The sequence below is a fragment of the Rhodobacteraceae bacterium IMCC1335 genome (assembly GCA_039640495.1).
Taxonomy (GTDB): domain Bacteria; phylum Pseudomonadota; class Alphaproteobacteria; order Rhodobacterales; family Rhodobacteraceae; genus Thalassovivens.
Genome location: CP046864.1, coordinates 2,133,844 through 2,191,514, shown reverse-complemented (window position 1 = coordinate 2,191,514; position 57,671 = coordinate 2,133,844). Strand labels below are relative to the sequence as shown.

47 protein-coding genes, 2 tRNA genes and 1 other RNA gene (2 of these 50 only partly in view) are annotated in these 57,671 nt (G+C 51.3%); 24 read left to right on the top strand and 26 right to left on the bottom strand.

Translation table 11 applies throughout. The annotated features are described in order from the left end of the window. Nucleotides 1–927 carry the beginning of a penicillin acylase family protein gene (locus GN241_10400; GenBank protein ID XAT57736.1) on the bottom strand. 1,554 nt of this gene lie to the left of the window's left edge, so the window shows 927 of its 2,481 coding nt (coding positions 1–927); the start codon lies at nucleotides 925–927; the stop codon falls past the left edge of the window. Nucleotides 928–1,013: 86 nt separating this feature from the next. Here GN241_10400 and GN241_10395 point away from each other — a divergent pair, with 86 nt between their 5' ends. Both GN241_10395 and GN241_10390 read left to right on the top strand, forming a co-directional pair. Next, a complete protein-coding gene (locus tag GN241_10395; protein ID XAT57735.1) occupies nucleotides 1,014–1,886 on the top strand; it encodes an NAD-binding protein in 873 nt (290 codons plus the stop codon). A 412-nt stretch (nucleotides 1,887–2,298) separates the two neighbouring features. Continuing rightward, nucleotides 2,299–5,151 carry an Rne/Rng family ribonuclease gene (locus tag GN241_10390; GenBank protein ID XAT57734.1) on the top strand — a complete coding sequence of 951 codons (2,853 nt, stop codon included), beginning with the start codon at nucleotides 2,299–2,301 and terminating at the stop codon, nucleotides 5,149–5,151. A 38-nt stretch (nucleotides 5,152–5,189) separates the two neighbouring features. Here the strand turns inward: GN241_10390 and GN241_10385 are convergent, their stop codons facing one another. Next, nucleotides 5,190–5,414 (bottom strand): preprotein translocase subunit TatB, encoded by a 225-nt coding sequence (locus GN241_10385; protein XAT57733.1) that lies wholly within the window; start codon nucleotides 5,412–5,414, stop codon nucleotides 5,190–5,192. A 91-nt stretch (nucleotides 5,415–5,505) separates the two neighbouring features. Here GN241_10385 and GN241_10380 point away from each other — a divergent pair, with 91 nt between their 5' ends. The 3 genes from GN241_10380 to GN241_10370 are packed head-to-tail and all read left to right on the top strand — an operon-like array spanning nucleotide 5,506 to nucleotide 8,845. Continuing rightward, nucleotides 5,506–6,255: a cytochrome c biogenesis protein CcdA gene (locus tag GN241_10380; GenBank protein XAT57732.1), complete on the top strand. Its 750-nt coding sequence runs from the start codon at nucleotides 5,506–5,508 to the stop codon at nucleotides 6,253–6,255. Between the two features lie 47 nt (nucleotides 6,256–6,302). Continuing rightward, nucleotides 6,303–7,496 (top strand): hypothetical protein, encoded by a 1,194-nt coding sequence (locus GN241_10375; protein XAT57731.1) that lies wholly within the window; start codon nucleotides 6,303–6,305, stop codon nucleotides 7,494–7,496. A gap of 5 nt (nucleotides 7,497–7,501) precedes the next feature. Continuing rightward, a complete protein-coding gene (locus tag GN241_10370; GenBank protein ID XAT59250.1) occupies nucleotides 7,502–8,845 on the top strand; it encodes a cytochrome P450 in 1,344 nt (447 codons plus the stop codon). Between the two features lie 40 nt (nucleotides 8,846–8,885). On the opposite strand, the gene GN241_10365 is transcribed toward GN241_10370, so the two are convergent. The 7 genes from GN241_10365 to GN241_10335 all read right to left on the bottom strand — a co-directional run bounded on the left by GN241_10365 (nucleotide 8,886) and on the right by GN241_10335 (nucleotide 14,208). After that, nucleotides 8,886–9,122: an aryl-sulfate sulfotransferase gene (locus GN241_10365; protein ID XAT57730.1), complete on the bottom strand. Its 237-nt coding sequence runs from the start codon at nucleotides 9,120–9,122 to the stop codon at nucleotides 8,886–8,888. After that, nucleotides 9,119–9,295 (bottom strand): DUF4169 family protein, encoded by a 177-nt coding sequence (locus GN241_10360; protein ID XAT57729.1) that lies wholly within the window; start codon nucleotides 9,293–9,295, stop codon nucleotides 9,119–9,121. Before GN241_10360 ends, GN241_10365 begins: the two co-directional genes overlap by 4 nt. Next, entirely contained in the window at nucleotides 9,292–10,686 is a 1,395-nt protein-coding gene (fumC, locus tag GN241_10355) for a class II fumarate hydratase (GenBank protein XAT57728.1), read from the bottom strand. The genes GN241_10360 and fumC overlap by 4 nt, the downstream gene beginning before the upstream one ends. A gap of 115 nt (nucleotides 10,687–10,801) precedes the next feature. Continuing rightward, entirely contained in the window at nucleotides 10,802–11,302 is a 501-nt protein-coding gene (locus GN241_10350; GenBank protein XAT57727.1) for a hypothetical protein, read from the bottom strand. A gap of 238 nt (nucleotides 11,303–11,540) precedes the next feature. Beyond that, a complete protein-coding gene (locus GN241_10345) occupies nucleotides 11,541–11,888 on the bottom strand; it encodes an antibiotic biosynthesis monooxygenase (GenBank protein ID XAT57726.1) in 348 nt (115 codons plus the stop codon). 1,158 nt (nucleotides 11,889–13,046) lie between these two features. Continuing rightward, nucleotides 13,047–13,395: a transfer-messenger RNA gene (gene ssrA / locus GN241_10340) on the bottom strand. 51 nt (nucleotides 13,396–13,446) lie between these two features. Further along, entirely contained in the window at nucleotides 13,447–14,208 is a 762-nt protein-coding gene (locus tag GN241_10335) for a GntR family transcriptional regulator (GenBank protein ID XAT57725.1), read from the bottom strand. A gap of 97 nt (nucleotides 14,209–14,305) precedes the next feature. On the opposite strand from GN241_10335, the gene GN241_10330 reads away from it, so the two are divergent. Genes GN241_10330 through GN241_10315 form a run of 4 tightly spaced genes read left to right on the top strand, consistent with a single transcriptional unit; the run spans nucleotide 14,306 to nucleotide 17,979 of the window. Beyond that, nucleotides 14,306–15,088: a DUF2182 domain-containing protein gene (locus tag GN241_10330; protein XAT57724.1), complete on the top strand. Its 783-nt coding sequence runs from the start codon at nucleotides 14,306–14,308 to the stop codon at nucleotides 15,086–15,088. Nucleotides 15,089–15,112: 24 nt separating this feature from the next. Then, nucleotides 15,113–15,817, top strand: coding sequence for a DUF1326 domain-containing protein (locus GN241_10325; GenBank protein ID XAT57723.1), 705 nt, complete (start codon nucleotides 15,113–15,115; stop codon nucleotides 15,815–15,817). 55 nt (nucleotides 15,818–15,872) lie between these two features. Further along, a complete protein-coding gene (locus GN241_10320) occupies nucleotides 15,873–16,976 on the top strand; it encodes a dimethylsulfoniopropionate demethylase (protein ID XAT57722.1) in 1,104 nt (367 codons plus the stop codon). A 10-nt stretch (nucleotides 16,977–16,986) separates the two neighbouring features. After that, complete coding sequence (locus GN241_10315; protein XAT57721.1) at nucleotides 16,987–17,979, top strand: acryloyl-CoA reductase; 993 nt, start codon at nucleotides 16,987–16,989, stop codon at nucleotides 17,977–17,979. A gap of 628 nt (nucleotides 17,980–18,607) precedes the next feature. On the opposite strand, the gene GN241_10310 is transcribed toward GN241_10315, so the two are convergent. Both GN241_10310 and GN241_10305 read right to left on the bottom strand, forming a co-directional pair. Further along, nucleotides 18,608–18,997: a hypothetical protein gene (locus GN241_10310; GenBank protein XAT57720.1), complete on the bottom strand. Its 390-nt coding sequence runs from the start codon at nucleotides 18,995–18,997 to the stop codon at nucleotides 18,608–18,610. 212 nt (nucleotides 18,998–19,209) lie between these two features. After that, nucleotides 19,210–20,895: a BCCT family transporter gene (locus tag GN241_10305; protein ID XAT57719.1), complete on the bottom strand. Its 1,686-nt coding sequence runs from the start codon at nucleotides 20,893–20,895 to the stop codon at nucleotides 19,210–19,212. A gap of 314 nt (nucleotides 20,896–21,209) precedes the next feature. Between GN241_10305 and GN241_10300 the strand changes: the two genes are divergently transcribed. The 7 genes from GN241_10300 (at nucleotide 21,210) to GN241_10270 (ending at nucleotide 30,007) form a co-directional block, all read left to right on the top strand. Beyond that, the gene (locus GN241_10300) at nucleotides 21,210–22,430 is read left to right on the top strand and encodes an aminotransferase class V-fold PLP-dependent enzyme (GenBank protein ID XAT57718.1); all 1,221 of its coding nucleotides are present in this window, start codon (nucleotides 21,210–21,212) and stop codon (nucleotides 22,428–22,430) included. Between the two features lie 36 nt (nucleotides 22,431–22,466). Beyond that, on the top strand, nucleotides 22,467–23,900 hold the full coding sequence (locus GN241_10295) for a deoxyribodipyrimidine photo-lyase (protein ID XAT57717.1): 1,434 nt from the start codon (nucleotides 22,467–22,469) through the stop codon (nucleotides 23,898–23,900). Nucleotides 23,901–23,906: 6 nt separating this feature from the next. Continuing rightward, nucleotides 23,907–25,115, top strand: coding sequence for a methyltransferase domain-containing protein (locus GN241_10290; protein ID XAT57716.1), 1,209 nt, complete (start codon nucleotides 23,907–23,909; stop codon nucleotides 25,113–25,115). A gap of 185 nt (nucleotides 25,116–25,300) precedes the next feature. Beyond that, complete coding sequence (locus GN241_10285) at nucleotides 25,301–26,335, top strand: cysteine synthase A (protein ID XAT57715.1); 1,035 nt, start codon at nucleotides 25,301–25,303, stop codon at nucleotides 26,333–26,335. Further along, nucleotides 26,284–28,656, top strand: a complete 2,373-nt coding sequence (locus GN241_10280) for a DUF3772 domain-containing protein (GenBank protein XAT57714.1) — start codon at nucleotides 26,284–26,286, stop codon at nucleotides 28,654–28,656. The genes GN241_10285 and GN241_10280 overlap by 52 nt, the downstream gene beginning before the upstream one ends. Before the next feature lie 323 nt (nucleotides 28,657–28,979). Further along, nucleotides 28,980–29,069: transfer RNA gene (locus tag GN241_10275), tRNA-Ser, on the top strand. A gap of 515 nt (nucleotides 29,070–29,584) precedes the next feature. Beyond that, complete coding sequence (locus tag GN241_10270; GenBank protein ID XAT57713.1) at nucleotides 29,585–30,007, top strand: DDE-type integrase/transposase/recombinase; 423 nt, start codon at nucleotides 29,585–29,587, stop codon at nucleotides 30,005–30,007. A 234-nt stretch (nucleotides 30,008–30,241) separates the two neighbouring features. Here GN241_10270 and GN241_10265 read toward each other — a convergent pair whose 3' ends face one another. The 9 genes from GN241_10265 to GN241_10225 all read right to left on the bottom strand — a co-directional run bounded on the left by GN241_10265 (nucleotide 30,242) and on the right by GN241_10225 (nucleotide 42,184). Beyond that, a complete protein-coding gene (locus GN241_10265) occupies nucleotides 30,242–31,099 on the bottom strand; it encodes a CoA ester lyase (protein ID XAT57712.1) in 858 nt (285 codons plus the stop codon). A 12-nt stretch (nucleotides 31,100–31,111) separates the two neighbouring features. Next, complete coding sequence (locus GN241_10260) at nucleotides 31,112–32,539, bottom strand: aldehyde dehydrogenase family protein (protein ID XAT57711.1); 1,428 nt, start codon at nucleotides 32,537–32,539, stop codon at nucleotides 31,112–31,114. Nucleotides 32,540–32,545: 6 nt separating this feature from the next. Beyond that, complete coding sequence (locus GN241_10255) at nucleotides 32,546–33,100, bottom strand: carboxymuconolactone decarboxylase family protein (GenBank protein ID XAT57710.1); 555 nt, start codon at nucleotides 33,098–33,100, stop codon at nucleotides 32,546–32,548. Nucleotides 33,101–33,119: 19 nt separating this feature from the next. Continuing rightward, nucleotides 33,120–34,295 carry an iron-containing alcohol dehydrogenase gene (locus GN241_10250; protein ID XAT57709.1) on the bottom strand — a complete coding sequence of 392 codons (1,176 nt, stop codon included), beginning with the start codon at nucleotides 34,293–34,295 and terminating at the stop codon, nucleotides 33,120–33,122. A 21-nt stretch (nucleotides 34,296–34,316) separates the two neighbouring features. Then, nucleotides 34,317–35,498: an aminomethyl transferase family protein gene (locus GN241_10245; protein XAT57708.1), complete on the bottom strand. Its 1,182-nt coding sequence runs from the start codon at nucleotides 35,496–35,498 to the stop codon at nucleotides 34,317–34,319. Next, nucleotides 35,495–37,825: a molybdopterin-dependent oxidoreductase gene (locus GN241_10240; protein ID XAT57707.1), complete on the bottom strand. Its 2,331-nt coding sequence runs from the start codon at nucleotides 37,823–37,825 to the stop codon at nucleotides 35,495–35,497. The genes GN241_10245 and GN241_10240 overlap by 4 nt, the downstream gene beginning before the upstream one ends. Nucleotides 37,826–37,836: 11 nt before the next feature. Further along, nucleotides 37,837–39,951, bottom strand: a complete 2,115-nt coding sequence (locus GN241_10235) for an ABC transporter permease subunit (protein XAT59249.1) — start codon at nucleotides 39,949–39,951, stop codon at nucleotides 37,837–37,839. Then, nucleotides 39,951–41,039: a betaine/proline/choline family ABC transporter ATP-binding protein gene (locus tag GN241_10230; protein XAT57706.1), complete on the bottom strand. Its 1,089-nt coding sequence runs from the start codon at nucleotides 41,037–41,039 to the stop codon at nucleotides 39,951–39,953. The genes GN241_10235 and GN241_10230 overlap by 1 nt, the downstream gene beginning before the upstream one ends. Before the next feature lie 194 nt (nucleotides 41,040–41,233). Next, nucleotides 41,234–42,184, bottom strand: coding sequence for a glycine/betaine ABC transporter substrate-binding protein (locus GN241_10225; GenBank protein XAT57705.1), 951 nt, complete (start codon nucleotides 42,182–42,184; stop codon nucleotides 41,234–41,236). A 170-nt stretch (nucleotides 42,185–42,354) separates the two neighbouring features. Here GN241_10225 and betI point away from each other — a divergent pair, with 170 nt between their 5' ends. Continuing rightward, complete coding sequence (betI, locus tag GN241_10220; protein ID XAT57704.1) at nucleotides 42,355–43,038, top strand: transcriptional regulator BetI; 684 nt, start codon at nucleotides 42,355–42,357, stop codon at nucleotides 43,036–43,038. Between the two features lie 8 nt (nucleotides 43,039–43,046). On the opposite strand, the gene GN241_10215 is transcribed toward betI, so the two are convergent. Continuing rightward, the gene (locus GN241_10215) at nucleotides 43,047–43,952 is read right to left on the bottom strand and encodes an EamA family transporter (GenBank protein ID XAT57703.1); all 906 of its coding nucleotides are present in this window, start codon (nucleotides 43,950–43,952) and stop codon (nucleotides 43,047–43,049) included. After that, on the bottom strand, nucleotides 43,949–45,172 hold the full coding sequence (locus tag GN241_10210) for a mandelate racemase/muconate lactonizing enzyme family protein (GenBank protein ID XAT57702.1): 1,224 nt from the start codon (nucleotides 45,170–45,172) through the stop codon (nucleotides 43,949–43,951). The genes GN241_10215 and GN241_10210 overlap by 4 nt, the downstream gene beginning before the upstream one ends. 136 nt (nucleotides 45,173–45,308) lie before the next feature. Between GN241_10210 and GN241_10205 the strand changes: the two genes are divergently transcribed. The 7 genes from GN241_10205 to GN241_10175 all read left to right on the top strand — a co-directional run bounded on the left by GN241_10205 (nucleotide 45,309) and on the right by GN241_10175 (nucleotide 53,605). Continuing rightward, the gene (locus tag GN241_10205; protein ID XAT57701.1) at nucleotides 45,309–46,961 is read left to right on the top strand and encodes a choline dehydrogenase; all 1,653 of its coding nucleotides are present in this window, start codon (nucleotides 45,309–45,311) and stop codon (nucleotides 46,959–46,961) included. Nucleotides 46,962–46,994: 33 nt separating this feature from the next. After that, nucleotides 46,995–47,399 carry a VOC family protein gene (locus GN241_10200; GenBank protein XAT57700.1) on the top strand — a complete coding sequence of 135 codons (405 nt, stop codon included), beginning with the start codon at nucleotides 46,995–46,997 and terminating at the stop codon, nucleotides 47,397–47,399. Then, on the top strand, nucleotides 47,320–48,564 hold the full coding sequence (locus GN241_10195) for an aminomethyl transferase family protein (GenBank protein XAT57699.1): 1,245 nt from the start codon (nucleotides 47,320–47,322) through the stop codon (nucleotides 48,562–48,564). The genes GN241_10200 and GN241_10195 overlap by 80 nt, the downstream gene beginning before the upstream one ends. A 73-nt stretch (nucleotides 48,565–48,637) precedes the next feature. Next, a complete protein-coding gene (locus GN241_10190; protein XAT57698.1) occupies nucleotides 48,638–49,543 on the top strand; it encodes an alpha/beta hydrolase fold domain-containing protein in 906 nt (301 codons plus the stop codon). Next, a complete protein-coding gene (locus GN241_10185) occupies nucleotides 49,540–50,793 on the top strand; it encodes a decarboxylase (GenBank protein ID XAT57697.1) in 1,254 nt (417 codons plus the stop codon). The genes GN241_10190 and GN241_10185 overlap by 4 nt, the downstream gene beginning before the upstream one ends. A gap of 4 nt (nucleotides 50,794–50,797) precedes the next feature. After that, on the top strand, nucleotides 50,798–52,312 hold the full coding sequence (locus tag GN241_10180) for an AMP-binding protein (GenBank protein XAT57696.1): 1,515 nt from the start codon (nucleotides 50,798–50,800) through the stop codon (nucleotides 52,310–52,312). Between the two features lie 522 nt (nucleotides 52,313–52,834). Continuing rightward, a complete protein-coding gene (locus tag GN241_10175; protein XAT57695.1) occupies nucleotides 52,835–53,605 on the top strand; it encodes a pyridoxine 5'-phosphate synthase in 771 nt (256 codons plus the stop codon). Nucleotides 53,606–53,833: 228 nt separating this feature from the next. On the opposite strand, the gene GN241_10170 is transcribed toward GN241_10175, so the two are convergent. The 4 genes from GN241_10170 to GN241_10155 form a co-directional block, all read right to left on the bottom strand. Then, nucleotides 53,834–53,908: transfer RNA gene (locus GN241_10170), tRNA-Glu, on the bottom strand. 122 nt (nucleotides 53,909–54,030) lie between these two features. Beyond that, nucleotides 54,031–55,770 carry a single-stranded-DNA-specific exonuclease RecJ gene (gene recJ / locus GN241_10165; GenBank protein ID XAT57694.1) on the bottom strand — a complete coding sequence of 580 codons (1,740 nt, stop codon included), beginning with the start codon at nucleotides 55,768–55,770 and terminating at the stop codon, nucleotides 54,031–54,033. A 10-nt stretch (nucleotides 55,771–55,780) separates the two neighbouring features. Next, the gene (gene glpX, locus GN241_10160) at nucleotides 55,781–56,752 is read right to left on the bottom strand and encodes a class II fructose-bisphosphatase (protein ID XAT57693.1); all 972 of its coding nucleotides are present in this window, start codon (nucleotides 56,750–56,752) and stop codon (nucleotides 55,781–55,783) included. 42 nt (nucleotides 56,753–56,794) lie between these two features. Next, nucleotides 56,795–57,671 carry the 3' portion of a homoserine dehydrogenase gene (locus GN241_10155; protein XAT57692.1) on the bottom strand. 410 nt of this gene lie beyond the right edge of the window, so only the last 877 of its 1,287 coding nucleotides appear in the window; its start codon lies off the right edge, out of view; it ends in the stop codon at nucleotides 56,795–56,797.

Below are 57,671 nucleotides of genomic sequence, written 5' to 3'. Positions count from 1 at the left end.
GCCGCTTTGCAGCTCTAAATGGGCCAAATACCACTGCCCGGGAACGGAGAGTGCGCCATGTGGGTCATTCGCCAGCAACGTGCCTTGGTTTGCAGAGCGGCTTGGGGCGGCTGCAAACGCGTTTGAGGCCCCTGCAAAGCCGCGTTTTGGCAGGACCCAATCCGAAATCGCCGTCCAACCTTGCGCGCGCTCTGCGGGGCGCTGCTTTGTTGGCAAAAAAGGAGGGGTAAAAAGAGAAGAATAACTGCGCGGCTTTGCGTTGATGTGAAAGGGCGTGTCTGGCAGGATTTCTTCAACATGGTCACTGTCTTCCAAGATTAAGGAAACCTGCGCTCTGAGAATTTCTTCTTTCAAATGACCGCTCTGCTGAAAGCCGATCAGCTTTAAAAGGGCCAAGCTGTCCGTGGGTTGCCATGCGGCAAACGGACTATCAAACAGGAACATCTCAGGCGCACCTCGGCCAAGCGCAGCGCGGTTGATATGCTCGATTCGCGCATTTACGCCCGCAGCATAAGCTGAAAGAGCAGCTTGCGCTTGCGCTGTCTGATATTGCAGCGAGTCAGCGGCATAGCTGTAAAGGTCTAACCGGCGCATCAGTTTGTCGCTTTCAAGGGATCCTGCGCCGAAAACCTCCGACAGGCGCCCTTGGGCGGTGCGCCGTAGCATCGCCATTTGCCAAAGTCTGTCTTGTGCATGCACAAATCCCAATGCAAAGAAGATGTCATGATCGCTTTCGGCCTTGATATGCGGCACATTCGCGGTGTCTCGGATGATTTCAATAGATCCTTGGGCCCCAGAAAATTGCAAATTTTGCGCGTAGTTGGGCAGAGATTGTGCGGCCAAATAATAAATCAAAGCACCGGCGCACAGGATCGTGATCAGGACGAGTACTGTTAGCCGAACCATCCAGCGAAATACCATTGCCATCCAAAATGCCTTTTTAACTGATCTGACCTCTTGCATCGCCTAGCACGAGCAGACACAAGTAGAAAACAAACTTTTGGGAAAATATTATGGCTAAAATTGCATTTTTAGGTCTTGGCGTGATGGGATACCCAATGGCTGGGCATTTACAGGCCAAGGGCCATAACGTGACGGTTTACAACAGGACACAAGAAAAAGCTTCGGCTTGGGTGGCAGAGTATGGTGGGGCGCAGCAAAGCACGCCGCGCGCGGCCGCTGAGGGCGCAGAATTTGTGATGGCCTGCGTGGGCAATGACCATGATTTACGTTCGGTAGTTTTGGGAGATGGTGGGGCATTAATGGGTATGTCCGATGGCAGCGTTTTCGTGGATCATACAACGGTGTCGGCTCTGGTCACGGATGAACTATTCTTAGCGGCGAAATCGAATGGAATTGATTTTGTAGATGCTCCGATTTCTGGGGGCCAAGCCGGTGCGGAAAACGGTGTTTTATCAATCATGTGCGGGGGCGCGCAGACGGCTTATGATCGCGCCGAGCCGGTTATGGCAGCCTATGCGCGCATTTGTCGGCGGATCGGCGGCAGCGGGGCGGGACAGAAAACCAAAATGTGCAATCAGATTGCGATTGCAGGCTTGGTGCAAGGCCTCTCAGAGGCGCTGCATTTTGCAGAAAAGTCGGGCCTGGATGGGCGGGCCGTTGTTGAAGTGATCAGCCAAGGCGCAGCTGGCAGCTGGCAAATGTCAAATCGATACGAAACCATGCTGGATGATCATTTTGAGCACGGGTTTGCTGTGGATTGGATGCGCAAGGATTTAAAGATTTGCCTTGATGCAGCGGGCGAAAATGGTGCTTCTTTACCGGTGACGGCCTTGGTCGATCAGTTTTACAATGATGTTCAGAAGCTGGGGGGCGGTCGTTGGGATACCTCAAGTCTCATTAAACGATTGCGTTGTTTTGATTGACTAGATGCTCATATTTCAATGTTTTTCAATTTGGCCATTGTGTTTATGGGACCAACCACCATATGATGTATTCGATAGGAGCGTTTTAAAATAGGCTCCATCAAACAGTTTCACTGACCTTCGATCAGGCCTTTTCACCGCCCCGAAGAGCAGATTGATTAGACCACGTTCGGTCGACATATCAGCCTAAACCGCAATTGCGGAAGGGGCTTAAATTGGCAGGTTTTGATACCCAACAGGGTCAAAGCTGCTGGAGATGAAAAGCGATGCAAGGCACGCGGAAAACAACAGTTAAAATCGGGGGCTTCCGCTCTCTTCTGTTGACGTGTGCCGAGCTTGCCCGTAAAAGACGCGCCCCAAAGGCTTTCGGTGTGACGCACCGAGCCAGCGGTCAGTCGCGCAATTGGAAAACATGCCTAAGAAAATGCTTATCGATGCCACCCACGCCGAGGAAACGCGCGTGGTTGTGGTTGACGGAAATAAAGTTGAAGAATTTGATTTTGAATCCGAAAACAGACGCCAGCTTGCTGGAAATATATACCTAGCCAAAGTTACCCGTGTAGAGCCCTCTTTGCAGGCGGCTTTCGTCGATTACGGCGGAAATCGCCACGGGTTTTTGGCGTTTTCTGAAATCCATCCTGATTATTATCAAATCCCGATCGCCGATAGGCAGGCTTTGATGGAAGAAGAACAAGCCTATGCTGAAGCGCAGCAAAGGCAGGAAGAGGAAGAAGACGCGCCCAAAAAGCGCGGACGGGGGCGGCGCGGTCGTTCAAAAGCGCAAACAATTGCCACAGAAGACGTGGTTCAGCAGTCTGAGATTGATGAAGATCAAGTTTCCGGAATGGAAACGATCGATTTAACGGATGAGGTGGAAATATCCAGTGTTGGGGCAAAATCGACGGCCCCGGAACCGGTTGATGCTGATGACGCAGCCGTTGCGGGCGATGATCTTGTGAGCGCGCAAGAGGATGACCCGGAGGACGGTGAGACTATTGAAGCGCAAGAGATTGCTGACGAAAAAGAGCAAGAGACCAGCGCTGAGGCGCCGCAGGAGCAGGGCGATCAGGATGCAGCAGGCAGTTCTTTGGAAATTGGCGATGAACCTGATTTCGAAGACGAAGATGACGCCGGCGACACGCACAAACCAAGTTTGTCAGAGCGTGATGAAACAATAGAATCTATATCTGATGATGATGACACATTCGATTTACGCCCAGCGCGCAAGCCGCGCCCGCGTCGCTACAAAATCCAAGAAGTCGTTAAAGTGCGCCAGATCATGCTGGTGCAGGTTGTCAAAGAAGAGCGGGGCAATAAAGGCGCCGCACTTACAACCTATTTGTCATTGGCTGGCCGCTATTGCGTTTTAATGCCAAACACCGCCCGCGGCGGTGGCATCAGCCGTAAAATTACCAATGTGGTTGATCGAAAGAAACTGAAAGAAATCGCCCATGAATTAGAGGTGCCGAAAGGCGCAGGCCTGATCATTCGGACTGCCGGAGCCAAGCGAACCAAAACAGAGATCAAGCGTGATTGTGAATATCTTCAGCGGATGTGGGAGCAGATCCGAGAATTGACGCTGCAATCTATGGCACCAGCGAAGATCTATGAAGAAGGCGATTTGATCAAAAGATCCATTCGCGATCTATATAATCGGGAAATCGATGAGGTTCTTATCGAAGGCGATTGTGGATATCGCATCGCCAAAGATTTCATGAAAATGATCATGCCGTCGCATGCCAAAAACGTGAAAAGCTATCAGGATGCGATGCCCTTATTCGCACGTTATCAAGTGGAAAGTTATCTTTCTTCGATGTTCAATCCTACGGTGCAGTTGAAATCGGGTGGTTATATTGTGATCGGCGTGACGGAAGCCTTGGTCGCGGTAGATGTGAACTCGGGCCGCGCCACGAAAGAAGTCTCGATCGAAGATACAGCGCTTAAAACCAATTTAGAAGCTGCTGAAGAAGTGGCGCGCCAATTGCGATTGCGTGATCTTGCAGGTTTAATCGTGATCGATTTCATCGATATGGATGAGCGCAAAAACAATCTGGCGGTTGAGAAACGCATAAAGGATAAATTGAAAAGCGACCGTGCCCGCATTCAAGTGGGCCGCATTTCAGGTTTTGGGTTGCTCGAGATGAGCAGACAGCGTTTGCGCCCCGGCATGATCGAGGCCACCACGCAACCATGCCCGCATTGTCATGGAACGGGCTTAATCCGCTCTGAAGACAATCTGTCTCTGTCTATTTTGCGGCAAATTGAGGAAGAAGGTGTGCGCCGACGTTCGCGTGAGGTCTTAGTGAAGTGTCCGGTTGTGATCGCGAACTTCCTGATCAATCAAAAACGGGATCATATTGCACAAATTGAAGCCCGCTATGGTTTATCTGTAAGGATCGAAGCGCATCCACATCTTATTAGCCCCGATTTTGAAATTGAGAAATTCAAAACGGCCACGCGGTTTGTACCGGAGGCATCAATGCCTGTGATCTCTGCAGAGGTTGTGCATATGGAGCAGGTGGAGGAAGACGTTGCCGAGCAGGAGGCGCAAGCTGATCTTGACGCGGACGCTGGCGATAGCGACGCCAAGCCGAAGAAACGGCGGCGGCGGCGGCGGCGGCGTAAATCGTCAAACGGAGAGGCTGACAACGCTTCAGACGCGGCCGCTTCCCTGCAAGTAGAAGACAATGGAGAGGCCTCCCCCCCTGCGGAAGAAACACCCCAAGGCGCGTCCTCAGAAGAAGATACGTCTACAAAAACCAGTGAACCAACGCTAAAAGAGAGCGAAAGTGCTGCGCTTGACAGTGAAGCAGGCGCAGACTTGAACAGTGCACCTACCGCGACAGACGAGAAACCAAAGCCTGCCCGCAAGCGTACCCGTAAACCGCGGGCTGCCAAGAGTGTTGAGGCCGAGCCTGAGGCAGATCCAGCCAATTTAGTGGTCAGTACCGCCCCTACCGCTGATCCGTCGGATTCTCCAGAAGAAGCTGAGGTGAAGCCAAAGCCAAAACGGGCGCCACGAAAAACCAAAAAGCAAAAAGAGGCAGAACTTCAGGCCGCTGAAGCGCAAGCTGCTTCTGCTGCAGAGGACGCCGCTGAGGCACCCCAGCCCGCTCAACAAAGTGAAGCCGTTGAGGCCAGCGTGGAAACACCGAGCGCGCCGAATGAAACCGTTTCAGAGCTGAAAGCTTCTAGCGCGGCATCAGATGAAACCAGCGTTGAACCCAAGCCCAAAAAGCGGGGTTGGTGGTCGCGAGGAAGCTGAGATATGCGCCTGCCTCACGTAAACTGGGGCAGGCGGGCTCAGTTTTTTTCGATTTTATACAGGGTAACCCCGTCACTCTGCTCTTCTATTTCCAACAAAATATGGCCCGATTCTGTGCAATAATGCGGCATGTCAACAATCGCGGCCGGATCCGTCGCAAACACGTGAAGGATATCGCCCCGCACAAGCTTAGAAAGCGTTTTGCGGGCTTTTAACACGGGCAGAGGGCATAAAAGACCCTTCGTATCGAGTTTTGTAATCATGAGGCCGAGATATTATTTTACTCTAAAGAAGTCCACTGACTTGTGATTAGCCCTATGCTGGCCTAGATGGAACGCAAGAAGCGGGGGTTTGATGTTTGGAATTGACATAATTGATGCGGGTTTGCTGCCTGGAATGTTGGTTGCATTTCTGGCAGGCATTCTATCCTTTTTGAGCCCTTGTGTGTTGCCAGTCGTTCCGCCCTATTTGGCATATATGAGTGGAATTTCAGCGACTGAATTGACGGATAAATCTGCCTCTAAATCGGCTGTATTGCCGGCTTTGTTTTTTGTCCTTGGATTGTCGACGGTGTTTTTACTTTTGGGCTTTACGGCATCAGCCTTTGGCATGTTGTTTTTAAATTATCAAAGCAGTTTTAACACGCTGGCCGGGCTTTTGGTGATGCTTTTTGGGCTGCATTTTTTAAGCGTTATTCGAATTGGGTTCTTGGATCGCGAGGCGCGCTTTGATGTAGGAGATCGCGGCGGATCTTCGTTTGGTGCATATATATTGGGGCTGGCCTTTGCCTTTGGCTGGACGCCCTGTATCGGGCCACAACTGGGCGCGATATTATCTTTGGCAGCCAGCGAGGCGTCGATTGCCCGCGGCACCATTTTAATGGCAGTTTACGCCTTGGGCTTGGGGCTGCCATTTTTGCTTGTTGCCGCTTTTTTGTCAAAATTGACTGCTACGCTGGGTTGGATGAAACGGCATATGCATCAGATCGAGCGGATCATGGGGCTGCTGTTATGGACCATCGGGTTATTGATGTTGACAGGTGGGTTTTCTGATCTGTCTTATTGGTTGCTTGAGCGGTTTCCTGCGCTTGGCGCGCTTGGATAGGCTTTTCATCGTTGCAATGCGCTTTGCGCGTTGGAAAGGATGGGGCAATGCAGGCACAAGACGTTACACGGCGATTGATTTTTTACGTACCGGGGTTTGATCCTTTTCCCCTGCGCCGCTATCGTGAATTGTATCGCAAGGAAGCAAAGCGACAAGCTGCCTTGGCTGGGTATCAGATTTCTCAATTGCCACCCGATCCCGCTTTGGGCGCAGATTGGGTCGTGGATTCTGTGTTTGAGGGTCACAGGACCTTCGCCGCTTTTATCGTTTTAGGCTGGTCTGATCTTGTCAAACACGCCATGTCTGCCGGCATCTTGCGCACCTATTTGGCCCTGTTTCAAACGCTCTGGATCTATATCTATAGCCGCGCCTTTTTTGATTTGGTTCAAATGCGCAAAGGGCCGGTTATTGCCGCGCTTTATCCTGTGGTGATGCTGCTGGGCCAGCTGTTTATTGCGCTTTTTACGGCTTGGCTTGTAAGTTTGAATTTCAGCAATTTTTGGTTGAGCGTACTTTTCGCCAGCTTTGTTTTTATTGCTGTTTTACGCGGCTTTAAGGCGTTGGACCGGATCTTTTTTGCCTATTATTTGATGCAGGATTTTGCCTTTTCCGCCCAGTTAAGAGGTGCTTATCCCGCGTCTTTGCAACAGCGCATCACTGCCTTTAGCGCCCGTATCGAAAATGCACTCAAGGAAAATTGGGATGAAATATTGGTGGTGGGCCATTCATCCGGCGCGCATATTGCGATCAGCGCTTTGGCGCAGATTGAGCGCTCTGCCGCCTTAGATGAGGCACAAGCTAACGTTGGGTTTCTATCGCTTGGTCAAGTGATCCCCATGGCGGCTTTTCTTCCCAATGCAGGCCAATTGCGGCGTGATTTATACGACATTTCGCGCAGCACTGCTATTTACTGGGTGGATATTACGGCTCCGGGTGATGGCTGCTCTTTTTCCCTCTGCGATCCGGTTGCGGTATCTGCGCTACCATTGGCAGGACAAACTGGCCCGTTGGTTTTATCCGCGGCCTTCTCGCAGGCGCTGTCCCCCACGCGGTGGCGGCGCTTACGATGGCGGTTTTTCAAACTGCATTTTCAATATCTATGCGCCTTTGATGAGACGCGCCATTATGATTACTTCGCGATTACAGCCGGCCCGATCAGCTTGCGCAAACGCTTCTGCAATCGCAAGCCGTCAAAACAAGTGCAAAAGATCGCCTATAACCGCTATAGAGAAATCGCGTGATCGACCTGCCCCCAAAGCCCCATTCAAGACCTGAAAAATATTCTTTTTTGAAGTATTTGAAGGCCTTTCGCCAAGATATAATATCCGCGCAACCTAACCATCTGTATCGCGCTTGGATGGCCGAATTTCGAACAGCTTTTTTTCATTCCTTTTTGATCAACCAACCGGCCTTAATCCAACTGGTTTTGCAGCAGCGCCCGGATGATTTCCCAAAATCTTCGCGGATTGCGACGGGCTTATATTCTTTGTTGGGTGACAGTGTTTTTTTGACCACGGGCAGCACTTGGCAACGGCAGCGGCGCATTGTGAACCCTGCCTTTGAGGGGGGGCGGCTCAAACAGGCTTTTCCGGCCATGCAAGCCGCCGCTGATGCGTTCCTCGCCGAGCTTTCGTCCGGAACGGCCGATGTAGAGCCATTGGCCAGCAAGTTGGCTGCAGATGTGATTTTTCGCACGCTTTTTTCTGTTCCAATCGAAGATAAGACTGCGAGCAAAGTATTTGACGCTTTTCGAACCTATCAGCGTCAACAACCGGTTGCCAATCTGGCTGCGCTGGTGCCCGCGCTGCGATGGCTGCCATTTTGGCAAAATCGTCGAGTGAAGAGATCGGCGCTTGAAATCAGGCGTTTGATCACGCATCTGACCCATATGCGACAAGACCAGATTGCTGCAGGCCGCGCACCGCAAGACTTGGCGACGCGGCTGTTGAGCACGCAAGATCCGGAAACAGGAACGCGGCTCTCCCTATCTGAAATGGTCGATCAGGTGATGATTTTCTTTCTTGCGGGCCATGAAACCAGCGCTGCCGCGCTCAGTTGGGCGTTATATTTGCTGGCGCGCTATCCCCAGTTTCAAGATCAAGTGGCGCAGGAAGCCTCTCATCTGATGGGTTCAGACGATTTTGCCGCAATGCGAAACCTGTCGTTCACGCGTGATGTATTTCGCGAGACGCTGCGCCTTTATCCCCCCGTGCCGATGATGGTGCGCGAGGTTGGGCAAACGGGCGAAGTTTTTCGGGGCCGCCGCGTGCCTAAAAATAGCCTGATCATAATTAGCCCTTGGTATGTGCAGCGGCACAATCGGATCTGGGAACGTCCGGATGAATTTGACCCCTTGCGTTGGCAAGAAATGCCGGCCGCTGACTGCCAGCGTCAGGCCTTTTTGCCATTTTCTTCCGGGCCACGCATCTGCCCTGGTGCAGGGTTTGCGATGGTTGAAGGGCCTTACCTCTTGGCGCGTATCGTTCAGAAATATCGTTTAAGCTGCCGCGATTTGCCGGTTCCGCAGCCCTTGGCGCATCTCACTTTACGGGCGAGGTCAGGAATTTATCTGCGTTTTGATCCCCGCTAAGGCCGTTGCAGTAGCGCATGATTTCCCGCAGGAACGAATGTTAATTATCGTTATCGCGGCTCAATCGCATATAATATTGTAAAACATAATCGCGAATTGCGCTTGCCAAACCTTCTTCGAAGGGGCGCTCTTCATCTATTTTGGCTGCCAATGCGTTGATGGCCAGGTTTTCATCTGCGGCAATTTGGCGAAAAGCGGTCCAAAACCTATCTTCAAGCGAAACGCTTGTGCGATGGCCGCGCAAGGTTAATGAGCGTTTTTTAGGCTTGAGGCTCATCGATCGATTTTATGCCCCTCAAGATGCGCGTCTAGACGATTTTGCGCATTTTGGTCTGCCTTTTTCTGGACCTTTGTCCGCCCAAATTTCACCGCGTTTTCAGCGGCTTCATTTTTTTTCTGAGCGGCTTGTTTTGCTTTTCGAAATTGGTTGAGATTGATCGCTCGGCTCATGCTTTGGGCCCGACCATGTTTTCTGGGCGTACCACCCGTTCGAAAGTTTCTGCATCCACAAATCCAAGCGCGATGGCTTCTTGTTTTAAAGTGGTGCCGTTTTTATGCGCTGTTTTGGCAACTTTTGTGGCGTTGTCATAGCCAATCTCAGGCGCCAAAGCGGTGACCAGCATCAAGCTTTCGCGCATCAGTTTGTCGATACGGGTTTCATCGGCTTCCAACCCATCGATCAAATTATCGGTGAAGGCATTGCATGCATCGCCAAGCAGCTGCATCGATTGCAACACGTTATAGGCCATCATGGGTTTATAGACGTTCAGTTCGAAATGCCCTTGGCTACCAGCAAACCCGACAGCGGCATCATTGCCAAACACTTGCGCGCAGACTTGCGTGAGGGCTTCGCATTGTGTTGGGTTTACTTTGCCCGGCATGATCGAACTGCCAGGTTCATTCTCGGGCAAGATCAATTCACCAAGCCCGCAGCGGGGGCCTGAGCCGAGCAAACGAATGTCATTGGCAATTTTAAACAAGCTGGCTGCCGCTGTTTTTAAGCTGCCCGATATTTCTACCATCGCATCATGCGCTGCCAAGGCCTCGAATTTATTTGGCGCTGTCACAAAGGGCAAACCCGTGATTTTCGCCATATTGCGGGCGACAAGAACATCCCAACCATGTTTGGTATTCAGGCCGGTACCCACCGCGGTACCGCCTTGGGCCAATTCATAAATATCTGTAAGGCTGGTTTTGATCCGCTTGATCGCCATCGCAACTTGATGCGCATAGCCTGAAAACTCCTGTGATAAAGTCAGCGGCGTTGCATCTTGGGTATGCGTGCGGCCAATTTTGATGATGCCCTCAAAGGCCTCAATTTTCACCAAAAGGGCCTTATGCAGTTTTTGCAAACCGGGCAGCAAAACCTTTTCGGCAGTCATCGCGGTGGCAATATGCATGGCGGTTGGGAATGTATCATTTGAGGATTGGCCCATATTGCAGTGATCATTGGGATGCACCGGCTCTTTTGAGCCGATCGTGCCACCCATCAGCTCGATCGCTCTATTGGCGATTACTTCATTTGCATTCATGTTGGATTGGGTGCCCGAGCCCGTCTGCCAAACCACCAAGGGAAAATTATCGTCAAACTTGCCGTCGATCACTTCCGTAGCCGCCTCGATGATCGCGGTTGCGCGCGCGCTGTCCAAACTGCCAAGTTCTAGATTGGCTTCTGCGCAGGCGCGCTTAATCACCCCTAAGGCGCGAATAATTGCAATAGGCTGGCGCTCCCATCCGATCGGGAAGTTTAAGATCGAGCGTTGCGTTTGGGCGCCCCAATATTTGGTATGATCAACCTCTAACGGACCAAAGCTGTCGGTTTCTGTTCTGGTCTCTGTCATGGGGGGATCTCCGGTTTGGGTTATTTCTATCGCTTTTAAAGTCGAGTTGCTGCCTGAGCAATATCCCGCTTTATATAAATTTAAGGGTTTATTTTGTTTGGTTTAAGCGGCGTATTTATTTCCGAAAGCTGTCCAAGCTGACCACATCTGCTTTTTGTGTGTCGCTGTTGGATTTCTTAAGCTCGGGCTCATTTAATCCAAGAACCTCCAGCGGTCTTTCTGGCGTTTCCTGGGGATCCAAGTCTTCATCAGAATCCTCCTCATCGTTTTTTTCAAACCGAACTCCGAATTCGACTGAGGGATCCACGAAGGTTATAATCGAGGCATAGGGGATATAAAGCGCTTCGGGTTCATCGCCAAAGCTGAGCGTTACGGAAAATCCATCCTCTTGAACCACGAGGTTTTCGAACCAATGCTGCATGACGATGGTGATTTCGTCGGGATAACGCGTTACCAGCCAATCGGCGATTTCAACATCAGGATGCATTGTATCCAAGGTAATGAAGAAATGATGCTCTCCTGGAAGCCCGTTATCGGCCACGCGTTGCAAAACTTCTTTTATAAAGCCGCGCATCGCCCGATTCATGATATTTCCGTAGTCTAAACCGCCGTTCATCTCGATCCCCTGCTTATTTGCACCCACAATAAAAGGTTTTGCGCATTGTGAAAGAGTGCTCGGCGACAAATCCCAAAGATTTTCGATTTAAGCTGATAATCGCGGGTCTACGGCCGATTTTCGTGGCATGCCGAAGCAGAGTTTAGGAATATCCGAGAAGACATTTTACAAAATGTGCGCCCTGTCCGAAGGCGGCGGTAAATCCCCAACATCGGCGCAAAATGCAAGAAGACCGTTTTTAAGTATCATGATGGGAACGGCTGTCTGCGGGCGCTTCAGCACGCTGGTGCATGCCATAATCCCGCAAAACATGGGTGACTTTCAGCCGGTAATCTGAAAATATCCCTTCTCGACCCAATCTTTGCGCGGCCCGATGCTCGGCCAGCGCGCGCCATCGGTCGACGGCGGCTTGATCTTCAAAAAAGGAAATAGATAAGAGCTTGTCGGGGTTGCTCATGCTCTGAAAGCGCTCAACGCTTATAAAGCCTTCAATCTCTTCTACCATCGGGCGCATAGCGGCGGCGATATCTAGATAATCCTGCTTGCGCCCAGCTGCTGGTATAACTTCAAAAATTATGGCGATCATTTGCGCCCCCTCTCACGTCTCCATCACATCTTGCAACAGTCTTGCAGATAGTTTTGGTTTTGAACAGGTTGCCTGAGGGGCTGTAACAAATTGCGAATGGCAGAAATCGGCCTGCGGCTTGATAGAATGCCCAGTTGTTTTTGCATAGCGGGTATGTATCGGCAGATCTAACTAACCTGCGAGATCTGCACTATCTCTGTGGCAGATAAAGGAGAGTACTATGTCTAAATTTGTATTGCAGCTTAGCCGAAAATTCTTGGCTTCATTTGATAAATCAGCCGCATGCCACACTGAAAAGTCACGCGGTTTATATTTGTGAGGATGTTCCAATAGGGCAGGGCGCCGCGGTCAAATTTTGTGAAAACAAGTTGCTTCCACCCTGCCTTTGGTTCATCGAAGGCGATTTTTTGATAAATTTTGGCGGGTGTGTGGCCGCGCAGTTGTGGTTTTGATCTACCTCGCTTTTGTAAAGATCGTAAGATTTGTTCTGACGGGGACATTTGAGGTTTGATTTTAGTGAGTTTTAAAAAACAGTCGGTTATTTTTGAGCTAAAATAGCTTTTCAGAGGTAAATAAGAATGCATATGGGGTTAATGACACATCTTACAGGCGCGTGTATTTCAGTAGCTCTGGTTATGGCCCTTTGCCCTTAAAATCACTGTGGCTTGGTAATAATGCCACGGCATAATTATCAATTTGGTATTTCTGACAACTGATTTTTCCCAAAGTTATATGGCGTCGAAAGAGATCTAAATATTTCGAATTTAATTGAACCCAAATTATTTCTGATTGGCGATTGGTGCAAAGCCTGCATAGATCAAAAGCGCGAGGGGGGATGTTTTTTTTATTTAGATGGCGTTGAGCGCGAACAGCACCTAAACGCATCTGGTCGAGACTGTGTTTTGCCGCCTCACCACATATCCGCAGCGAAGTTTTGGCAATTGGCCGCGATTTTCAACAGATTTTGACCTGATGATTGCCAAAAGGGAGCATTTTCCTCTTTTGGCGTATTCAATTTTCAGCGTTTGCAAGAAACTTTCTCAGCGCAATCATGGTGTGCCGCCGTTGTAAATCTTAGAAAATGAAAGGCTGTTTTCAAGCCCCCGCTGTGCCGGATTCGGCTCCATAGCAAGCGCTATCTTCACACATCAAAGGAAAAGTGAAGGCTTCTGTTGCCAGGTGCCTTCGAACCCCGCCTAAGGCTGCAAAGCGTTAGGGCTTAAGTTTTCAATAGTTCCGGTCGCTTACGCGGCCATCGCCATTGGAGCACGATTGTCATTTGCAATTGTACATTTTGAACCGATACGGTGGTATCTCGCCGAAACAAAGCTAACCCTTTTACACGTTCGTCGATCCTATTTCGACCCCTCAGCCGCCAAATGAACGGTTTTTGGTGGAGTCGCCGGGTACCGCCCCCGGGTCCGATCCGGTTATTATGAGCGCGTTTATGTTCATAGTTCCAAAGAACAGTGTTAGAATATTATAGGCTTGGGCTGATTTCAATAGGCAATGCCGTGACCACCTAGATTTAAGACTTTTCCAAGCTTAGATCTTTCAATCAGGCTTGAGCTTTTTGGCTATCAATGTCGGCTTTGATTTTTTGCTTGGCTGCAAACACATTATCCGCCAGGTTTTTCGTATAATCGCTTAGCGCCAGTAACGCATGTTCTATCTGCTGTTGATTACGTTGTTCAAGCGCATCTGCGATATCTGTATGCAAACTGATGATTTTTTCTCGGTTACGCGCGGTAAAGGTGATCATATTCATCAGCGGCTGCATCGCTTCAACAGCTCCGGCTAATTGATAAGATAGGATCACGTTATGCGCCGATTCCACCAAGGCCCGATGAAAGGTCACATCTGACGCACACCAGCCTTCATCGCTTAAGCCCGGTTGGGTTTGACGGTGTATTTCAGCGCGCATGGTTGCCAACTGGTCTGCCGTTCGGCGCTGGGCGGCGAAAGGCGCGCAAGAGCGTTCAAGCGCAAACCGCGCCTCGCAGGCCACGTCAAAGCTGACATCATTCATCGATAAAAGCAGCGTTGAGGTGGTGATTTGTTGGCTATGGGCCTCTTCATAGCTGATCTGGTTGATAAAAGCCCCGCCAAACGCGCCGCGCTGCGTGCGGATCAAAGATTGGGCGGCCAGCCGTTTTAACGCTTCGCGCACGGTGGGGCGCGAGACTTCGAATTGCTCGGCCAGCTCGGCTTCTGAGGGCAACCGATCATTCACGTTCAACTGACCGCTTATAATCGCGTCGCGAATGGCCTTTGCGATTTGGGCTGAGTAATCAGCATTTTTTGTGGGATCAATTTTCATTTGTCAGACAATTAAAAGTCTGACATTAAAAACGCAAGTTCTATCTGTGAGTCGGTATTTGACCCTGCCTCAGCGATCATATTAACAGGTCTACTTTATGAACCAAAAACTAATTCCTTTTAGAAACGTATTTTGGCTTGGTTTCTTTGCCTGTATTCTGCTGGCGTGGTGGGTTTTGTTTGATATGAGTCTGTCCATGGGGCTGGATCTGATTGGACGGCCGGGTATGATGGCCGAAAAAATGCGTGGTTTGGACCCGAGTATGGGAATGCCGATGCCGATGGCGCGGTTTACCCCGGTATTTGGAATGTGGGCGATCATGATGGCGGCGATGATGCTGCCCACCATGGTGCCGACCTTGCGCAGTTATGAGGATTTGGTGATCAGTGCGGATGGCACGCGGGCCGGTTGGCTGGGCGTGGTTTTGGGCTATATAATCATCTGGCTGGCGTTTGCTGCGGCGATTGCATCAGTTCAATTGTTGATGCTTTATCAAGGCATCGTCGACATGTTGGGGATAGCCAAATCAAAAGCAGTCTCCGTTGCGTTGTTGGTTGCCGTTGGCGCGTTTCAATTCACCCGCATGAAAGAGCTGTGTCATGGGGTTTGCCACAGCCCAAGCTTGTATTTCTTAGGGAAGTGGAAGCCGGGTTTTAAAGGCGGCGTTCGTATGGGCCTGGGCCTTGGTGCATTTTGCGTGGGCTGTTGTTGGGGCTTTATGGCTTTGGGGTTTGTCGGGGGCGTTATGAGCTTGCTGTGGATGGGGACTGCGACTTTATTCATGGTTCTGGAAAAATTGCCTCAAATAGGACAGCGGGTTACAAAGCCGATGGGTATTTTGTTGATCTTGGGCGGCGGTGTTCTCGCCGTTGCAGGGTAAATTTGTAAATGGGAGTGATGAAAAATGGCGGTTAAAAAACGTCCAGATGCGGATAGGTTGCCGATCAGTCAGAGAATTGATCAGCGCATGGATAATCCCAAACGCCGGAAGATGAATCCCACGGATTGGGCGATTAAGGGCGAGTTGTTTATGAATTGCTCTTGCACTGTCTTTTGCCCCTGCGTGGTGTCTTTAGGCGCGCATCCGCCCACGGAAGGGCATTGCCATGCTTGGATGGCGGTCGTGATCGATGAGGGCCATTATCAAGGTGAAAGCCTATCAGGTTTGAATATTGGTCTGCTTGTCGACATCCCAGGGCGGATGGGCGAGGGCCAGTGGAAAGTGGCGGCCTATATCGATGAGCGCGCCAACCAAACCGCCTATAATGGGTTGCTGAAAATTTTCAGCGGTGCGGCTGGTGGAACGACGGGGTTATTTACCATGCTAGTGTCTGAGATTATTGGCGCCGAGCGTGAAAAAGTGGAAATAATGCGCGAAGGCAATCGCCGCGGGCTGTATATCGGCCGAAAAATCGCTGGCGAGATTGAAGCTTTGGAAGGCAAAGATGCGGACAGCCCGGTTATGATCCAAAATTCCAAATATTGGATGGGTCCGAATATTGTTGCGGCGCGCGGTTTAAAATCAAAAGTGCGCGACTTTGGGCGTGTTTGGGATTTTGGCGGCAAGTCAGCTGAAATTTGTCAAATTGATTGGCATGGGCCGAAATAGCGGCTCTTTTCGTAAATTTTTGGGTATTCCCATTTTTGTCAAAGGTTGAATAACGATGGCTTTGATTTCTCCTTCGCGCCGTTTGCGGCGCACTCCGTTCTCTGATGGCGTGGAAGCTGCGGGGGTGAAAGCATATACGGTTTATAACCATATGCTGTTGCCAACGATGTTTCGTTCGATCGAAGAAGATTACCATCATCTCAAATCTGCGGTGCAGATCTGGGATGTGGCCTGCGAACGCCAGATTGAACTGCGCGGCCCTGATGCAGGGCGTTTAATGCAGATGCTGACCCCTCGGGATTTGCGATCAATGCTGGCGGGGCAGTGTTTTTACGTGCCGATCGTGGATGAAACCGGTGGGATGCTGAATGATCCGGTTTCCGTCAAGATTTCGGATGAGCGTTGGTGGATTTCCATTGCCGATAGTGACCTGCTGTATTGGGTTAAAGCGATCGCGCATTCTTTGCGTCTTGATGTTTTGGTGGATGAGCCTGATATCTCTCCTTTGGCCATTCAAGGCCCAAAGGCGGATGATTTGATGGCGAGCGTTTTTGGGGATGCTATTCGCGATATTAAGTTTTTTCGGTATGGGATGTTTGATTTCCAAGGCCGCACCTTGGTTATTGCGCGGTCGGGATATTCAAAACAAGGCGGATTTGAAATTTATGTCGAAGGCTCGGATATCGGGATGGATCTTTGGAACGCGTTGATGGAGGCTGGAAGGCCGTATGATGTGTGGGCGGGTTGCCCAAATTTGATTGAGCGGATTGAGGGTGGTTTGCTGAGTTATGGCAATGATATGACAATGCAAAACACACCCCATGAATGTGGTTTGGGTAAGTTTTGCAACACGCAAACGGCGATTGGGTGCATCGGGCGCGACGCGCTGTTGCGGGTTGCCAAAGAAGGCCCTGTAAAACAGATTCGTGCGCTCGAAATTGAGGGAGGGCCCGTAGGCTCTTGCGATCAGCTCTGGCCGGTGATGGTCAAAGGCAAACAAGTCGGCGCTGTCAGTTCAGCCGCTTGGTCTCCTGACTTTAAAACCAATGTTGCGATCGGTATGGTGCGGATGACACATTGGGACGCCGGCACCGATGTTGATGTGATGACAAAAGATGGCGTGCGCGCAGCGCGCGTGCATGAGAAATTTTGGATTTAAAGGAAAACCTATGTTCAATGCAGTTTTGATTGAAAAAGACGAAGATGGAACGGTAACCGCTGGGATAAAAGCGTTGTCCGAAGAGCAATTGCCAGATGGGGAGGTGACCGTTGCGGTGGAATATTCCACGGTGAATTACAAAGATGGTTTATGCTTTACCGCCAATGGCGGTGGTTTGGTGCGCAATTATCCGCACGTGCCGGGGATCGATTTTGCCGGAACGGTTGAGAGCTCGCAAGATCCCCGTTATTCCGCAGGTGATAAGGTGGTTCTGACCGGTTGGCGCGTTGGCGAAGCACATTGGGGGGGCTTCTCTCAAAAAGCGCGTGTGAAGGCCGATTGGCTTGTGCCGCTACCCGATGGCGTGACACCGCGACAAGCGATGGGCGTTGGCACCGCGGGCCTCGCTGCGATGTTTGGTATTCTTGCGCTTGAAGATCACGGTCTTACACCTGAGAAAGGTACGGTTTTGGTGACAGGCGCCGCGGGAGGCGTGGGCTCAATTGCAGTCGCGATATTGTCGAATTTAGGGTATAACATCGCCGGCGTGACGGGGCGACCTGAAAGCGAATCCTATCTAAAATCATTGGGGGTCAGCGAAATCATACCGCGCGATGAGGTGAATGAGGCGATCAAACGGCCGATGGAGTCGGCGCGTTGGGCGGGGATTGTGGATGCGGTTGGCGGCGAAATGCTGGCCCGCGTTTTAGGCCAATTGGTTTATGGCGGTTCGGCCGCTGCGATTGGCAATGCGGGCGGTGCGAAACTGCCCGCTAGCGTTATCCCATTTTTATTGAGAGGCATTAACCTCTTGGGCATCGATTCGGTTATGCAGACTTATGAAAATAGGCTTCGCGCCTGGCAGCGGATCGGCAAAGATTTACCGATGGACAAGCTTGAGGCGATGATCAGCCCGGCGGTGTTGGCTGATATGCCCCAAGTGGGGGCTCAAATCCTGAAAGGTCAAGTGCAAGGGCGCGTGGTTGTGGATGTGAATGGGTAGAGCCCTTTAAAAAGCTCCGCCGCGAGGTGTCAAAACCTTGCTCGGGCGGAGCTTTCGATCACGATTGTCATTTGTTGAAACCAGGTTGCCCCCGGACTCTTCTTGATAAACAGCGATTTGAGCATCTTCTTGAGCCTCTCGCCAAATTATTTGTTTTCCCGAGTCAGTTTCGGTGGAGAGCTGCCAGTTTCAAGTGGCCCGTAAAAACCAGTGCTCACGCTGTCCGCCATTAAAGGAAGATCGAACAAGAAACCCGTTTCATGGTTTAACGTGGTCGAGCACGGGTCGGAACGAAGTAAACGAGGCACCCACAGGATAGCCTCGCCAGAGACGGCTAGAAGAAGGGCGGGTATACTTTAGATGAAATCACCATCAGGCCCATTGGACCTCAAAGCAAGATAACCCCTATGAGCAGTAGACAAGCTTTCACAAGCGCAGCGCCAGCAATTTCACGTAATCCCTGCGGTTTCTAGGCTGAATAGCCCTTCACCGCCGCTACAATCAGCGGTGCCCAACCAGTACATGTTGTTGTCGCAATCGAAGCGGACATCGGATGGAGAAGGCGAGTAGCCTGCCAACAAATGACGCAGCTCCCACAAAGAACCAAAGAAGCCACTGTTTCATTTGCTTACACCTCCGCTGAAGTTTCGGATTTGCGGGCCAGCACAATCGCGATCAGTGCTACACCGTTTGAGATCAGTTCGATGGCCAGAAAGACGCCCAATACCACCGCTGCAGATTGCGGAAAGTTGGAGAAAATCATCATCGCCAGTATGATCGACAGAGCGCCTGAAATGACCATTATCAAACGGAAGGGACGAAGTTCGTCACTGAAAGCAAAAATCAGACGAACGATACCTACGATCATCATGACGACGGCAACGGCATAGGTTATCGATATCAGGCCGCGCAATGGATGTGCAATCAAGTTGACACCAATGAACAAGACAAGCAGGCCCAAAAGCACTGTTGAAATGCGCGCGCCCCAGCCCTGATCGCCGAAGGCTGAGAACAGCATAATCACGCCTACTAATATAAATGACTAACCAGCCAAAAGCTCAGCGGTCAAAGAAGCCGCCAAAGGGTTCGCCAAGGCGGTAAACCCGCCCAAAAGAGACACTACGCCAGCGATAAGCCAAAAAATCCAATGTTTCATTTGCTTTCCTTTCACTGGTTGGAAATGCGATTTAAAACAGGCGCGGGCGTCTAGTGATCCCGCACCTTTTATGGTCAAATCGTATCTGGTTTTTCGGCTTTGGCGTGCGCATCCGCGCTTGGGTCAAAAATAATCTCGACGCCGGCCTTTTGGCGTATGCTGTCTCTATAAATAGCCTTTATCAGCGCGATCCCCATCAATGCCATCACCAAACTGAAGGGCAGGGCGCCAATCACCATAGCCGTTTGGATTGCCTCTAACCCCCCGACAATCAACAACGCGCCAACCACCAAGCCCAAAGCCGAGCCCCAAAAGATAATATGCGGGCGCCCTTTGGGCCCTTCATCGCCACCGGAATTGATGGTGTTAATGATCAAGACCGCGGAATCGGCTGAGGTGACCAAATAGGTCAGCAAGAGGATCACCACGACAACCGCCATCATCCAGGCCTGCGAGCTGCTAAGAATAACGTCGAGCATCACAAAAAGCTGTGCTTGTGAACCCGCCGTGATGATGCTGTCGCCAGCGGTGCCATCCAGCGTTAAATCAACGGCGGTTCCCCCTACGATGGCAAACCAAATAAAACACATGGTGGCGGGAATAAGCATTGCGCCCAAGACATATTCGCGAATGGTGCGGCCTTTTGAAATTCGGGCAAGGAAAACACCAACAAAAGGTGCAAAAGCGATCCACCAAGCCCAGTAAAATACCGACCAGGCGCCTTGCCACGCGCTTAACGCATCGCCGGTTTCACTGCCGCCAGCCTTCCAGACGGTGAATAAGGTTTTCGGAAGCGTGACAAAATAATCAAACATGCCAACGATCAGCGCCTGCAGGCCAAAAAATGTGCTGCCGAAGACAAGGAAAAAGAACAATATGAAAAAGCTTAGACCCATATTGATGTTTGAAAGCCATTTGATCCCTTTGCCCACGCCTGAAAGCGCCGATAGGGTTGAGGCGCCCATTATCACCAAAAGCGCAAGGATGATACCGGCGGTCGAGGCCGTGCCTTCCGCGTTTAACACCCAGTCTCCGATACCCACACGGTGCAAGCCTGCAATAAATTGCTGAACGCCAAAGCCCAAGGTTTGGGCCACGCCAAGCACCGTGGCCACAACGGCTACGATGTCAATAATGCTGCCGACCGGTCCCGAAAGGCTTTTGCCGAATAAAGGCGCAAGACCGGATCGAATGGTGAGGGGCAGGTTACGCCGATAAGAGAAATACGCCAGCGCTAGGCCGACCAACGCATAGCAGGCCCAAGCAGAGATGCCCCAATGCAAGAATGACCAGCGGTAAGCCGCGCGCACATTATCGGCGTCATATCCTGTGGACAATCCGCGAATGACGTCGGGATTATTACCAAAGTGATAAATTGGTTCGGCGGTTGCAAAGGTGAGCATTCCGATGCCGATCCCAGCGCCGAACATCATCGAAAACCAAGAAAAATTCGAAAATTCGGGTGTGTCGCCGGGTCTGCCAAGCAAGAGCTTGCCCGAGCTTGGAACCAAGGCAAATAACAAACAAACCACAACATAGAAGGCGATGACGAAGATATACCAACTGGCAAAATTGGTTAACAGAAACGAATTTAAGGCGCTTAGGACATTGCTGGCGTTTTCTGGAAAAACAACCGCCCAAATAATCAGCGCGGTTACCAATATTTTCGCACTGATGGTGACGTCCTTGCTGAATCCGGAATAAAACCCCGTATCAGATGTTTCTATTGGAAGGTTCATTAATGCTGGCTTTGTGGCCATTTTGTTATCCTTTTTACTGGTAAACGATCTTGTCTAACAAAACTTTTTAGCTTTGCGTTTAGATTAGTTTGCCGCTTAACCCTTAAATCTTATCAGTTTTTTTTACGTTTATTTCGCTGCACTCATGGTTGGCCACTGGCTGCTACATGGGCGTATTTAAAAATATTCTTTAATAAATAGTCTTTGGTATCGTCTTTATATACAAAAGTATAAATTTGGTCAATCTGTGAAAATTGGGGGGTGGCTTGGTCGAATAGGCTTGTAACTGGGGCTAAAATTGGGTCCTGTCTTCCTCTCATTGTACCGGGGCTGCCATGCTTGATTGTGCGTTTGTAAGATCTCAATTTCCCGCTTTTAGCGAAGCTGCTTTGCAGGGGCAGGCATTTTTTGAGAATGCCGGCGGCTCTTACACCTGTCAGCAGGTGATCGATCGTTTGTTCCGTTTTTACACGCAGCGTAAAGTTCAACCCTATGGGGCTTATGCAGTTTCTGAGCTGGGTGGCGCCGAGATGGATGAAGCGGGTGCGCGTTTATCCGCCATGATGGGTGTTGCGGCCCATGAGCTCAGTTTTGGGCCATCAACGACCCAGAACACTTATGTGCTTGCACAGGCTTTCAGGGCTTTTTTGGCAACAGGCGACGCAATTATTGTAACCAATCAGGATCATGAAGCCAATTCAGGGGCGTGGCGGCGGCTAAAAGATGCGGGAATCATTGTCAAAGAATGGAGTTTAAACGCTTTAACCGGCCAATTGGATATTGCCGATTTAGAGAGGCTGTTGGACCGAAACGTAAAATTGGTGTGTTTTCCGCATTGCTCAAACGTGGTGGGGCAAGTGAACCCGGTTTCGCAGATTGTTTCTTTGATACATGCAAATGGATCTTTCGCCTGCGTAGACGGGGTGAGCTATGCGCCGCATGGCCTGCCAAACCTTGCCGAATTGGGGGCAGATATCTATCTGTTTTCTTCCTATAAAACCTATGGTCCGCATCAGGGTATTATGGTGGTGCGCGAAGCGTTGGCGCGGCAATTGCCCAATCAGGGGCATTTTTTCAATTCGGATTATCTTAACAAACGGTTCACGCCGGCAGGGCCTGATCATGCGCAAATCGCCGCCTGCGCGGGTATGGCGGATTATATTGATGCGCTATATGAGGCACATTTTAGAACGGATGCAGCACCTGTGAAGCGCGCCGCGGCGGTTCATGATTTGATGCGGGCGCATGAGCAAAGCCTGCTACAGCCTGTGCTTGATCTTTTGCGCGCGAAAAACGCGGTGCGGCTGCTTGGGTCTGATAAGGCTGAAAATCGGGCGCCAACCGTTGCGATTGATCTGGGGGTTTCGGCGCGGCCCATGGCCAAAGCCCTCGCCGCGCGCGGCATCATGGTGGGTGATGGAGATTTTTACGCTAATCGGGCGTTGCGCGCGATGGGTGTTGATCCTGATCAAGGCGTGTTGCGGCTGAGTTTTGTTCATTATACGAACCAAGCCGAAATTGATAAATTGCTGAATGCACTAGATGATTTACTTTGATCCAGATCAGGTTGCGGCATCGTAAAAGCTAAAAATATGCGAGGGAATGTGCAGCAAAACGCTCCGATTATTTACTGGGTTCGCCGCGATTTACGTCTGAGTGACAATCCAGCGCTTTTTGCTGCGGCCGAGCAGGGCAGGCCGGTGTTGCCGGTGTTTATTCGAGACGCGGCTGTGGATCGTTTAGGGGCAGCCCCGAAATGGCGCCTTGGGCTGGGTTTGGAACAGTTTGATCAGGCGTTGCAGAGCGTTGGGAGCCGGCTGACGTTTCGATCTGGCGCAGCGCTGGAAACTTTGCATGCGCTGATCAAGGAAAGCGGCGCCGATGCCGTGTTTTGGGCGCGTGAATATGACCCTAAATCGGTAGAGCGCGATAGCGATATAAAAGGAAAGCTGAAAGATCTTGGGATTCATGCGCGCAGCTTTGGCGGTAAATTGCTGCATGAACCCTGGAGCGTGCAAACCAAGACAGGTGGTTACTATAAGGTGTACACGCCTTTTTGGAATGCGGTTAAAAACCGAGAAATTCCTGCGCCGCTATCAGCGGTAACAAAACTTCAAGCGCCGGCAAATTTTCCATCTTCAGAAAACCTGTCTGGCTGGTCGCTTGGATCTGCGATGCAACGGGGGGCGGTGGTCGTGCGCCCGTATGTAAGGCTGGGTGAAGAGGCAGCGCACACGCGGTTGACCAATTTTTTTCAGTCCGACATTGCCTCATATAATCGGTTGAGAGACGTACCGGCCGTTTTGGGCACCTCTGGTCTTTCGGAAAATCTGGCGGTTGGGGAAATCAGCCCCTATCAATGCTGGCATGCAGGCCTGAGGGCATTGCAGGATGGCAAAGATGGCGCTGAGACATTTTTGAAAGAGATTGTTTGGCGCGAATTCGCCTATCATCTGATGCATCATACGCCGCATATTTTGGAGCAAAATTGGAAACCCGGCTGGGATCGGTTTCCTTGGAATAAAGACGAGCAGGATCCGGCAGTGCTGGCGTGGAAACAAGGCCGCACAGGCGTGCCTTTTGTAGACGCCGCGATGCGCGAGATGTATGTCACCGGACGCATGCATAACCGTGGCCGAATGATCGTGGCCTCTTTCCTTACAAAACATCTGATGACCGATTGGCGTATCGGGTTGCGATGGTTTGAATCGTGTTTGATCGATTGGGACGCGGCCAGCAACGCGATGGGCTGGCAATGGTCTGCAGGGTCGGGGCCGGATGCCACTCCGTATTTTCGGGTTTTTAACCCCGAGACCCAATTGGTCAAATTTGATCCAAAAAACCTGTATCAACGCCAATGGCTGGCCGAGGGGTCTCCTGCGCCAAGCCGCACCGCTTCACTTTATTTTGAGGCCATACCAAAAAGCTGGAATTTATCTGCCGATTTGGCATATCCTCACCCCGTTATTTCTCTGGCCGAGGGACGCCAGCGCGCGTTAGATAACTATAAGAATCGCGACTTTTAAGAGGTAATGATGCTGTTTACGTCGACCCAAAATCAAAAGAACTTGCCACGCTATTTTTCGCGAGTGTTTGATATGGCTTGCAATATGAATTCTGGCCAGTTGGACTTTGCGTTAAGCGATGGCCGCGTGTTTCGGGCGATTGGCAGAAACAAGGGCCCGATCGCGCAGTTAAATATTCACAATCCTGATATTTTTGCGCGCCTGATCCGCGAGGGGGATTTGGGGTTTTGTGATGCCTATTTGGATCAGTGGTGGAGCACGCCAGACTTGCAGGCGTTTATGGATTTGATTCACGCAGACAATGATGATCTCTATGATGGATTTCCCGGAATGGCGTTGGTGCGTTTCTATGAAAAATTTCGATTTTGGCTGCAACGTAATTCAAAAAAACAAGCGCTGAAAAATATCAGCTACCACTATGATTTGGGCAATGACTTTTATCAACTATGGCTTGATGAGACGATGACCTATTCCTCTGCCTTGTTCAAAACCGGACAAGAAAGTTTGGAAAATGCGCAATTGGCAAAATACGCCTCGATGGTCGAACAGATGGATGTAAAATCGGGAGATCATATTTTAGAAATTGGCTGCGGGTGGGGTGGATTTGCAGAATATGCCGCCAAAGAGCATGGATTAAGAGTAACCGGCCTTACCCTGAGCAACGAGCAGCTTGTATTTGCCCGCGAACGCATTGAAGCACTGGGCCTGTCCGATTTGGTAGAGTTCAAGCTGCAAGATTATCGGGATGAAACCGGGCAATATGACGGGATTGCAAGCATCGAAATGTTTGAAGCTGTGGGTCAAAAATATTGGCCTTCATATTTTAAAGTTTTGCGCGATTGTTTGAAACCCGGGCGACATGCGACGCTTCAGATTATAACGGTGCAAGATGCGCGCTGGGACGTCTATCAAAGAGGTGTGGATTTCATTCAGAAATATATTTTTCCGGGTGGAATGCTGCCCAGTCCGAGCGCTTTGAGAACCGAGATTGAAACCGCCGGTCTGAATGTGGTCCGATCCTTAGAATTTGGCGAAAGCTATGCGCAAACCCTGCGCCGCTGGCATGATGTGTTTAATGGAAAATGGGATCAAGTGGCCGCTTTGGGATTTGATGAGCGCTTTCGCCGCATGTGGAATTTTTACCTTACATCTTGCGCTGCAACGTTTTCGACCAGCAATTGTGACGTGACGCAGATTACCGTGACCAACCGATAGCCGCTTTTTGGGTGCGTAAGGTGGTGTGATCTTTATCTATGTCTTCCAACAGGTGCGTCTGATCTATAGTCTATATAACAGCCCGAGCGTCGCTAAACTGCAATAGCGTAGCGGTGCTTTCGCTTGAGTTATGGGCCCAGAGCCACTATGGGGTTGGCACACACGGTCGAATTGAAAGGGGTTTCATGCAATATGCGCCTGCCTTAGAGCATTTGGTTGGCAATACGCCATTGATCAAGCTGCTAAATGCCAGCGAGGAAACCGGATGTACGATTTTAGGAAAGGCTGAATTTCGCAATCCTGGCCAATCTGTTAAGGATCGCGCAGCTTTGTTCATCATCAAAGATGCAATCGCAAAAGGCATGCTTCGCCCCGGTGGCGTTATCGTTGAAGGGACTGCTGGGAATACGGGGATTGGATTGGCCGTGGTTGGAGCCTCAATGGGTTTCAAAACGGTGATTGTAATTCCCGATACCCAAAGCCAGGAAAAAAAAGACGCGTTGCGTCTGCTTGGGGCGCAGTTGGTTGAAGTACCCGCGGTCCCGTATAAAAACCCAAATAATTATGTGCGGTATTCCGGGCGCTTAGCGGCTGAAATTGCTAAAACCAGTCCAAATGGTGCGATTTGGGCCAATCAATTCGATAATATTGCCAATCGTCAGGCGCATATTGAAACCACGGGTCCTGAAATCTGGGAGCAAACCGAGGGCAAGGTAGATGGGTTCATTTGTGCTGTCGGTTCTGGGGGAACGCTGTCTGGCGTTGCGGCAGCCTTGCAGCCGAAAGGCGTTAAAATCGGGTTGGCTGATCCGATGGGGGCGGCGCTTTATTCCTATTACACCGAGGGCGTTTTTAAGTCTGAAGGCGGGTCTATTTCGGAAGGTATCGGGCAGGGGCGTGTGACTGCAAACTTAGAAGGGTTTCAGCCGGATTTTGCCTATCAGATCAGTGATCACGAGGCGCTACCGATCGTTTTTGATCTGATGCAGCATGAAGGCTTATGTTTGGGCGGGTCGTCAGGGATCAACGTGGCGGGCGCGATGCGCATGGCGCGCGACTTGGGCCCCGGACATACGATTGTAACCATTCTTTGCGATTCTGGCGCGCGTTATCAGTCAAAGCTGTTTAATCGTACGTTTTTGCGTGAGAAGGGCTTGCCGGTCCCTGAATGGCTCGAAGAGGCGACGCGCGTCGTGCCAGAAGTGTACGAAACCCCGTGAAGGCGGTCGCTAAATTATGGGCTTGGGGCCTGCTGTGGTTTATCTGGATGGGTCTCAACCTAGCCGCTTTCGCCCAATCGAGCCTACCGGATTATACGCGATGGAGCTCTGAGTCTGCCTATGTCGAACGGCAAATTTTGCAACAGAACGTTTCGGAAAGCCTGCGCGGTTTGGTTGCGAATTGGCGGGATCAATTTATCCGGGCGAGCGAAGCGAATTCGGGCCGTATTGCGACTTTACAGGAACAAATATTAGCGCTTGGCGATCCCCCAGCGGAGGGGCAGAGCGATCCTTTGGCGCAGCGCCGAAGGGCGTTGAACGCGGATTTGGCAAAGCTGCAACTGCCCGTTGCGCAAGCCCAAGAAGCCCTGAGTAAGGCGCAGGGGCTGGTCAAGGAAGTCGATCAACTGATCCGAGCTGAACAAAAATCAGCATTGTTCGAATTGTCAAAAAGTCCGCTTTCGATTGTGGCTTGGCCTAAAGCTTTGCTTGAGCTCAGCGATATTCTGGGCGGCTTACTTGGGGAAACGTTTGAAACGATACCGCTTGCGCTGACTCTGCTGGCGGGGAAGCAGCTTCTTGCCTCTTTCGTGTTAAGCCTTCTTATCGCGCTGCTATTGCTGCTTGCCGCGCCGCGCATAGTACAGCGGCTGAGCAGAGATCTGATTTATCAACGCCAAGGTTTGGTCTCCAGCACTGGGTTTTTAAGCACGCTGGTGATCGCTGTGGTGAAGGCGTCGGGGCTGCATTTTCTTTTATTGACGCTGTTGGAAAACGGCTTTTTGGGATTTCAGGGCACGTTGCTGATCGAGCGGGCGCTTGATCATTATTGGGCGGCCTGGATTTTTGGTGCGTTCTGGCTAGGGCAACGCTTATTCGTAGGGGAAACAGCGGTTCTAATCGCGGATGGCAAACAGAATGACGAGCGCAATGCCCGGTTGGTCGGTGTCTTGGCAGTTGTTTTTATTATTCATGCGGTGTTGGATCTGGTCGCGCATTATGAAGCCAGCTCACCGCATGTTCTGGTGATTTGGACGTTTCCCCTTTTGGTTTTAACAGCGTTGATTTTGATGCGTTTGGCGCAACAACCGGTTGCAAGCGCTGAGGAGGCGGTCGCGCTTGGCGCGTCTGTAGAGAAAACAGCTCCGCTTTACCAAACGATGATGTGGTTGCTCAGACGGGTGTCTCGCTTCGTTGCGATCATTGCCATCTTGGCTGGTGCGCTGGGTTATATGAACGCGGCCAATGCTTTGCTGTATCCGTTTGTGCTCACGCTTGGCTTGTTGGCTTCAATTTTGGTTTTGCAGCGCTTGGTGAGCGATACATATGAAGTTTTCCTCGGCAAGGCCGGAGCCGGCAAGGATGCGTTGTTGCCGATTTTAATTGGCTTTTCGTTCCTTTTGTTGGCGCTTCCAGTTTTTGCGCTTATTTGGGGGGCGCGGGCGGTTGATCTGATAGAGCTTTGGAGCCAGGTGTTGAGAGGTGTCCAAATTGGTGAAACGCGCCTGTCACCTGGAGAGTTTTTAACGTTTGTCATCATTTTTACCGCGGGCTATATGGCCACCCGGTTTGTTCAATCGGCGTTAAAAGCTTCCGTACTGCCAAAAACATCGATTGATCCGGGCGCGCAAACGGCTCTGGTATCTGGAATCGGATATATCGGCATCTTTCTGGCCGCGTTGGTTGCGATTTCTTCGATTGGGATCGATCTGTCATCTCTGGCCATCGTTGCGGGTGCGTTATCGGTTGGCATCGGCTTTGGCTTACAAAATATCGTGTCAAATTTTGTATCGGGCATAATTTTATTGATCGAGCGCCCAGTGAGTGAGGGCGACTGGATCGAGGTGGGCGGAAAAATGGGTTATGTGCGCAATATTTCTGTTCGCTCCACGCGGATCGAAACTTTTGATCGCAGTGATATTATTGTTCCAAATGCGGATCTTGTTGCTGGTGTGGTCACGAATTACACCCGCGGCAACACTTTGGGCCGGGTTATTGTTCCCGTTGGCGTGGCCTATGGAACGGATACCAAACATGTGGAACGGCTATTATTAGAGATCGCAGGAAAACACCCGCTGGTGATGGGTGATCCTGCCCCATATGTGGTTTTTAGCGCCTTTGGTGACAGCAGTTTGAATTTTGAAATCAGAGCTATTCTGCGCAATGTGAATGCGATGTTGAGCGTGAAAACAGATTTAAATCATGAGATTGCTGCCGTGTTCCAGGCCGAAGGGATTGAGATGCCCTTTGTTCAACGCGATATTTGGCTCCGAAACCCAGAAGCGCTGGCCGGTGGTGCAAATAGGTTAAAAAACGGCTGATTATTTACGGTTAACCTTTCGGAGTCTTATACAGGACGCGCGGTTTTGAAAAATAGACCAGAGATTGAGCGCAGAAGGGCAGTGTATCGGCTCTGATGAGCGATGTGCCCGTTTTCGAGCAACTCCGCATCGATTGGTGTTGTGCTTCTGTGTTGCGCGGCATTGTCTGTGGCACGAAGGATTTACAAGCCGAGCGCAATACGCAGAAGCTTTTTTTCCTTTAAACACCTTATAAGGATTTTGAAGACTTGGGTTTTGTCGCTTTTTAATGGTGGCACAAGCCTCTTGCAAATCACCCAGTGGTCGGGCTAAACCCCGCTGATGGACAGGTGGCCGAGTGGTCGAAGGCGCACGCCTGGAAAGTGTGTAGGCGGGAGACCGCCTCCAGGGTTCGAATCCCTGTCTGTCCGCCACTAAGTCAATAATATCAATTACTTAGTGTAAATTTTATAACATACCCATCATCCTACCCATCTAAAGTAAATGTGGTCGTTTATCATTAATCTTGTAGTATTTTATGGTTATGGGGGTAGGGACCGAGGTTGTGCACCGCCACCCCATGTCAATATGTATTGCTTTTATCCAAACTTAGAAAAATTCATTAACTAAGATTAATAGCATCAAGTGCATTTGCTTTCATTGTTTTATTCAATGAACCAATTTCTCCGGTCTTGATCTGGAATATTTGGATGGAAATGGGACTCTTAATTACGTCATATCCGCAAGAAATAATTCCGAAAAATAAAAGTTATGGCAGGTGCCATTTTGCCAATTTCAGAGATGTCACGAAAGTACCTTATATTATAGTGGTTTCGTGACATCACCACGGGCAACCTCACGTCTGCTAAAACCCGATATTTGAAAAAAGGTAAGATTTGGGATTAACGATACTTGAATAATTACTATTGGAGTTTCGTGTCGATGAAACTTGACCCTTTTCCATTGCAGGTATGTAACCAAGCGTCAGGGCCGCAAAGCAGCTTTGGTATTCTTAAAGAAAATCATGAAGCGATATGGAAGTCCACATCAAATAGTGACAGACAGATTGAAATCGTATCGCGCAGCTATGAAGGTAATTGGGAATCAAGCGGTTCAAGATGTCGGTGGCCGAAAGAAGAAAGTTACCGGGCGGTGGGCGAACAACAGAGTTAAGAATTCACATCTGCCCTTTCGACGACGAGAACGTGCGATGCTGCGATTTAGGCGTATGCACAGCCTCCAAAAATTTGCCTCAGTCCACGCCTCGTTTCACAATCACTTCAATTCACAAAGGTCCCTCTCCAAGCGCAGTACTTTCAAGCGAAACCGTGACGCTGCTCTCAACGAGTGGCGCTCCTTACTGATCTCATAGAAAGGGCCGTTAATCGATTTCTGATGCTTAGGCTACTTAGTCTGACAGCACCAATCTGTCCCCTGTCTCGTCATAGACTTTGCCAACCAGAAAGGCAGAGGGTCCACGAGAGGGGTGCTTGCCCCGCTTGATAACTGATCTCTTTTGCAGCTGCTCCTGAACCCGATCAAATTGTTCCTGATCTATTATGGCTGCGCGAAGACCTTCATATGGAACGTCGCCACATTTTTAATTTTAACGGTCCAGTCTATCCGCAATTGCTGCGATCCGGTACATCTCACGCATAACCGGTTTTTCTATTAATTTGCCGTCGATCACAATCAGACCAGTATCCGCTTTTTCAAATTCGTTGATAATGCGACGGGCGCGACCAATTTGCGCGTCGCTCGGTGTGAATACTTCATTCAGCGCAGCAATCTGTTTTGGATGCACCGAGCCCTTACCAGAAAACCCCAAGTCGCGAACCTTTTCGGCCTCAACGCGCATCCCTTCAGGGTCATCGAGATCAAGAAACGGCACATCAATCACGTCTAATCCGGCGGCAGCAGAGGCATGCACCACGCGCGAGCGTGCATAGATCAACGCGTCAAATGTATTTTGGCATCGCAGTTCAGCCGCCATATCGACGCCGCCGAAAAACATCGCATCAATGCGCTCCGAACATTTGGCAATCTCAAACGCGGCTTCAAGCCCCTCATTGGTCTCAATAATAACGTGCAACCGCGTTGCATGGCCCGCTTCTGTTAACAATTGATCCAAAATCACCACTTCGTCTGGCGTACGTAGCTTGGGCATCATCAAGGCAGGTGGCGGGGTCTTGCTGTTTAAGACGGCATTCACATCCTCGATCCCAAAGCGTTCGCGCATCGAATTGATGCGTAGGATCCGCTCGACACCGTCATCGGCTTGCGGGGTTTCAAACAGCTTCAAAGCTTTTTGCCGCGCTTCGGCTTTGTCTTTCGGGGCAATCCCGTCTTCAAGCTCAACGCAGACCATATCTGCACCCGAGGCCAGCGCTTTTGGGAACATGTCAGGGCGCAAGCCTGGTGTGAAAATGAAACTGCGGCGCGGGCGAATAATTCGGTTTGTCATGTCAGATGCCTTTCAGGTGATGCCATGCAGCGTTTTTGTTTCAAGATAATCTTCTAGCCCCATCAATCCGCCTTCGCGGCCATTGCCCGATTGCTTGTAGCCGCCAAAGGGGGATCCGTAATTGAAGCCCCCCCCGTTGACGTGAATGGCGCCAACGCGCAGGCGCGCAGAAACACGCTCTGCACGAGCCGCGCTGCCAGTTTGCACATAAGCGGCCAGCCCGTAGGGCGTATCATTGGCAATCGCTATCGCCTCATCTTCATTTTCAAAGGGAATGATCACCAAAACGGGACCAAATATTTCTTCCTGCGCAATCGCCATATCGTTGGAGACATCTGCAAAGATCGTTGGCTTCACGTACCAACCAATTTCACAGCCTTCGGGTTTGCCGTGACCGCCTGCCAATAAGGTTGCCCCTTCGGCAATCCCCTTATGGATCATTGCCTGCACACGTTCATATTGAAGGCGGTCAAAGAGAGGGCCGATATGATCACCCGCCTTGGCCGGATCCCCAACGATCGTTGCCTCGGCCGCCTGCTTCGCGATTTTGAGCACCTCGTCATAACAGGCGCGCTCGACCAGAAGCCGCGTTGGAGCATCGCAAGATTGTCCGGTGTTAAACATACATTCACCGACCGAGGCGGTGACGCGCTCTGCAAGATCGCAATCCGCGAAGACGAGATTGGGTGATTTACCACCCAGCTCAAGCGTCACCCGTTTGACGGTTTCGGCCGCATCCCGAGTGACCGCTGCCCCAGCACGCGTTGAACCGGTAAACGATATCATCTGTACATCGCGGTGACGCGACAGCGCCGAACCAACCGTGTCTCCAAGGCCATTGATCAGGTTAAACACTCCAGCTGGATAGCCGGCCTCATGAATAATTTCCGCATAGATCATTGCGGAAATCGGCGTATGCTCGGAGGGTTTTAAAATACAGGTACAGCCGGTGGCCAGCGCCGGAATAACCTTAAGCGCGATCTGATTCATCGGCCAATTCCAAGGCGTAATCAGCCCACAAACGCCAATCGGTTCGCGTATCAAAATATCACTATTGGATAGAATGCAGCGTTCCTCAAGCGTTTCAAGCGCCTCTATGAAGCCAATAAGATGGCCAATCGCGGCATCGGCCTGCGCGTTGCGTGCCATACTAATCGGGGCGCCCATCTCTATACGCATCGCCTGTGCAAGATCCTCGAACCTCTTTTCAGTGACAGCTTTCAACGCTTTAAGAAGCGCCAAACGATCTGCTTTGCTGGTCAAAGAAAAGCTATCAAAGGCAGATTTAGCAGCGGCGACTGCGCTGTCCACATCCGCTGCATTGCCCAAAGCGACCGTTCCAATTTGTTCTTCCGTGGCAGGGTTCAGAACTGGCATTGAGGCCTCTGAGATTGGGTTAACCCACTGCCCAGAGATATAAAAGTTTGAAAGGTTCTTCATTTGATTTTATTCCACTTTTTTCCAGGCGTAGTGTTCATATTGCTTATCAACGGGTGTACGCGCCAAATGGTTGACGTAGTTGCTGATCGTTTTTTGAGCCAAGCCCAGAACGACCTCTAACATATTCTGATGAGTGAAACCGGCGCTTAGGAATTTTGAGATTTCAGCGTCACTTGCGTGCCCATGATTACGCAACAACAGCAAGGTAAAATCGCGTAAAGCTTCGAGCCGGGCCGTGGGAAGAGCTGTTTCGTCGCGCAGAGCATTTGATACCGCCTTATCAATCCTCATAGCCTTGGCCATGTAAGTATGCGCTGGAACGCAGAAGTGACATTGATTTTCGACATTGATGCTCTGCCAAACCACAGTTTTCTCTTCATCCGTAAAGCTTGATGCCATGAACGCTTTATGGAGCGCAGCATATGCTGTTAGCGTTTCTGGAGATTCTGCGGTTACGGCGTAAAACCCATTTGGCCCCGAATGCTCAAGCAATTGCCGCAAGAGTGGTTTGCTTTTCTCTGGGGCTGTTTCAACATCGTGCTTTTGGAATGCGCTGTACATTATTGGTTTTTTCCTTCCCTTAGCGTGCTTTAGCCAAAGCGCTTTCTACCAAAAGCTCCATTTCGGCGGGGCTCGTGGTTCTGGGGTTTGTACCCGCCGCACTATCTTGCATTGCTTTTTCGGCAATGCGACCGGCACAATCTGCGGGCACTCCGATTTCACTTAGAGATCGTGGGATATTGATGTCGTCAAGAAGGCGCTCCACCTCTACAATGAAGGCATCAACGGACGAATCTGTGAGGCCCATGGCATCTGCCATGCGCTTTACCTTGTGCTCCATGCCCGGCAAGTTGAACCGTAGAATAACTGGCAGTATGATTGCGTTGGTGAGCCCGTGCTGTGTATTAAACTCAGCGCCCACCATATGCGAGATGGCGTGCACATGCCCCAAGCCTTTTTGGAACGCGATCCCGGCAAGGCAAGAGCCGACAAGCATGCCGGCACGCGCGGCCATGTTCTCCGGCGCGCGTACTGCCACTGGCAACCATTTCACAACCAGAGCCAGCCCTTCCAGCGCAAGGCCGTCACATAGCGGATGAAAACCTGGCACGCAAAAGGCCTCAATTGCATGCACCAGGGCATCCGCGCCGGTCCAGGCGGTCAGATTGGCGGGCAGGCCAACGGTCAGTTCTGGGTCAAGCAGCGCCAAAGATGGCTTCAATTGCGGATGGTAGATGCAGAATTTCATCCCTTTACCCGTATGGGTGACCATCGCTGTACTTTCAGTTTCGGCGCCAGTTCCGGCCGTGGTAGGAATGGTGATCAGCGTTGGAAACGCTTGATCAGGGCCAATATCTGCCGGCTCGGCTTCCCATTCAAACTCCCAAAGATCTATTTCATTTCTGGCCGTAAGGCAGATGGCCTTACCGCCATCCATCGCACTGCCGCCTCCAATCGCAATGATCGCATCGTGATTGCCCAAGCGAAATTTATCGCGCCCAATGCCAATTTCATCATCACGCGGATTTGGCGATATTTCCGAAAATAAGCCGGCGGACAGGCCTGCGTCAGACAAAGAATTTTGCAGCCGTGAAATGAACGGCAAATTTCGGCTGCCTTTATCGGTGACGATCAAGGGATTTCTCAGCCCCAGCACCGCGCAATGTTGCCCAATTTCCCCAAGACGGCCCGGCCCATATGCGATGGGTATTGGGAAGGTCCAATCCTGTGGTTCCAAAATGTCAGCGTCAGTCATGCTATCTAGTGCTTTCATTGATCAATTCGCTGGGCGTTGTGGGATAGAACGATCCAACCCGCGTACAATTTTTTTATCTAGGTCAAAAAACGGTGGTTGAACGATTTGAGCATCGTGCAGGCTGCCGTTAGGCAGGCGCATCGCGAGGGTACGGCCGACCCAATCGCCCGGTGCGTTAAAATGCACATAGCCGATGCCAAGGCCCAGCGTTGGGGAGGGGATCCCTGCGGTAATACGCCCGACCTCAGTGCCACCCTCGAAGACCCGTGCGCCTGCGGCCGGGGTTTCCGTTCTGCATGTCAGCCCAAAGAGACAGCATTGCCTGTCCTTCTTCAAAAGCGCCGTCCGACCGATAAAATCGCCTTTTTCCATGTTAACGAAAGGTGCCAAGCCAGCCTCGAAAGGCGTCATATCCGGCGTAATATCGGTGCCATTTCCAAGAATACCGCCTTCGATCCTGCGGATGGTCAAGGCGTGGGTGGATGAAAACTCCATTCCATGCGGCGCGCCGCAATCCATCAGATGATCCCAAAGCGCCAGATGATCCGTCTGCGCCCCGTTGCTGTAAATTTCATAACCGAGCTCATTGGTAAATCCGGTGCGCGAAACATAGAGCGTTTGACCGCCCAAGTCATAATATCCGGAACGAAAATATTTCATTGTATCGTCAATCACCCCGTTTGAGGCAGAGGTCATGATCGCCATCGAGGCGGGCCCTTGAATTTGCAATACGCGACTGTGCGGGTCGCATATCGTGACGTCAAAGCCCTCAGAATGCGCCATCAACCAGGCTTCCATTGGGCCATCGGCCTGCACATACCAAAAACGGTCTTCCGCCAACCGAAACATCACCCCATCCATAAAGATGCCGCCTTGCGGGGTGCAGGCAATCGCGTAATATCCGCGGCCTTCGGTCATTGTTGCAATCTTTCGGGCAAATACTTTTTCTAGAAACGCAACGGCATCCGGCCCGCAGATTTCGATCGGCTTTTCAGGGACGTCAAAGATCAGCGCTTTTTGACGCAGACACCAATATTTATCGAGATAATCTTCACCCATATAAATTGTGAAGAACCGCCCTGCATAAACACCTTTCACCATCTCAGGTCGGCGTGTGCGTTCGATAAAGGGAGATTCCTCAAAACGACGGGCGCTTATAGCGACGCTTTTATGTAAATCAGAGGCTTCTTGAAGATTGCTCATGTCTTTTCCATTAGATCGTTATCTGGGCAGGGGCGTAGGATGGTGGGTGGCGCATGTGCGGTGACGGATGGCGCTGGGCCTGTGAACAATTCAACCTCGATCAGGCAGGAATGCGCGCTTGGGCCTTGCCCCAGTTTTGATGTGCCCTTGTCACGGGTCAGCACGTTGGGATTGCCATGTTTGCACAAACCGGTTTCATCGGGATCATACCAGGCCCCGGTGCTCATCTGAACGACAGCAGGGCGCATGGCCGGATCAACCACAATGCCAGCTAGGCAGGCACCGCGATCGTTAAACGCACGCACAAGATCCCCGGTTTTGAGCCCGCGCATAAGGGCATCGTCAGGATGCATGTGCAATGGTTCGCGCCCTGCAACTTTACTGGCCTTGCTGACAGAGCCGTGATCGAGCTGAGAGTGTAATTTTTCCTTTGGCTGATTTGATATCAGATGAAGCGGATAGTCAGCTCCATTGCCCAACCATTCATAGGGTTCCTGCCAAAGCGGATGCCCGGGGCAATCGGTGTAGCCAAAATCTGCAACCGTTTGTGAAAAGATTTCAATTCTACCACTAGGTGTGCTCAGCGGATTTGCTGCAGGGTCGGCGCGAAAATCTTCTAACATAACGGTGGGACGCGCAGGCTCCGCAAGTTTAAACCAGCCTTTGTCAAGAAAACGGTCATACTCGGGCATCTCGATGCCGTCTTTATGGGCTCGATTGATTGTTTGATCGTATATCTGCCTTTGCCAATCTGCAGCGCTAAGCCCTTCGGTGAAAGCCTCTGCAACATCCATGGCCCCAGCAATGCCCGCAAAAATCTCATAATCGTCGCGGGCCTGCGCAAAGGGTTCTGTCAGTTTCGCCATGGCAATCACATAGGGGTCGCGCGGGGTTATCGCGATATCAGCACGTTCCATCGGGGTGGTGCAGGGCAGTACGATATCAGCGTGTTTGGCAAGTGAATTCCAGCACCATTCATTGACGATGATCGTGTCAGGCCGTTGCCAAGCCTGCATCATCAGGTTCAGGTCTTGATGATGGTGAAAAGGATTGCCTCCGGCCCACCATACCAGTTTAATATCAGGATATGTATATTGTCCCCCATCAAAATCGAAGGGCTGACCAGGATTAAGCAGCATGTCAGTGATGCGGGCCACCGGAATAAAGTTTTCAACCGGATTTTCTCCCTGTGGAAGAGATGCTCCGGAAATGCTTTTGAATTTGCCTCCGATGTAATTCATCGCGCTGTAACCAAATCCAAACCCGCCACCGAGCTGACCGATCTGGCCTAGCATTGAGGCCAATGTAATACCCATCCAGAAGGGTTGCTCACCATGGTCTTGACGCGTGAGCGACCAACTGAGTGAAATCATCGTGCGCTGGGCGGCCATTCGGCGGGCCAATCTGCGGATCGTCTCTGCAGGAATTTCACAAATCTCGGCTGCCCAATCTGCGGTTTTTGCGATGCCGTCTTGCTCGCCCATCAAATAAGGCAGGAAGGCTTCAAATCCCTGTGTATAACGATCCAAAAACGCCTGATCTGTAAGCCCTTCGACCTGCAAAGTATGCGCTAGCCCCAGCATCATCGCCACATCCGTATTTGGGCGCAGGGGCAGCCATTCAGCGCCAACCTGCTCAAGCATGTCAGATTTTATCGGGCTGACATTGATAATCTCGATTCCCGCGCCGCTTGCGGCCAACAGGGCGTCGCGCTGAATATGACATCCGGTGCCGCCCTGACTGATCTGACCGTTTTTCAGCGGCACGCCTCCGAAACAGACAAAAAGCTGCGTGTGGTCCCGGATCAGCTCCCAACTTGTGCAGGTGTCCAGATAAGCGCGAAAGCTGCCCAAGATATGCGGCACCATAGCCTCGGCAGCGGCAAAACTATAGGTGAATTTTGAACTGGTAAAGCCACCGATGCAGTTCAAAAACCGCTTAAGCTGACTTTGGGCGTGGTGAAACCGGCCGGCGCTGGCCCAACCGTAAGAGCCGCCATAGATCGCCTGATTGCCAAAATCGCGGCGCACACGCGTGAGCTCATCCGCAACCAAACGATTCGCTTCCGCCCAGCCTACGGCGACGAACGGCTCGCGCCCGCGCAACTCGGTGCTTTGGCCAGCTTTGCCCTCTAACCAGCTTTTGCGTATCATGGGCATATCTATGCGCATTGGCCCATGTTGCACATCCAAAATGCCTGGCCCAATGGGAGAGGGGTCTTGGTCATGCTCGAAGGGTAGCAGCGCTTGCACGCAGCCATTTGCGACCTTGGCGCGATATGTGCCCCAATGCGTACTTGTCAGGGGCAGGGCAGGTGTTTTTACCATAGCGCTAACCTTCAGCCGGCTGGGTTTGATGTGTAGCGTTCCTGCAGCTTCACGCTCCAGGCAGCGGTCATTCGGTCTGCGATGATTGCGATAACCGCCATGCCGATCCCCGCGGTCATACCAACGCCAAAATCACCATCTCCCAGTCCGATATAGACTTGTTGGCCTAGGCCGCTGGTGCCCACTAAGGCCGCGATAACCAGCATAGAAATCCCGAACATGATTGTTTGGTTAAGGCCCAGCATCATTTCAGGAAGGGCCAAGGGAATCTTTACCCGCCACAATAATTGCCAACGGGTGCAGCCCATACAAGTGGCTGCTTCAATCACCTCATGTGGTACGTTTCGCAATCCATGCTCAGAATAGCGGATTGCAGGGACCATGGCATAAGCTATCACAGCCAGGAGGGCTGTGAATTCGCCAATTTTGAAGATCATTACAAAAGGGATCAGCAACACAAAGAGTGGCATGGTTTGCAGCGTGTCATTAATGGGCTGTAAAAATCGCGAAACAGGTTTGAATTCAGAGGCTAAAATGCCAAGTGCAGAGCCGAGGGTGAATGATAAAACGACGCCAATGCCGCAGAGATAAACACTCAGCAAGGTCTGCGGCCAGATGCCTGACAGTAACAGGTAGGCGAGCCCGATTAAAACGGAGAAAGCCAGCTTTGGGCCAGATAACTGCCAGCAAACAAAGGCCATAATCAACCAGAGCGCTGGCCATGGCATGCGGGTCAATCCAAAAAACAGCACAATCGCCAGCAAGCCAATCACCATCGCAAGTCTCTGCCGCCCGCGCAGCCCTGCAAGTGCCATCAGTGCCAGTGCCGTCAAAGCATAACCAGCCTTCAACGCGGGGGTAAATGTGAACCCCCATGAAAAGGGTGAAATCACCTGTTCTAATCCCATTTTGATTGGAAGCATTAGGTAAAAGAACGCCCATTTTTTAATCAGCGCAATCCAAGCTGCATATTCAATGATGATATAATCGATCGCGCTGTTCAAAGGGCCAGACGGGTCGTAGACCCAAGCCTTTGGATAGGTTTGCAGTGGTGGCAAAATAAGGCTGGCAAAATAAAGACATAAGACGCCCGTAACGGCGGTTAAAGTAAATTGATGACGCCTGTGAAACGGTTCGGAAGCAAGATGCGTCTCCCTTGGTTTTCGGTTTGCAAACCCCGCCGTTATACGATCCATAACCATGGCCATCAAGGCAATCACCACCCCTGCCACCAAGCTTTCGCCAAACCGTGCCTTGCGCATCGCTGATAAAACTTCCCAGCCAATATCGGACGCTCCACCAATAATTGAAGCAATGATCACCATTGAAAACGCCGCCATCGTGGTCTGGTTAATCCCTAGCATAATTTGTCTTGCTGCGCTTGGCACGCGCACCCGAAAAAACAATTGGGTCGCGGTGGCCCCCGACATCAAACCAGATTCGATCACTTCCGGCGCAACGCGGCGCAGACCAAGCAGCGTGTTGCGTACCATCGGAGGGAAGGCATATAAAATGCTCGCAATCAGCCCCACCACTACGCCAAAACCAAATAGCAACAGGATAGGCAGCAAATAGGCAAAGGCTGGAATAGTTTGCAGCGCATCTAAGGTGACCATGATGGCACGTTCCGCGCGCGGATAGAAAAACCCTGCGGTTCCGATGGCAAATCCAATCAACACGGCCAGCGGCACCGATACCACCACCAAAGCGAGCGAATTCATCGATTCAATCCAAAGCCCCACAACCAGCATGTAACTGACAGAAAGAGCTGTAAAAACGGCAAGCTTCCACCCCGATGCCGCGTAGGCGATACTCACCAATATAAACACTGAGACGGACCAGGGCAGCCAGGTTAAAAGGCTGCGAACCGCATCCATCGGCACGTCAAAAACCGTAGAAACCGCGCGAAAAAATGCTCCTGTTGCCTCTACGACCCAGGTCATGATGGTGTTTAAAACAGATACAATCGGCATAACCCATTCGTCGGGAAAGATGATCAGCCAAGGGGCCACGTCGCGCAGGGCCAGCAAGCCTAAGGTCACAGCAAGTATAGTTACCCAAAGGACCAAGGAAAAACGCCCTGCCGGCCTTTGAGAGTGTTCAACGGCATCCGTGTTGGCGCGCATCATCCAGTCTCCTGCTGCCGTGTGGCATCAGCTTTAACTTCTGAACCCTTCGACAAGGCACATACCACCGATGTCGGGGTAACAACGCCGATGGGGTTCCCATTCTGGACAACCGCAACACCGTCGCGATGAATTGCAAGATGGCAAAGCAGATCTTCAACGCAAACCGTTTCTTGCATTTCAAACATGCCCGCTTGTACCGTTGCGGTATCGTCGATCACATCGCGCGCCAACAACACACGCGTCAAAGGGACATCACTGGTGAATTCAGCAACGTAGTCATCTGCCGGATTGATTATCAATTCAGCGGGTGTGCCGATCTGTACCACCATGCCATCGCGCATGATCATCATTCGGTCAGCAATGCGCAGCGCCTCTAGAAAATCATGCGTGATGAAGACGATGGATTTTTTTAACGTTGATTGGATGCGCAGAAACTCATCTTGCATCTGGCGTCGGATTAACGGGTCAAGCGCGGAAAATGGCTCGTCCAGAAACCACAGTTCTGGCTCTACTGCCAAGGAACGCGCAATTCCCACCCGTTGTTGCTGTCCCCCTGAGAGTTGCCGCGGAAAACTTTTTTCGCGCCCTTCCAACCCAACCAGTTCAATCACCCGCGCTGTTTTTTCGCGTTGTTCTTTGGCCGATAGGCCTTGCAGGCTGAGAGGAAATGAGATGTTTTCGGCCACAGATAGATGCGGAAGCAACCCAAAGCTTTGAAAAACCATACCCATTTTGTGACGGCGGATATCGATCAGCTCAGACTTGTTTTTCTTAAGCAGATCTTCACCATCGAGTAAAATTTCCCCCCGAGTCGGCTCGACAAGGCGTGACAGGCAACGCACCATTGTTGACTTACCGGAACCGGACAGGCCCATAATAACAAAAATCTCACCCTCATTAACTTCGAAAGAAACATCTGCAGCCGCTGGGATTGCGCCGTTCTGCCTTATCTTATCAACCAAGTCTGGGATGTTATCGCTGACGGGGCCGGTGGGGCGATCAAAATAAGCATTGGGATCATTGCCGTATACTTTCCAGACATTGCGACAGGCGATTTTAACGCTGGCTTCGCTCTTCTGTGTCATGCTAGCCCCCCCCTTTATATACGCCCGAGTATTACATATACGCCCGAGTAATTACATATAAGCCCGAGTATTTCAGCGCCTTTGGCCTGTTTCAACATGACCAGCAAATTATTTCAGAAATTTTGTTAGAGTTAGTCGCGAAACGGGGCGGTGGAATGAGACCGCCCCGTTTGAGTGTTTAGCAGCGCGCAGGATCAACTGCCTGCGGCAACCCAAGGCTTCCAAGTAGATTCATTATTCTGCATCCACTCTGCGATCACTTCTTCAAGCTCACGTTTGTTGAAATCGATCTCTAAAAGAAGCGAATTCTGCATAGCATTATCGATGGACAAGGCTTTCATGATTTTGAAGGCACCGGGCCAGTTGGTTTCAAAATCACGCGACACAATTTTGGAAATATTTGCTTGTTTGAAGCCGCAATCGCCTGTTTTGTCGGGGTAAATGCCGGGTTCGGGGTTGGTGTCGCAATCCTCGGTATAGCCGGGGAATTGAACCCAGTCGAAATCCATCTCTGAGTGAACCCAATGCGGCTCCCAAAACATCACCAACATGGGGGATTGTGTCTTATAGGCAGCCTGCATTTCGGCAATCATAGCGCCTTCCGATCCGCCGGCAATCGGTTCAAATGGCAAGCCTGCGCTGTTAACCAAATCCTTGGAGCGTGTGCCCCAATCGGCGGGATAGGTGATTAAACGCCCCTTGGGAAACGTTTCAGCCGCGGCAAAAAGCTGCGAGCAGGCGATCAATGCGTTCACATCCGGCAATCCGGGGCATTGCGCGTTCATGTAGCTTGGGTACATCCAGCTTTCCGTTGGCTCAAGGCCTGTTGATCCCAAGACAACGATATCACCATTGGCAACAGAGTTGGGGTAAATGTCTCCCACGTTATTGCCCCATGTTTCGGGCTGCAGATGTAGATTTCCCTGCGCAATGGCCGCAAATTGCGGCACCGCGCCGGCGGTGACATATTCGACATTATATCCCGCGGCTTGCAAAACGCTGCCCGCGATATGTGCCGATACGTGCTGTCCTGTCCATTCATTGACCGCGATCTTAATTGGATCGCTGCTATCGGCAGCGGCGCTGCCAACCAATCCAAGCATAGCAAAGCCAAGAATGCTGGTTACTTTACTAATCTGATGCATGATTACTCCCTTTGATTATCGACCGTCCACTGTTGGTAGTCGTCCCTTTTTTTCTTATTGTAGATAAAACTTACCATTAGAAAGTTTTTCATGTCAATGGTTGTTTTTTGTGGGTTTTTCGACCAAACTATGCCAATAAAAGAAACGTAGATTTTTGAAGGTGCCCCTATATGCGAACCAGTTCCATCCGAGCCATTAGACGCGTCGAACTGTCTCGTGCGGCCTTTGAGGCGGTAATTCGATACGGTTTGCGAAAAACCACATTGGAAAAAGTTGGCGATATTGCCGGCGTTTCAAAAGGTGTGGTGCTGCACCATTTTAAAGATAAAAGTGCTTTGCTTGAGGCCGTGTTTCGAAGTTCGAACACGTTGCTCAGCGGATCCGTTGTCGAATTATACCGCTATGCAGTTACCCCCTATGAACGGCTCTGGGCGATTATCGTCGCCAATTTTTTTGAAACGATTTTTAATCGTCAAGTGTGCCAAGCTTGGGTCTCTCTGATTTCTGAAGTGCCCCATAATAAAGAATGCCAGCGCGTTCAGATTGCTAATAATGAACGCATCAGAACCAACCTGATGCACGAGTTGAAGCATTTTTTACCTGAACAGGAGGCTGAGCATGTGGCGCGCCACTTGGGGGTTCATATTGATGGCATTTGGGTGCGCGCCGGCCTGTTGCCGCACCCGGTCGAGACCAATATGGCCATATCGGAAATGCAATTTGCCATCGAAAAACTGTTGCCTTTTGATGAAATAAGCGCCGCCAAGCATAAAGAGGCTCGCAAAAAGATCGAGGCAATTGCAGATATTGCGCTGGGTTCCAAGGCTTTTAAAGAAAAATTCCTGCAAGTTTAGAGCGCCACTTAATCATTTGGATGGAGATTTCTAAGTGGGCGACGGAGCGCCAAGAGTGGTTCCAGCATGCTCGCCCCGGCGATAAGCAAAACGCCCGTAAGTTCACGGAGACCAAAGGGTTCGCCAGCTAAAAGCGCCACCGAAATTGCCCCAACGACGATTTCGGTCATGAACAATAGGCCAACGATACCTGGGCTTAGATATTTTGGCCCCCAAAGCGAGGCATAGGTGCCGGGCAAAACCAGAAGAGCCATGAAAATCAGTAGCAATGGCAGCGCCGGTAAAGCCTGCTCGACTCTTGGTATATAAGCAGGGGCCAGTAAAAATGCAGCGCTTGCCGAAAAGATCAGCGACCACTGAAAAAATCCGGCCGTCAACTCGATGGCTGAATGGCTTTCAGACATGCGCAGGCGCACCATCGCTATCGCCCAAAGAACCCCCGAGGCAATACCAAGCCAATCCCCTATATTTTGCGGGATGGGAAACCGCGCGCCCAGACCAAAAATGGTCAACATGCCCAGAATGGCCATCGCCATAGCAACTATGCGGCTTGGGGTGATCGCATCGTTTAGAAAGATCCGCGCCAATATCGTCGCCCATATCGGCGTGAGATAAAACAGCAGCATGGCCCGCACCACATCCGTGTATACGATTGACGTTGAGTAAAGCAGCAATGCTCCGCCCGATAACATTGCGGTTAGTTGCAATGAAAGCCCGCCCTTTTTGACATGCTTCCATCGCTTTAGGGTAACGGGAATTAGGCAGATTGTCGGTATCAGAAAATAGACAACGGTGATCCAAAGACCGTGAATGCCTGCCTCTTCGAGAGCCCTAAGGGGAATCCAGAATAACCCCCACACAGCGCCTGCATAAAGGCAGGCAAGTTTCGCTTTGACTTCAAGAGATGCGTTCAACAGGTTGCCTCCGCAAGACCCAGGCAAGTGGATTGATGATGCTCACAAAGATCGTGCAGAGCCGATACATTAAGGTCAACACCAATCCCCGGCTTATTTGAGAGATGGGCATACTCTCCCTCTAGAAGGAACGCTGTAAGCGCAAATTTTTCACCATGTCGGATATATTCGGGATATATTTCGGCCATTTCAGCGTTGGGGATCGACGCGCAAACATGGAGCATCGCCGCAGCGGCAACGGTCATCGAATTCCAGCAATGTGGCGAGATCTGAACGCCTTGCTGGTCGGCCAGTTCCGCAATATCAAGCAGGTCCAGAATCCCTCCTACTGCGGCTATGTCAGGGTTTAAAATATCGGCAGCACCTGCAGCCAGTACGGCGCGGAAATGTGCCAGACCGCAGTTTTTTTCACCCGTCACAACGCGTAGTGTCTGGTCTTTGCGGATCTGAGCAAGGGCCCGGATGTCGCTGCCGTCGATGGGTTCTTCAAACCAATAGGGGTGCGCGGGTTCGATTGCCTGTGCAATTTGTATTGCGGCGTCGGCATTGTTTTGGGAATCCAAATCAACCAGAATCGCAATGTCACCGCCTATTGCAGCGCGCACCTGGTTTACGCAGTTTGCGGCGTCTTGCGCCGTGTGGTTTAACATGGAGTGGATTTTGATTGCCCTATACCCCTGAGCGACAAGATCGGTTGCGCGCGTTTCAAGCGAAGCGACATCCCATTGCGTGGTGCTCCAGATATTTCCATAGATTGGAATGGCGCGGTTGTAATTGCCCCCCAATAAGTCGCAGAGCGGTGCGTTCAAAAGTTTGCCTAAGATATCCCATAAGGCCATTTCCAACGCGCTACTCGCGGCGCTAAACTCTAAGCTCTGATGACACGCGGCGGCGTGCTTTGCCAGATCACGAAATGCCCAAGGTGAAATAGATTTTAATTTGCTTGCCGAGCGACCCAGCGCATGAATGATTTCTGCAACCGCTTTTTCACGATAGGGCAGCACAAAAGCTTCACCCCAGCCATATAGTCCGTCTTTGGTGGTGAGGCGAACGAACAAGCAGGATTTTACGTGCCCCCATTCAACGCCTTCCGTCTCGGGAGCGGTAATCCAAGTTTCCCAACGCGCCAACGCGATCTGGCCAAAATTCAGGCCGGTTGCGGTTTTTAGACATTCTAAAGCCGAGTTTAATTGCAAATAACGCCTCCGCGCAGTGTTCATTTTTTACTAACCTTTGGTCAGTATATTGTCAAACGGTAAGTTTATCTGTAAAGGAAAGGTCAACAAAACGCCCACGCAGGCGATTCAAGAATCAAAAAGGCGTGGGTTAGACTAAATTTTTGCGGAGAATGTCGAAATGGAATTCGATTACATCATTATAGGGGCAGGATCGGCTGGCTGTGTTTTGGCCAACCACCTCAGCAGTGATGTGCGCAATCGGGTTTTGTTGATTGAGGCCGGTCCTGATACGGGGGCACTCTCGCTCAAAATGCCGGCGGCCGTCTTGTCAAACCTGACCAGCACAAGGCATAATTGGGCATTTCAAGGCGAGCCTGAGCCCGGGTTGGATGGCCGCGTAATTCAGCATGACCGCGGCAAAACAATCGGTGGATCGTCATCGATCAACGGCATGGTGTTCATCCGCGGGCACGCGTTGGATTATGACGGGTGGCAGCAGGCCGGATGCCCCGGTTGGGGATATGCAGATGTGCTGCCATATTTCAAACGTATGGAAACCTATGGCGGCGGCCGGGATGAGTTCCGCGGCGTTGGTGGTCCGCTTCACGTGCACCGCGCGGAGCCTAAGGATCCAATCACGCTGGCCTTTATCAAAGCGGGCCAAGAGGCTGGATACCCCCTAACAAACGATGTGAGCGGCTATTGTCAGGAGGGTTTCGGAGTCTCGGATCGCACAGTTTTTAAGGGCGAGCGCTGGAGCACCGCGAGGGCGTATCTTGACCCGGTCCGTAAGCGATCCAACCTGACCATACTGACGCGGGCACTGGTGCAAAAAATTACCTTTGAGGGTAACAAAGCCGTGGCGGTGACGTATAAAAACAGCGCTGGCATCTTGCGCAGCGCCCATGTTCGAAAAGAGATTATTCTGAGCGCGGGCGCGGTTGGCTCGCCGCAGATTCTCATGCTCTCAGGTGTCGGTCCGGCTGGGCATCTTCGAGATATGGGGCTGGACGTTCTGTGTGATCTTCCAGGTGTTGGTCAAAACCTGAATGACCATCCTGATTTCGTGCTGAAATATAAATGCAAGCGGCCTGTTTCGTTTTGGCCCAAGACAAAGCCGCTGGCCAAACTAGGGGCAGGGATTCAATGGATGATGACAGGTGGCGGTATCGTCGCCTCGAATCTGTTTGAAGGTCTGGGCTGTGTCCGCTCTGGCCCGGGCGTGGATTATCCGGATTTGCAGATCATCATTTCGCCGATTGCGGTGGATGATAGAACATGGGCGCCGCTGCAAGAGCATGCATTTCAAATTCATGTTGGATTGATGCGTGCGCATAGCCGCGGCACAATTGAGCTGCGTTCTGCTGATCCTAGCGATCCGCCGCGCATCTTGGTGAACTATCTCAAAGACGCGCGCGACCGCGATCTTATGCGCAAAGGCATCCGCTTGGTCCGAGAACTTGTTGAGCAACCTGCCTTTTCCGATCTCAAAGGGGACGAAATTTTTCCTGGCGCTGACATCCATTCAGACGAGGAACTCGATCAGGTCCTGACATCTCATGCCACAACACAATGGCATCTGTCCTGCACCGCCCGGATGGGGGCGGCGACGGATAAGGGGGCCGTAGTGGATGCGCGCGGACGGGTGCATGGTGTGTCTGGGCTGCGCGTGGTCGATGCCTCTATCATGCCGTTTGTGACCAACGGGAATACAAATGCTCCCACCATCATGCTGGCCGAAAAACTCAGCGATGATATTTTGGGTCGCGCGCCCTTGCAGCGGATTGATGCGGATCTGTGGCAAAATACAGAGCTTGCGCCATGCCAATAAGCAGGGGAGCCATTCTAAAAAAGGAGGGAAGACATGATTGGCTATGTGATGATCGGCACCAATGATCTGGATCAGGGCGCCAGATTTTACGATGTTCTTCTGGCACAGCTTGGATTGGTCCAGGTTGCGCGCGTGGAAACCTACGCAGCTTACGCCCCCAAAGCTGCAAAAGATGCAATTGAATTTTATATCACAACGCCCTTTGATCAAGGTCCTGCAACGCCCGGGAACGGAACGATGGTTGCGCTGGCCGCTCCAACAATGCAAGCTCTTGAACAGTTTCATAGGCTGGGTTTACAAAACGGCGGCAGCGACGAGGGCGCCCCTGGTCCGCGCGAAGAGGGCAGCGACATCTGCTATGCCTATATTCGCGATGCTGACGGGAATAAGATTTGTGCCTTCTATGATGGGGCGAAAGGGCAGGCTGCTGATGAATGAGCATCCTGCTCTTGATCCTGGGCATATCTTTCCAACCTATGTTGGGAGCAACGAATTATCGCCTTTTCATCATTGCTATGCCAATGATCTGACGGTGTTACGCCTGGCCGCGGGCCGTTTCTTTGCCCATCATAACGGCGATCCTCCGGAGTTGGGGTATTGGGCGCTACGACAACAGGCAGCGCTTTTCGACGTGCCCGAACGCCCTATCGAGATCTCTGGCCCTGATGCAGTTGCCTTTCTAGAGCGCATCGTCGCCAGACGGGTTGGCGATATGAAAATTGATCGCGGGCGCTATGCGCTGCTTTGTACCCATCAGGGTGGCATTTTTATGGATGGCATCTTGTTTCGACTGGCCGAGAACCGCTTTTGGTTTGTGCATCCTGATGGTGATCTAGAGCCATGGCTTTTGGCCCATAACCAGGGCTTTGATGTTACGCTCAGAGATCCTAAATCGCGGGTATTGCAGCTGCAGGGGCCAAACTCATTTTCTATCATGCACGAGGCATCTGCGGGCGCGCTCACTGAAAGTTTGAAATATTTTCACTCTGGCTTTTTTGATTTTGCCGGTCAGCAAATCTACGTGTCGCGCACGGGATGGACCGGAGAGTTAGGGTATGAACTCTACACCCTTGGCGGTCAAACAGATTGCCCGCGCTTGTGGGAGCATTTGATGCAAATAGGGGCCTCTCATGGTCTGGTTTTTAGTTCGATGCAGGCGATGAATACGCGCAGGATCGAGGCCGGCATTTTGGATAGCGGTAGTGATTTTGACATCTCTATGACCCCTTATGAGGCAGGGTTGGAGCGGTTTGTCGATCTAAGTAAAAAAGCCTTCATAGGCCGCGATGCTTTGAGAGCGGCCAGTTCTGGTGTTCGACTTTTGGGATTGCGCTGCGTTGCGGCCACCCCATGCGCCGGCGATTTAATCTTTAGCGGTCGCGCGCCCGTTGGGATGGTCACAACCGGTGCGCTTTCACCCTATTTGGAGTGCGGAATAGGATATGCCCGGTTTGATCATCCCGCCGACTGGTCTGGCAAAACGCTAACCTTAAAATCGCGGCAATCTGGCGAAGTTACTTGCAAGATCGTTGATCTGCCGTTTTATGATTCGGAAAAACGCTTGCCGCGCGGCTTGCCATTAAGAGGCGAAGGGCAGATCTGAACAATCCTATTTTTTGAATAGGGTCTAGCTTGAGCCATGGGCTGCATAGGTGACGCGGAAGGAGAGATATTTGATGCTCAAGGGACATCTCAGCGCTGAAGCTCAGCGTTTTCTTTGCAACGAGCAACCGGCGCCGTCGGGGCGCTCAGAGTCGACATTGGCGGATCTGCGTTCCGCGACAAAAGCCTATATCACTCCGGCTGTTAAGCAGGTTTTGGCGTCCACCAAGGTGACAACCCGACATATTGTCATCAACGATGTCGCGTGTTTAGAGGTAACACCGGCTCACATCACGGCATCTTGGCCGATTCTTTATGGGTTCGGCGGCGGGTTCATCCAGGGCAGTGCATATGAGGACTTAACCATCGCAGCGCCCCTTTGCGCGATGACCGGTGCTGCGCTGATCATTCCAAGCTATCGGCTGGCCCCAGAACATCCTTGGCCTGCAGCGATAGATGATGGGTTTTCTGTTTATCAGGCGCTTTGCGAACGGCCATTCGCTTGTGTTGGCGAATCTGCTGGGGGAAATCTGGTACTTGCTGCAATGTTGCGTGCAAAACGGGCAGGCTTGCCTTTGCCGCGCGCGGTCGCGCTTTTGTCTCCTTGGTGCGATCTTGATATGTCGAGTGACAGCCAGATGTTCAATGACCGGCGGGATCCATCATTGAGCATACAAGAGTCGAAAACGGCTGCGCGGCTCTATGCTGGCGATCATGACATCACAAATCCCGATATTTCACCAATTAACGGGTCTTTTGATGGCGCGTTTCCGCCCTGCCTCATTACAACGGGCACGCGAGACTTGTTGCTGAGCTTGTCCGTTCGTCTTGCACGCTGCCTTCGAGAAAGCGGCGTAGAGGTTGATCTGCAGGTTTGGGAGGGGCTGTGGCATGTTTTTGAATGGCAGCACCACATACCAGAGGCGCAGCAATCCATGCGCAACATTGCGGCATTTTTGAAAGGGCATTTGAGCCCATGAACCTATCTGACCTTCTCTCAACGGTGTTTGCGCGGCGCTATCGCCGCAGACTGCCTTTACAAAGTGATAGTCGACCTCTGAGCGCATTGGCAGATGACTTGGTTGGAACCACGGGGGAAATCTCTGGCTTGGCTATTGCCGATGATATCCTGTCGCGCTTCGAGATAATGGGTGACGCGCAGAAATTAGAGTTTTTTCAGTATCTTGCGACGGCGATGAATATTGATCCAGCGAACGTTCGGCGTACCCTTGAAGCTTATGAAAAAACACCGTCAAAAGCATCTTACCGCGCCTTTGCCTCAGCTGCAGAGCCGGCCCGACAGGAAATGGTGCGGCGTTTAAACCGTGTTCCAGGTGCCACAGGGGCTTTGGTTCGAATGCGCGCCGATCTCCTGCGGATTGGGCGGGGCATGCCAGACCTTGAAGCTTTGGATCTGGATTTCCGGCACCTCTTTGCCAGTTGGTTCAATCGCGGGTTTCTGGTTTTGCGCCCGATTAACTGGGAAAGCCCGGCGCATATTTTGGAGAAGATTATCGCCTATGAGGCCGTCCATACCATCGATAGCTGGGATGATCTGCGCCGCAGATTAGAGCCAACGGATCGGCGGTGTTTTGCATTCTTTCATCCCTCTATGCCAGATGAACCGTTGATCTTCGTAGAGGTTGCGTTGAACAAAGGTATTCCGGGATCGGTTCAAACGCTGTTGGCGCAGGATCGCAAAGCGCGTCCCGAAGCAGAGGCCGATACGGCAGTTTTTTATTCGATTTCCAATTGTCAGCCTGGTTTGGCGAGTATTTCGTTTGGCAATTCATTGATTAAGCAAGTGGTGTCAGATCTTGCTGCCGAGCTGACGGGGCTCACAACATTCGTGACTTTGTCACCCATTCCCGGTCTGACCAAGTGGCTTGCGCATGAAAACCACGCATGGGACTGCGATCAACCACGGCAGATGAAAGCATTGGCAGCCGATTACCTGCTGAATGCCAAAGCGCAGGATGGTCTGCCGGTTGATCCGGTCGCGCGTTTTCATCTTGGAAATGGCGCGATTATCCATGCTGTGCACGCAGATGCTGACATTTCAGAAAACGGAAGAAGCCAATCGGGTGGCGCCATGGTCAACTATCTTTACGATCTGCGTGATGTGTCGCAGAACCATGAGGCTTTTGTAAGCAACAAAGATGTGGCGGCAACTCCGGATGTACATGCCCTTGCCCGAGAAGCCGCGCGCGCGCGAACAGATGAAAGGTAACGCAATGGCAAACCCTCTTTATGATGGTCTTTTTGGTCGACATGCCGGCAAAACAACTCCTTTTTTGCATCTTTTGGATGGGTCAACGATTACTCATCAGGATTTTCTGAACCGCGCAGCCCAAATTGCCAATGTGATGCTCCAGCTTAACCTAAAGCCAGGTGATCGGGTCGCAGCTCAAATTGAAAAATCACCCGAAGCATTGGCCCTATATGCAGCATGTGCGCAAGCCGGTCTGGTTTTCCTGCCATTGAATACGGCCTACACAATCGATGAACTTGCCTATTTTATAGAGAATAGTGGAGCCTCGTTGATCGTTTGCGAGGGCCGCAACCAAGCGGCGCTGGCGCCTTTGGCTGGTAGGCTTGGGGCAAAAATAGAAACGCTGAATGCGGATGGAAGCGGCTCGCTCAACGCCAAGATGCAAAAGATGCCCATTCTTTTCCCAACGGTGGCCCGTAGCGAGAATGACCTTGCGGCCTTTCTTTATACATCCGGCACCACAGGGCGATCGAAAGGTGCCATGCTGACGCAGAAAAACCTGTTATCTAACGCATTGGCGCTGGTGGAGGCTTGGCAGTTTACGGCGGATGACATCTTGCTTCACGCCCTGCCGATTTTTCATACGCATGGTCTTTTCGTGGCAACCAACGTCTCGTTAATTTCGGGCGGCAGCCTTATCTTTCTTCCGAAATTTGATCTCGATGTGATCGTCAAATATATGCCCAAAGCAACAAGCTTAATGGGTGTCCCAACATTTTATGCGCGTTTTCTAGATGATCCGCGTTTTACCGCGGCATCAACCGCGCATATGCGGCTGTTCATCTCTGGCTCGGCGCCGCTTTTAGCCGAAATTCATTCCCGCTTTGAAGCGCGCACTGGCCACCGCATTCTTGAACGATATGGTATGACCGAAACCAATATGAACACTTCGAACCCCTATGAAGGCGATCGGCGCGCCGGAAGCGTGGGCTTGCCCTTGCCCGGGGTTGAAGTCAGGATCTGCGATGCTGATGGCCATGCATTGCCGCAAGGCGAAATTGGCGAGGTTGAAGTGCGCGGTGCCAATGTCTTTCAAGGCTATTGGCAAATGTCTGAAAAAACCGCTGCAGAATTGCGTGAAACCGGGTTTTTTATCACGGGTGATCTGGGGCGAATTGATGAAGATGGGTACTTGTATATCGTGGGTCGCAACAAGGATCTAATTATTTCCGGCGGTTATAATATCTATCCTAAAGAAATTGAGCTGGTGCTCGATGATCAGCCTGACGTTTTGGAAAGCGCGGTGATTGGCGTGCCCCATCCAGATTCTGGCGAAGCGGTCTTGGGTGTTATCGTTGCAAAACCAGGCCAATCTCCTGATCTTGACACGATGATGGATGCTATGCGCAGTGCGCTTGCTCGCTTTAAGCATCCGCGCAAATTAGTCCTGCTTGATGAATTGCCGCGCAATACGATGGGCAAGGTTCAAAAGAATGTTCTGCGCGGTCAATATAAAGACATGTTTGCATTGACTTGATCCGCGCTTTAGGGCGCCCAAGCGCCTGCTATTGCGGCTAAAGGGCTCTGAATTAACGTTTCTTTGACGCCTGTGCGGTCAACAAACTTGGCGTGTTTGTGTCCTACAGAAACAAGTTTTGACCACGTAAGATCTCGAATCTGACGACGGCGTGTTTCAGGAGGATATGCAGATAATCTGTCTATTGAGCCACCAAGCTCGTAACAGGATTAAGACCAAATCTAGCTGAAAGGGGCCAATGTGTGATCCAAGCGTCGCTGAATATGATGAGCATCTTCATCACCCTGGCGCAGAATGGCTTGAGCATATAAGATTTAATTGAATTACGTTACGGCTGGCCTCCCTTTCATTCATGAAAGCTGCAGTCAACATATTGCACGGCGCTCTTTACTTTGTTGATAAATTGGCGTCATTTGAAAAACAAAGAGAAAGCACATTAATTCATCTGCAATTCGATTCTTACGGGTCTGATATAATGCGGAAATTACAAGTTTATGATACGGATTTTCCGAGGATAAATTTATGTCGAGCCCATGTACAAAACTCTCTGTTAATATCAATGCCGTTGCGTATTTGCGCAACCGTAGAGACGTGCCGTGGCCCAGCTTGCTGGATGTATCGCGTGCAATTCTGGATGCAGGTGCGGATGGTATAACCGTTCACCCACGGCCAGATCAGCGCCACGTCCGGTTTACAGATGTTTTAGATCATTCGGCGCTGTTGCGGTCTGAATACCCAGACGCGGAATTTAACATCGAAGGGTATCCAACAGATGCCTTTATTGATCTGGTGCTTGCCGCAAATCCTGATCAGGTAACATTGGTGCCAGATACACCAGAGCAATCAACATCAGATCATGGTTGGGACTTTGCCCAGACCAGTGACATGCTAACGGAAGTGATTAACGTTCTGAAAGGCGCGGGGCTGCGTGTGTCGCTATTTGTCGACGCGAATACGTCGGACCCGATTTCAGCGTCGGCAGTTGGAGCTGACAGGATTGAGTTTTATACAGGACCATATGCCAATCAAGTTGAACCATCCCAAATCGATGCTGAGTTGAACAAACTCCATGAAGCGGCGAACGTCGCGCGTGATACCGCATTGAACGGCGTGCCCTTGGTGATGAATGCAGGGCATGACCTGACCACTGAGAATATTCCCGCTTTGTTAAAAGCTGTGCCAGATTTGGTCGAAGTTTCTATTGGCCATGGCATTACCGCCGATGCGCTGATGATGGGATTTCCCGCGGCGGTTAAACGATACTTGCAGGCGTTAGGACACAAAGTAGAATAACCCATTCTACACTGTGCGTAATCTGTTCAGATATGTCCGGCTTGGTTACAAAAAGTTGAAACCTATCTGCGGGACTTGCCATTATTCGGCAAGATATTCTCTAACGGAACTGCCAAGACCTATGGGGATCAGAACTGGGAATAGCATTTGGCTGGCTTTTAACGTCAGAAATCACGCGCACAAACATGCTATTACTCAGGGTACGATGTTTAAATAGGGCAATGTTGGTGGCAGCCCGTAGGGGAATCGAACCCCTCTTTCCAGGTTGAAAACCTGGCGTCCTAACCGATAGACGAACGGGCCACTATCTCGTGCCGTGTCTTTAGGCAATGACCAAGGGGCTTGCAAGCGAAATTTGAGTGATTTTTAAAAAATCTACTTTTTATTAAATTGGGCGTGTTAAAACCGTCTGCTGGCATTTGAATCTAGGCCAGCGCGGCATCATCGAGCACCAATTGAATGGATTTTCGTCCGTTCCAGATGTTCAGGTTTAATTTTCCTGCCAAGTGAAACCGTTTTCCCCCATGCGCAAGCAAAGCAGGGCCAAGCGCCGTTTGAAACGCATTAAATGCAATTCCTTCAAGCGCGGTGCCCTCGGGATCTTGCGCGCGAAACTTGAGGTGCTGATCCCCAACGCGCTTTGCAAAAGACAGTCGCATATCGCTAAAGGCAAAGCGCGGCGTAGGAGCCCCCGATCCGAAGGGCCCAGCTTTTTCCAGATCTTCATAAAGCTCGAGTGAAGCTGCAGAGGCCATCAGCAACGCATCGAGTTGTAAATCTCTTGCGCCCCCTGCGGCGCTGCCTTGTTTTGCCAGTAAGTCAGACAAACGCGCCATTGCCGGCGCCAGCTGGGCTTCTGTTAGGCTCAGACCAGCCGCCATTTTATGTCCGCCGCCCTTTTCAATCATTCCTTCTTGCACCAATTTTTGAATTGTCGCGCCTAGATCAACACCGCTGACGGATCTGCCCGAGCCCTTGCCCGAATTGCCGTCAAATCCAATGACGATGGCTGGGCGATTGGTGGTTTCTTTTAACCGCGCGGCGACAATGCCCACAACGCCTGGATGCCAACCCGCGCCGGCGGCCCAGACAAGGGGGCCGTCTAAACCGCGCTCGCTGGCTTGCTCGATCGCCGCTAAGCGCACGCTTTCTTCCACGTCTCTGCGATCTTGGTTCAACTCTTCCAAGCGTTCAGCTAGGGCTTGTGCGTGAGAAGGATCATCGCAAATAAGCAATTTCGCCCCCAAATCCGCTTGTCCGACGCGGCCGCCCGCATTGATGCGTGGGCCTAAAACAAATCCAAGATGATAACTGCTGGGCGGGCTTTGTAAGTTTGCGCAATCTGCAAGGGCCGTTATGCCAAGGCGTTTGCGCTGCGCCATAATGCGCAGACCTTGGCGGACAAAGGCGCGGTTCACCCCGATTAAAGGGGCAACATCGGCGACCGTCGCCAAAGCCACCAAATCGAGCATTTGCATCAAATCTGGCCCTGATTGATCCATTTTTCGCAATTGTCGACCCGCCTCTACAAGGCATAAAAATACCACAGAGGCAGCGCATAAATGCCCAAGGTCACTGTCTTCATCTTGACGGTTGGGATTCACAACCGCGCAGCATTGGGGCAACATCTCTGCCCCTAAATGATGATCTAAAATGATCACTTCGGCAGGGTGCGCCGCCTTCACAGGAGAATGGCTCAGCGTTCCACAATCAACACAGATGATCAGATCATGATGTTGCCCCAAGTTTTGCATTGCTGTCTCATTGGGGCCATATCCCTCCTCAATTCTGTCCGGTATGTAGAGTGTTGCGGCTTGGCCAAAATGTTTCAGCCAGTTGATCAATAATGCTGCGGATGTGGCCCCATCAACATCATAATCCGCAAAAATCGCGATCCGCTGTTTTTTGAGCATCGCCTCAATCAAGCGGCTGGCCGCCTTATCCATATCGCGCAAACGTAAGGGGTCTGGCAATAGGTCACGCAATTGCGGGTTCAGATAGGGTTTGGCCTCTTGGTCAGAAATATTTTGCCGCGCCAACACCGCAGCGACGGCAAAAGGCAGGTCATGGTTTTGTGCAATTGTTTCAGCGGCACGGCGCGTCGCGTCTGATGGCCCCACCCAGGGACGACCGGAGATCGAAGACTCAACGTTTAGAAAGGCCAAACCATCTCCTTTATTCGCGTGGCTCCGTGGGAACGCGATAGCTCATTCGGCGCACCGAGCCAGTTTTCGAGCGCATCAGCAAGGTTTCGGTTGTGCGAAATCCAATCTCACGCTTGATCCCCGGCAAGAGCGAACCGTCTGTCACGCCGGTTGCCGCGAAGATCACATCTTGAGTGACCATGTCATCGCGCGCATAGATGCGATTTAAATCGGTTATACCGGCTTTGTGCGCACGGTTTTTCTCATCCTCATTGTGAAATAAAAGCCTGCCGAAAATTTGCCCGCCCATGCATTTTAAGGCAGATGCTGCCAAAACCCCTTCTGGGGCCCCGCCATCGCCCATGTAAATATCAATGCCAGTGATGCTGGGCTCTGCGCAATGCATAACACCGGCTACATCCCCATCTGTGATCAGACGAATGGCTGCCCCCGTGCTGCGCACTTGTTCAATCATTTTTTCGTGCCTTGGTCGATCAAGGATGCAGGCCGTCAAATCAGAAGCAGAACAATTTTTGGCAGAGGCCAGCGTCATAATTCGCTCCGCTGGGCTCATATCAAGATTCAGCAAATCATCGGGAAAACCGGGCCCAATGGCTAGTTTTTCCATATAAACGTCTGGCGCATGCAGCATTGAACCGCGTGGACCCATAGCGATCACGGTTAATGCATTTGGCATATCTTTGGCGGTCAGCGTGGTGCCTTCCAGCGGGTCCAAAGCGATATCTACCCCGGGGCCATTGCCGGTGCCTACTTCTTCACCGATATAGAGCATAGGGGCTTCATCGCGCTCGCCTTCTCCAATCACCACCACCCCAGCAATATCCAGCTTGTTTAACTGGTCGCGCATCGCGTTCACGGCGGCTTGATCGGCAGCTTTCTCATCACCCCGGCCAATTAAATCAGCTGATTCTAGCGCCGCAGCTTCTGATACGCGCGCCAGCCCCAAAGACAGCATCCGATCCCTAAAATCCGTTTTGGTCATTTTTGTTTTAATTCCTTTTACTGGGTGCAAAGGGTGGTTTGCTCAAACCGTTTCAATCCGAAGCGCCACCGGCTGGCCCGCTAATACATTCGTGTTCGGCAATTCTTCCAAGGCTTTGTTTAAGCTCTGGCGCGAGGTTTTATGCGTAACGATCAAAACCGGAGCGGTTTCTTCGGAATGGCCGTATTGGCGCATGCGATCGATCGAGATCCCTTTTTCAGCTAAGATAGCGGCAACGCGCGCCAAAGCCCCCGGTTTATCGAGCAATTGAAGCCGAAGATAAAACGGGGCAGGCGTCACGCTTTGTGTGGTTTGCGCCTGTCGAAGCGATTTGGCGGGTTGCCCAAAGGTGCTGATGCGCGTTCCGCGGGCCAGATCACAAATATCGGACAGAACCGCGCTTGCGGTGGGGCCTTCACCGGCACCCGCGCCGCGCAGCACAATTTGCCCCACATTGTCACCTTCCAGCACCACCATATTGGTGCCGCCTTCCAATTGCCCCAGCGGCGATTGCGCGGGCACCAAGCAGGGGGTCATGCGCTGCTCCAACCCGCGATCGGTGCATTGAGACACCCCCAGCAGTTTGATGCGAAACCCCATATCGGCGGCCTGTTCGATATCATCGATCGAAATTTGGCCAATGCCTTCCAGCTCTACGCCCTCAAAATTTACCTCCGTGCCATAAGCAATCGAAGAAAGTAAAGCCAGTTTATGCCCTGCATCAATCCCGCCCACATCCAGTTCGGGATCTGCTTCTAAATAGCCCAGCGCGTCGGCTTCGGAAAAAACATCGGCATAGGACAAACCTTCGGTTTGCATGCGCGTCAGGATGTAATTGCAAGAACCGTTCATCACGCCCAAAATGCGGGTGATCTCATTGCCGGCCAACCCTTCGGTTAAGGCTTTCACCACTGGAATA

What these genes read in the sequence shown, in the direction of transcription:
- GN241_10395 (XAT57735.1), top strand. Translation starts at nt 1,014, where the DNA reads ATGGCTAAAATTGCATTTTTAGGTCTTGGCGTGATGGGATACCCAATG.
- GN241_10390 (XAT57734.1), top strand. Translation starts at nt 2,299, where the DNA reads ATGCCTAAGAAAATGCTTATCGATGCCACCCACGCCGAGGAAACGCGC.
- GN241_10385 (XAT57733.1), bottom strand. Translation starts at nt 5,414, where the DNA reads ATGATTACAAAACTCGATACGAAGGGTCTTTTATGCCCTCTGCCCGTG.
- GN241_10380 (XAT57732.1), top strand. Translation starts at nt 5,506, where the DNA reads ATGTTTGGAATTGACATAATTGATGCGGGTTTGCTGCCTGGAATGTTG.
- GN241_10375 (XAT57731.1), top strand. Translation starts at nt 6,303, where the DNA reads ATGCAGGCACAAGACGTTACACGGCGATTGATTTTTTACGTACCGGGG.
- GN241_10365 (XAT57730.1), bottom strand. Translation starts at nt 9,122, where the DNA reads ATGAGCCTCAAGCCTAAAAAACGCTCATTAACCTTGCGCGGCCATCGC.
- GN241_10360 (XAT57729.1), bottom strand. Translation starts at nt 9,295, where the DNA reads ATGAGCCGAGCGATCAATCTCAACCAATTTCGAAAAGCAAAACAAGCC.
- fumC (XAT57728.1), bottom strand. Translation starts at nt 10,686, where the DNA reads ATGACAGAGACCAGAACAGAAACCGACAGCTTTGGTCCGTTAGAGGTT.
- GN241_10350 (XAT57727.1), bottom strand. Translation starts at nt 11,302, where the DNA reads ATGAACGGCGGTTTAGACTACGGAAATATCATGAATCGGGCGATGCGC.
- GN241_10345 (XAT57726.1), bottom strand. Translation starts at nt 11,888, where the DNA reads ATGATCGCCATAATTTTTGAAGTTATACCAGCAGCTGGGCGCAAGCAG.
- GN241_10335 (XAT57725.1), bottom strand. Translation starts at nt 14,208, where the DNA reads ATGAAAATTGATCCCACAAAAAATGCTGATTACTCAGCCCAAATCGCA.
- GN241_10330 (XAT57724.1), top strand. Translation starts at nt 14,306, where the DNA reads ATGAACCAAAAACTAATTCCTTTTAGAAACGTATTTTGGCTTGGTTTC.
- GN241_10325 (XAT57723.1), top strand. Translation starts at nt 15,113, where the DNA reads ATGGCGGTTAAAAAACGTCCAGATGCGGATAGGTTGCCGATCAGTCAG.
- GN241_10320 (XAT57722.1), top strand. Translation starts at nt 15,873, where the DNA reads ATGGCTTTGATTTCTCCTTCGCGCCGTTTGCGGCGCACTCCGTTCTCT.
- GN241_10315 (XAT57721.1), top strand. Translation starts at nt 16,987, where the DNA reads ATGTTCAATGCAGTTTTGATTGAAAAAGACGAAGATGGAACGGTAACC.
- GN241_10310 (XAT57720.1), bottom strand. Translation starts at nt 18,997, where the DNA reads ATGCTGTTCTCAGCCTTCGGCGATCAGGGCTGGGGCGCGCGCATTTCA.
- GN241_10305 (XAT57719.1), bottom strand. Translation starts at nt 20,895, where the DNA reads ATGGCCACAAAGCCAGCATTAATGAACCTTCCAATAGAAACATCTGAT.
- GN241_10300 (XAT57718.1), top strand. Translation starts at nt 21,210, where the DNA reads ATGCTTGATTGTGCGTTTGTAAGATCTCAATTTCCCGCTTTTAGCGAA.
- GN241_10295 (XAT57717.1), top strand. Translation starts at nt 22,467, where the DNA reads ATGCGAGGGAATGTGCAGCAAAACGCTCCGATTATTTACTGGGTTCGC.
- GN241_10290 (XAT57716.1), top strand. Translation starts at nt 23,907, where the DNA reads ATGATGCTGTTTACGTCGACCCAAAATCAAAAGAACTTGCCACGCTAT.
- GN241_10285 (XAT57715.1), top strand. Translation starts at nt 25,301, where the DNA reads ATGCAATATGCGCCTGCCTTAGAGCATTTGGTTGGCAATACGCCATTG.
- GN241_10280 (XAT57714.1), top strand. Translation starts at nt 26,284, where the DNA reads ATGGCTCGAAGAGGCGACGCGCGTCGTGCCAGAAGTGTACGAAACCCC.
- GN241_10265 (XAT57712.1), bottom strand. Translation starts at nt 31,099, where the DNA reads ATGACAAACCGAATTATTCGCCCGCGCCGCAGTTTCATTTTCACACCA.
- GN241_10260 (XAT57711.1), bottom strand. Translation starts at nt 32,539, where the DNA reads ATGAAGAACCTTTCAAACTTTTATATCTCTGGGCAGTGGGTTAACCCA.
- GN241_10255 (XAT57710.1), bottom strand. Translation starts at nt 33,100, where the DNA reads ATGTACAGCGCATTCCAAAAGCACGATGTTGAAACAGCCCCAGAGAAA.
- GN241_10250 (XAT57709.1), bottom strand. Translation starts at nt 34,295, where the DNA reads ATGACTGACGCTGACATTTTGGAACCACAGGATTGGACCTTCCCAATA.
- GN241_10245 (XAT57708.1), bottom strand. Translation starts at nt 35,498, where the DNA reads ATGAGCAATCTTCAAGAAGCCTCTGATTTACATAAAAGCGTCGCTATA.
- GN241_10240 (XAT57707.1), bottom strand. Translation starts at nt 37,825, where the DNA reads ATGGTAAAAACACCTGCCCTGCCCCTGACAAGTACGCATTGGGGCACA.
- GN241_10235 (XAT59249.1), bottom strand. Translation starts at nt 39,951, where the DNA reads ATGCGCGCCAACACGGATGCCGTTGAACACTCTCAAAGGCCGGCAGGG.
- GN241_10230 (XAT57706.1), bottom strand. Translation starts at nt 41,039, where the DNA reads ATGACACAGAAGAGCGAAGCCAGCGTTAAAATCGCCTGTCGCAATGTC.
- GN241_10225 (XAT57705.1), bottom strand. Translation starts at nt 42,184, where the DNA reads ATGCATCAGATTAGTAAAGTAACCAGCATTCTTGGCTTTGCTATGCTT.
- betI (XAT57704.1), top strand. Translation starts at nt 42,355, where the DNA reads ATGCGAACCAGTTCCATCCGAGCCATTAGACGCGTCGAACTGTCTCGT.
- GN241_10210 (XAT57702.1), bottom strand. Translation starts at nt 45,172, where the DNA reads ATGAACACTGCGCGGAGGCGTTATTTGCAATTAAACTCGGCTTTAGAA.
- GN241_10205 (XAT57701.1), top strand. Translation starts at nt 45,309, where the DNA reads ATGGAATTCGATTACATCATTATAGGGGCAGGATCGGCTGGCTGTGTT.
- GN241_10200 (XAT57700.1), top strand. Translation starts at nt 46,995, where the DNA reads ATGATTGGCTATGTGATGATCGGCACCAATGATCTGGATCAGGGCGCC.
- GN241_10195 (XAT57699.1), top strand. Translation starts at nt 47,320, where the DNA reads ATGCCTATATTCGCGATGCTGACGGGAATAAGATTTGTGCCTTCTATG.
- GN241_10190 (XAT57698.1), top strand. Translation starts at nt 48,638, where the DNA reads ATGCTCAAGGGACATCTCAGCGCTGAAGCTCAGCGTTTTCTTTGCAAC.
- GN241_10185 (XAT57697.1), top strand. Translation starts at nt 49,540, where the DNA reads ATGAACCTATCTGACCTTCTCTCAACGGTGTTTGCGCGGCGCTATCGC.
- GN241_10180 (XAT57696.1), top strand. Translation starts at nt 50,798, where the DNA reads ATGGCAAACCCTCTTTATGATGGTCTTTTTGGTCGACATGCCGGCAAA.
- GN241_10175 (XAT57695.1), top strand. Translation starts at nt 52,835, where the DNA reads ATGTCGAGCCCATGTACAAAACTCTCTGTTAATATCAATGCCGTTGCG.
- glpX (XAT57693.1), bottom strand. Translation starts at nt 56,752, where the DNA reads ATGACCAAAACGGATTTTAGGGATCGGATGCTGTCTTTGGGGCTGGCG.